We start from the raw sequence: 41,279 nt of genomic DNA on the forward strand, positions 1-41,279 counted from the left end.
TTCCGTATTCGGTAGTCGGAAAGATACCGGCTGCGGCGTCGCACCCAGTTTCCAGGCAGCCCAGCAGGCCTCGATGAACTCAACGCCATTCGGTAGGCCGATGGTGACCAGGTCCCCCAGTTGGACGCTCAGCCCCTCCAAAGCCCGGGCGATGCGGTTGGTGCGAGCCTCCAGTTGGCTCCAGGTGAGAGTGGTCTCACCGCAACTAACCGCCGGCGCATTGGGCGTAGTCTGGGCTTGCCGGGAAAGCTTCTCGCCTAGTGCGATGATCTCTTGGCTCATTTTAGCCTACAAACGTTTGTTGCTGGGATCCACGCTGCGTTCACTAGAACCAAACAAAAGGTCGGCACCAGATTCGCAGAAGAGTTACGCTACGCGCGGGAACAAAATCCCCGAGTTTGTTCGCTTTAGCGCGAAAATAAATCGTCATTCTTGCCGACTGCCAGCTTGGCCAGCCTGAACGGCATTCGCGGTGTCCCGTGACTGTGGCTGGACGACTAGAACGAAGCTTAAGCGAGGCAATTCGCTCCGCGTAGCCGGGTCGCATACGCGTGGCAAATGTCGGCCGCAAATGCGGCCGCCCCTGCTAAGCGCCGCGCAAGCGGCTCGGCGCAGAATGCCCTACTATTCGCGCAGCATCTTCCCAAGCGCCAGCATCTGGGGAAGGGTTATCTTGTCGTTCATCGAAGACGCTACGGGGTGCGAGGCGAAACGAGCGACCACCATGTCAGCCTTTGGCGCGACATACAGGCGCTGGCCATGGATGCCGCGGCCTTCGAAGGCGTCCAGCTCGTTATGCGTCACCCACCACATGCTGCGGTATGAGTATTTTGGCATTCCCGGGGCGCCCTTTGAGAACCGCGACTGGTTCCCGCCCTTTTGCACGTCGTCTACGACGGACTCCGGAATGAGTTGCTTCCCCTTCCAGTCACCTTTGCACCGCATCAACTCACCGAATCGCGCCACGTCGCGCAGCGCTGCGCTCAGCCCACCTCCGGCCGACTGCATCCCTGCTGGATCGATCCTGATGTAAGCATCCTGCTCGCAGCCGAGCGGTACCCAGAGGCGTTCATGAAGCAGTTCGGCGAAGGAGCGGCCTGTCACGCGCGCCATCACCCAGGCCATCACTTCTGTGTTGACTGTTTTATAGGCGAACTTTTCGCCGTGCGCGCCTTCTTTACTTACCGTGCGCAGGTAGTCACACATGGTCTTCGGCCCGTCATAGCCGACCGGCCGCCAACCAAAGGAGCGCCCGTACGCGCTCACGCCGGAGTTCTCGTCGACGTAGTCTTCCGTGTATGCCAGACCGGTTTCCATATCCATCACTTGACGCAGGGTGGCGTCCTTCCAAGCGGAGCTACCCAGCTCCGGCAGGTAATGCGGGATCGTCTTTGTGTCATCGAGAACGCCTTCATGCACAAAGGCTGCGGTCAATGTGCCCGCAAACGACTTCGTGACCGAAAAGCACGAATGGGGCAGGTGCGGTTCGAGCGCGCCGAAGTAGCGCTCGTACACGATCCGCCCGCGATGCAGCACCACGAGCCCGTCGGCGTAACTGTCATAGAGCGCATCTTCGAATCTGCGGGCGCGGCCGTTCATGTCCACGAAGGTGAGCGCGTCGATGTCAGCGGCTCTGTCCCTACGCTCGAACGGCGCGGGCTGCCCGCGCTCCACATTGGCGGTCGCGGCAAGCTCGCGCATGTGAGACAGCGACCAGCGGATCTGCGGAAAATGGAGGAAGCGGCCGCTCTCGAAAGTTATCCGTTTATCGGGGGGCGGCGGCGCGCCATGCATCCAGCCGAATTCCCGAGGATCGGAATCACGGCCGTCGGGATAGCCCTTCCCCTCAAATTCAAGCATGCCCATCGGTTCACCTCAATTGTTGCAGTTGTTCTGTTATGGCCAAAACATTCAGCGCTAGGCCACCCCTTGGAGGCCTATGTTGGTCACACGCTATTTCGCTGGTATCCGCTAATCGCGGCTGATCTTATCAAGAAGCAGCATCCGCTGTGGCGTCTGCCAGGCGCTTTGTTTCCCTTTGGAGGGACGCGAGCTCTGCGGGTGCGATATGACAACGGATGATATGCCCAACCTCCGCTTCGACCAGCGGCGGCTCGCTGGTCTCACAGACAGTCCCGAGCTTACGGGGGCATCGAGTCTGGAAAACGCAACCGGGCGGCGGATTGGCTGCGGAAGGAATCTCGCCTGTCAGGCGGATGCGTTTGCGGATACCTTCAAGGTTGGGAGCGGCGGATAGAAGTGCCTCGGTGTAAGGATGGCTTGGTCCTGCGAATACACGCTCCGAAGGTCCTACCTCCATGAGGCGCCCAAGATAGAGCACCGCAATTCGATCGGAAAGATAGCGCACCACGCCAAGATCGTGAGAAATGAAAATGTAACTCACAGTTTGGGCCGCCTGGAGCTCAGCCAGTAGGTTCAAGATCGCTGCCTGAACCGACACGTCAAGTGATGAAGTAGGTTCGTCACAGACTACCACTCGAGGGGCGCCCGCGAAGCTTCGTGCAATGGCCACTCGCTGCTTCAGGCCACCTGATAGCTGGCGCGGCCTGAGAGACAAATGTTGGGGAGCCAGGCGGACAGCTGCAACGAGCGCTCGAAGACGATTAGACAGATCGGCGCCGCGAAATCCACCAAGCTTCCGCAACGCCCGACCAATAATGTGCTCGACGGAATGAGAACGGTTGAGCGCCGAGTCCGGATTCTGGAAGATGATCTGGACTGCCTTGACCTGCTCATCTCGCCGTCGCTCAAGGGTTGAAGCAAGGGGCTTGCCATCAAGCTCAAGAGTCCCGCCGGGATCAGGCGACACTAAGCCCAGAAGCATGCGAGCCAGCGTAGTCTTGCCAGAGCCCGACTCGCCCACTAGCCCGAGCGTCTCTCCTGGCTGCAGGTTAAGAGAGACATCCACCACGGCGCGGATCGCATGCTCGCCTTGGCCAAAAGTCTTCGAAACATTGCTTACCCGAAGCACCGGCTCCGCACCCGCCCTCGCTTTCGCTAGTACCGCATCCGGAGCAGTGCTGCGGGGAAGATCCGCTGCCCGATCTGGGTAATGGCAACGCACGAGCCGGCCACTTCCATTATCTTGCAGATCCGGAATTTTGGTCCGGCAATGGTTATCGGCGAGAGCACACCGCTCGGCGAAGGGGCAACCACTGATCGACGCACCGGGCGTGGGCAGGAAGCCTGGAATAGTATCCAGCCTCCGATGGTCCTTACGTTGCCCGGCCCGGGGCAAACACCGCAGCAGGGCTACAGTGTAGGGATGACGCGGCGCACTCAGCACCTCACGAGTAGGCCCTTCTTCGACCAAAATTCCCGCGTAAAGAACGCCCACGCGGTCGCACATCTTCGCCACTACCGCAAGATTATGGCTGATGAACAGGATCGACGTGCCGAGTTCGCGCCGAAGATCGCTTACGAGTTCGAGAACCTCGGCCTCTACCGTGGCATCAAGACCGGTAGTGGGCTCATCAAGAATAAGCATCGTCGGATGGCTCGCCAGCGCCATGGCTATCCCGACCCGTTGCTGCATTCCGCCGGAAAGCTGGTGTGGGTAGCGTTGCATCACTGAGGTCGGATCGGCGATACGGACTTTGGCGAGCATTTCGAGCGCACGAGCCTCCCGCTCTTGCGGGGGCAAGCCCGCGAGCTCGAAAACCTCGACCAACTGCCGCCCCACCTTCATTGTTGGATTCAGCGCCTTGCCGGGATCTTGGTAAACCATAGAGACTGTTCTCGCTCGTAGTCTCCGTAGAGCCCTCGTATCGAGCTCCATTGCGTCCGCTCCGTCGAGGAAGATCTTGCCCCCGGTTACCTTGCCATTGCGGGATAGATAGCGCACGGTTGCCAGCGCCACCGTCGACTTCCCGCAACCGGACTCGCCGACGAGGCCGTACGCCTCACCACGAGCAATCTTAAGAGTGATGTCGCGCAGTACTGCGCGATCTCGGCCGCCGGATCGATAGGCGACGGAAAGCTGATCCAAACAGAGGGCGTGATTAGTCATGAATTGCCCCATGCAGCCCGTCTGCTACCAAATTCACCGCGATGACAAGGCTCGCGATGGCCATTGCGTCAAATAGGACCGCCCACCAGTAGCCAGCACCGATCATCGCGTAATTTGTCGAGATCGACAGTCCCCAATCCGGCGAGGGAGGCTGCAGCCCGAAGCCAATGAAGCTCAGGGTAGCCACTGCAAAGATCGCATAACCAAGACGTACTGTGGCTTCGACGAGGATAGGCGGAAGAATGTTAGGTAGGATTTCAATAAAGACTATGTGCACTCCTGATTCGCGGCGCAGCGTCGCTGCAGCGACATAGTCCAATTCGCGTTCCGAAAGTACGGCGGCTCGGACGGTGCGGGCAATACGCGGGGCGAACGAAAGGGCGATAACCATGATCACGGTAGTTTCAGATTTACCCAAGGCTACGATCGCCAACAAAACCACAATGATCGATGGGAGCGCCAGCACCGCCTCCAGCAGGCGGGAGATGATGTCATCAATCACTCCCCGCACATAGCCCGTAAGTAAACCAATAGCAGTTCCCAAGATCGTGGCGAGGAATGTCGCCAGAGGGGCGATGGTGAGAATGTCGCGCGAGCCGATTATGACACGGGAAAAAACGTCACGCCCAAGCTGATCAGTGCCGAACCAATTGTCGGCGGACGGAGGCGCTAGAGCGTTCAGCACGTCCCCGGCGAGAGGGTCGTAGGGCACGAAATGAGGTCCCAATAGTGCGCATGTGATCCAGAAGGTCAGAACGGCAGAGCCGAACAAGAACTCGCCGGAACTTAATAGCGCGGCACCGACCCCTCGCCGGAGACTTAACGAAGTACTGACATCGGCCATTTCAGCCCCCTATTCGGATGCGGGGATTAAGCAGGGAATACAACAAATCTGCGAGAACGGTTGACAGGACCAAGACTGCACCGGCCACCAGCACACCCGCCTCAAGCATCGGGAAATCCTTGCTCTGGGCGGCAGAGAAGATAAGTAAGCCGATGCCCTGATAACGGAACAAGATCTCCACCACCAAAAGGCCGCCCACCAGATAACCGGCTTCAGTGGCGATGACTGTGATCGTCGGTAACAGCGCGTTCCGCAACACATGGCGCCAGATCACCTGTGGCCACGTTAGGCCCTTTAGTACGGCGGTTCGGGTATAATCAGAATCCAGCGCTTCAATCATTCCAGCGCGAGCCATGCGGGCGATATAGCCAAAGAGCACGAAAACTAGCGGCATTGCGGGAAGTATCAGGTAATGTATCTGCGTCAGGATTCCGGCGTCAGGAGGCCAGGTCGCTGAGATCGGCAGCCAACCTAGCCACACGGCGAAGATCAATATCAGCACGATGCCAGTGACGAACTCCGGTAGAACGGTCGCGGACATGCCCCCTAAGCCGATAATGCGGTCGATTGGCCGGTTTACATTCAGCGCAGCTACTACTCCGCCAAGAATCCCCAGTGGGACAACGAGCAGATAAACCACGGCCGCAAGTTTGAGCGAATGCCCAAACGCGGTGAGTACGATAGGGGCGACCGGGGCGGAATAGGCGTAGGATCGCCCCATGTCCCCCTGCAGAACGTTCCAAATCCAAGCGCCGTACTGAACAAGCAGCGGCCTATCCACACCGAGCTGGTGGTTCAGCGCGTCGACGGCTTGCTGATCCGCCAATGGCCCAAGGATCGCCCGCCCTACGTCACCGGGCAACACTTGGCCGCCGAAGAACACCAGGAGGCTCAGCACGAAAAGCGTTACAAACGCATAACTGAACCGTTGAGCAAGGAAGCGCTTCATAGATCTCTTTCACACACCGCCGTGACGACTCGGTAGGCGAGGCTGCTAACGCCCCGCCTACCCGCTCGCTACTAAGCCATCCCGGCGTTCTGCAGGAACAGATGCCCAACAGCCGTTGGCTGAACGCCGACAAGACCTTTCTTCGTCGCGGTCAGCTGGTCGTAGAAGTAGCTCCAAAGGTACGGAGTCTCTTCAAGGACAAGCCGTTGGATTTTGCCTGAGACCGCTCGCTGCGCCTCTAAATCAAGGGAGGCGACGTAGCTCTTTGCTAAGGCATCATACTCTTTGTTGTTGAACCGCGCCGTATTCCAGACGCCATCGCTCTTCAGTAGAGCCGAGAGATGAAAATTCGGAACGCCACGGTGGACATAGTCGTCGATGCCCAGCACTGCATCGAAAAAAGGAGACTGACCGGGGACAAACTGGCCGTAAAAGGACATGTAGTCCATGATATCCAGTTTAAGGTCGATGCCGATCTGTTTGACCCAGCCTTGGATGAGCTGGGCATACTCAGGAATTTCAAGATAACGCGAAGTCGAGAGCGTCACCTGAAAGCCCTTCTCCATTCCCGCCGCCTTCATCAATTCTTTGGCTTGCGCAATGTCTTGCCTACGCTGCGGGACAGTCGGGTCGGCGGAGGGGTAGATTGAAGCAAAGGGAGTGTCATTGCCAACTGCGGCATAGCCCTTCATCAACCCTTTGACCAGTTTCTCCCGATCTAGACAAAGCGCGACAGCCCGGCGAACGCGAGGGTCTTTAAATGGACCCTCATCGCACTTCATGGCAACCAACTGGTTTGCGGAAGACTTGATGTTGATTATTTCAACAGCCGGATTGCTGAGCAAGGCTATTCCTGCAAGCGCGGGAATCTTGTTGATCATATCAACCTGTCCAGCCTGGAGCGCGAGGATTTGCGGCTGGATGTCCTCGAAGAACAGAAATTCTGTTTTTGCGGGAAGCGCCTTCGGCCCCCAGTAGTCGTCATTTCGAACAAAGCTCACACCAACATTACGAGTGAACCTGTCGATCTTGAAGGGGCCAGTGCCGTCCCAAGTGTCCTCGAAGTTTCCGGAATAGCTGGCCGGCAGGATGATGGCATTGTAATTGTCGGACGAAACCAAATAGGGAAAGTTGCCATTGGGACCGTCGAGATGGAATTCGACCGTGTAGTCATCCACCTTTCGGATAGCTCCTTGCGACAAAACACCCCTGAATACCGTGAGCGCGTTCGAAGTATTTTCGGGATTGATTAGTCGATCCATGGTCGCGACGACGTCGTCCGCCTTCATCTCGCCGCCGGAATGGAACTTGACGCCCTTGCGCAGAGAAAAGGTCCAGGCGCTGCCGTCCTGATTGGGCTTCCAGCTTGTCGCGAGGGAGGGCTTCAGAATCAGATCAGGCCCGGGAACGCAGAGAAATTCACCGACCTGTTGGGTCAAGAGAAAACATCCGGGGGTGCCCCCTCTGACCGGGTCAATCGCTTGCTTCGGTGATGCACAAGCGATGCGGATCGTAGCCCCGGGCTGAGCGGCGGCCCGGGCGACCGATGGAGCAGCACTGTAGCCCGCCACCATTGTAACCTGCGCGAGAAACGGCAGGGACAATCCAAGCACGCTGCCATGCCGTAAAAAGTCTCGGCGGCTTACGCGGCCGTCGATATGCCCATCAACAAGGTGGTTCTCGAGCGAGGTGAGATTGGAACGGAGATCATCGAGCAAGCGAGGCTGACGTGACATTCAAGTTCCCCTTTCATGCAGGTAATAATCTCGCGCCAGAGCCAAAGACGGCACCTGCATATGCCGCGGCAGTTGAGTGCGAGCGAGCCGCAATTGAGACATTAAGCGTCCGGTTAGTGTCCGGAGTATTTCTAGTACATTCGACCGTCACAATTCGCCATTTTGTTACGAGTCAATGGCGGCAATGAACCATATTATTTCTGTTCCATGACGCAAGACAAATCTTTTGGCTGCAGTTCTTTTCCCAAGCTGCGAATACGCCGAGCTGGGGCTTCGCTCCGACCGCACAGCGCTATGCTGGTGCGAGCGAAAGGTCTCGGCGGCCGCCCGCCGTCCCCATTGATGCCCCCTCTCACGCTCAGAGCGGATGCGAACTGCGCTGTTGTTCACGCCAAAGCTATCCGGCCAGCTAGCGCTTTCGAACGCCGCGCCCTTTGCGCTCTGCTCTTCATGCGCTGGCTCCTTACAAAGGGCTCGCAAGGCTAAGAGGTCCGACGCCCATTTCCACTTAGACACTCACCGAGCCGCTTCTTGAGCCGATCGAAGCGATCGGCCCCAGTTCTTTTTCAATGAGCGGCACGACTTCAGTCTTGAAACGCACGATTGATTTATATGCTCTATCGAGAGGCATGCATCCGAACGAGAAATTGCAGGTGTAATTAGTCGGATTGAGCCGTGTTATGTCCGCTACCATCTTTTCGGCGACGGTGTGTGGATCTCCGACGACAGTCTTCTCTGCATATTCATCTAGGGTGTATTCACCCGAGTATGGCTCATCTCGGATGTAGCCCCTTCTGTCTAACGGAATCTCCGCCTTTCGAAGATGGTGAGCCATGCGCCCGACGTAACGCGCGCGATCCGCCACTTCGAGCGACTCGCGACGGCTATCAGTAATTCCAACGTACTGCATGATCGCAAGCGGCTTGGTCGAGGGTCTCTCTCCTATTGAGCTCCAGGCATCGTTGAGGCCATCCACCATCTTGTAAAGAATCGGCGAACCCAGCGTGCTGGCAGCCAAGAACGGCACCGCTCTCCATTTCTTGAAACGGTTTAGCAATTTAGGGTGGGACGAAGTTACGAAAATTGGGGGGAGCGGCTTCTGAGTAGTGCTGATGGCGAATTGCGTTTTTGGTAGCGAAATGTACTTGCCATCATATTCGACCTCACCATTGACAAGCGCGTTTTCAATCACGTCCCAGTATTCGAGGAATACATCGACGCGATCGTCTAGCTCAATTTTGTAACGATCGAACTCGTACCGCTGATAGCCAGTGCCAAGCCCGAGCGCGAGACGGCCTTCGGTTTGAATATCCGCAACAGCTATTTCCTGCGCAAGACGAAGTGGATTGTAAAGCGGAAGCACGATAACGGCCGGGCCAAGCTTTATCGACCTAGTCCAGCCAGCCGCATAGGCGCACATCATCAGTGGAGATGGAGAGCTGGAGTAATTTGCGAAGTGATGTTCAGCGAACCATGCAATATCAAAGCCCAGTTCTTCCGCGGCTTCTACCATCTTGCGGGTGTCGCGCATGACGCCGCTTGCACCATCCGGGTGATCGCGAAGCGTCATAAGGTTGAACAGACCGAGTTGCATGCACTTACCCTTCTTTTGTGATGATCTGACGCTGCCGCTACTCTGTTAGCTGGTCCCTTGAAGCATGAGAGGGGCCGCAAGCGCGTAAGTGCCGTTCTGATAGATAAGAGGCGCAATGATGCGATCGAATTGGACGTCGAATACTCGTCCTATGATTATGTCGTGGGTAGCGTATGAAATAGCCTGATCCATTTCGCAGAACAGTGTCGCCTGCGCGTTCGGGAGGTAAGGAATCCCATCCTGCTCAAGCCAACCACCGACATTGAAGCGCTCCTCCGGCGGCACCACCCCACTGAACGACTGGGACACGTCCATCTGCGATGCCGTCAGGACGTTGATGGAAAAGCGTCTCTCATCCTTAAGAGGACCGCTGATCGAGGCGCTCTTGTTGACGCACACGATGATCGAAACCGGCGCAAAACTCAGCGGAGTGACCGACGTCACCGTGATGCCATAGCGAGCCCGAGCCCGCTTGCAAGACAAGACGCAAACAGTTGATGCAAGCCTACGCATAGACTGCCGGAACCGATCAACTCTCTGATCCTGACCAAGCATCTGCTTTCCTTTCTCGTCAGAATTGCAGATCATCTACAATCCGTCAACACGAAACCTCCTATCGCGCGACCGTTGTCTCGCCGTCGGGAGTCCGGACTTCGGCACCGTCAAGCCGGAGTCCGGGAAAGATCTGTTAGCCGCAAGCGGCCAGTCCGGACGCGCTTTGTCGCGCCCTTCCTTCTCGCTCGTGCAGGTCGGGGGAGGCGATCTCGGGCGATATTGACGTTCGGCCGCAATTGGCGATTGGATCGTGCCCCTGGCGCGGTGTAGCTGGCTGCGAGTCACCGGGCTGGTCAGCTGGCGAAGGCCGAAAGGCTCACGGTCGGATCATCGCTCAGCGGCGCGATGGCTTCCAGCGTCATGTACCGGGCGCGCTGGACAGCCCACTACTCGACCACGACCCGCCATACTGGCTTGGTCGCGCGATCCAAAAGTCATGTCATAGATATACTCCGTGGTTGTGGTACGAGAACAGAACCGTGGTCGATCTGCGCTTAGCACTCGTATGAAAGTAGCTGCGAGAAGCCCACCCTCCTGTCTTGAAGGGCTGTTCATAAAGCTCGATCAGGTCACTTGGTCCTAAGGCTGACGTGGCTGCTGCCCGCCATACCGACCACGCAACTCCCAACCCTCGCATCGCTGCGTCTTCACCAGCAAAATGGTCGTGTAGCAAACGTCTGCCGAAACGCCAGGCGCGAGCATGTGAGATCCGGCTCAATGTTGCTTCTGAGCCGGCTATGAGCTCGCGATCAAACGGTGTGACGGCTTCCTCCTTGCAAATGGCGCGCGAAGGAAGCACCCTTGATCCCATACGATGGGTTGCGCAGTTCCTAGCCGACTTCACTTACGCTGATAGTGAAGCCGCGGGCCGCTTGCGTAATCCCATTCTTCTCACCTTCGATATAGACTCGCGCTCCCACCCAAGACTTGGAGAAAAGACTCGGCCGGCTCCGCTCGTATGGGACGCTTGGTTGGCCGGTCAAAGCGCAATCGTGAGATTTCTCGTCGGTAGGCTGCCTGCGCCGCGGTAGGCCGTGACTTCGATTTCAAAAAGGTATTCAGGCCCGCCTAGCGGCCCACAACTGACCGTACTTGCCGGATTGATATTGCGGAATTTCTCACCGATATAAGACATTACTTCCGCAACATCTTCTTGCCGGGGAACGATGATACGACGGCGAACAATGTCTGACAGTCCGCTGCCGACCGCCTCAAGCGCACCTTCAACATTCTTCATTGCCAGCTTAGCCTGTTCCAAGGCCGTGTCTGGCATCCTACGTGTCTTATAATCTCTTCCGGCCGTGAGCGACATGAATATCCAATTGTCAACCGCGACGATTCGAGAGTAAGCGAGTCGCTCTTCCAAGATGCTGCCAGATCTTAGCTTTACGATTTCCATGTCAGTTTCCATTCTGCAAGGGATGAAATTAGCTGTGCGCGCCGCCGTCAATGATCACTGTTTGGCCCGTGATCATGCTGCCGGAAAAACCTAGAAAGATCATCAATTCTGCGACATCTGTGGTTGTACAAACTTTTCTCAAGGGCGTTCTAGCGACCACGGCCTCATGACGCTCCTCCTCCCGCTTCATCGCCCAGGAACTATCGACCGTGCCGGGCGCGACAGCGTTGACACGAACGTCGGGAGCCAACGCGTTTGCCAAGTTCTTGGTTAGATTTATCACCCCGGCCTTAGATACGCTGTATGGGATCGTGCTGGCGATTCCTCCATAGCCAGCAACGGATGCCGTGTTCACGATCGCTCCCTTTGCTGATTTAAGCGCCGGTGCAGCCGCTTTGGCGCACCGAAACACGCCCATGAGATTCACGCCCAGCAAAGTCGCCCAGAGCTCCTCTGTAAGCTGATCGAGATCCGCAATCGGCACCGGTGTATTGCGACCGGGGGTCCCAGCATTGTTCAGCAGGAGGTCCAAGCGCCCAAGGCTGTCGATGGCCTTCGATACCATTCTTGGCGCATCATCGGCATCTCCCACATCGCCAGGCGCGCCAATCACTGCCAGCCCTGCCCGTTTAAGGTCCGCTAACGCGGCTTCGCCACGGTTGTCGGATGGCAAGTAATTAATTGCGACCTTAGCACCGGCTTCCGCCATAAGGCGCGCGGCTTCAAGGCCGATCCCGGAGCCCCCTCCGGTTACAAGCGCAGTCTTCCCCGTTAAGTTATACGATCTCATCCTTGCACCTTTCCGTGTTGGTATGTCTTCTCGTGGTTTGCTCTTGCGATGGACTTTCGAGCACCTCGTCTTTGATGAAAGCGCCTCTAATCTTTCGCGGGGCCGCTGATCAAGCTGGTCTTTGTTCACGCATACGAGAACGAAAGTTGCCGCCAACATCAGCGGAGTAACTGACGTCGCGAAGCAATAGCGAGCACGACCACGATTGCAGGACGCCGCAAACAGTGGCTGCAGCCATGCTGCATAGATTACTGATTATCTACAATCCGTCAACAGAATCCCGTTGTTCATGCGTTTGTGTAAGGATTGCCGACGCGCGACGTCCGCGAACTCTGCACCGGTACGAAAATTTGTATTCAGGAAGAGATCACTCAGTACGATGAACCGGCAGCGGAGCACGGCCGAGCTCGGGAGGCTTGATACTCACCATTCGGCCGACTTGCCTGCTCCTGCCACGCACGATCGCTTCGATGCCTCGCAGCAATCCAAAACTCTCGCGGCGTATCCACAATCCCGGATGAGTTCGCGAACTGCTTTCTCGTGCAGCCTTGCTAATTGCGCGTGAGCGGAATCGCCGAGCGCGCCAGGAACCGACTGCTGAACGTTGACGCGGTTCCGTAGGCACACCTCAGCTACAGCTCTGCGTCGTATTCAGGTTGAGCGAAAGGTGCAGGAGCTTAGGCGAATTCAGACCGGCTTTTGAGATCTTAAGTTTTGCCGGGGTGCGTCGCACCGCGCGCTTCTCGGAGATCACTCGAGCGTTTGATCCGGCGCCAGTGCCGTGTGTCGTTCGAGGCGTAGAGTGGATCCGCGGTGCGGACCATCGAACGGCAGCGCTTCTTTCGTGTTTCATCGCCCCCTGTATATAGTATACAATGAGATTCCCGTGTACGTATCCTCTATAGGGTCACGAGGAGAACTCGATGCGAGCTAGACATGGGAATAGTGCTGTACTGGGTCAAATGACCCGTATTGAAAGCACTCAATTTGCGGCAGAGCAGATCCGCAATGCTATAATCACCGGGCATTTCAAGCCCGGCCATCGGCTTGTTGAACAGCAACTGATCGAAATGCTGAATATCTCCCGCCATCCAGTCCGCGAGGCTCTACGGCTTTTGGCGCGAGAAGGATTTGTTGAAATAAAGCTGAATAGAGGTGCATCGGTGACCGCAGTCGACGCGGATAGTATCGCCGAAGTATATAATCTTCGAATGGCCATGGGCAGGTTAGCGCTTGATCATATTTTCGCTCATCCAAAGCAAATTTCCGATAAGGCATTGAAAAAGATAGAAAAGCTCGCACAAAATGCCCTGAAATCCTCCGAATTTGAGGATCAAGCAGAGTCAGTGAAGACTGATCTTGAATTTCAGCAAGCCATCGTAGACGCGACGGGCCTTCAAAGAACGATGCGCTATTTTTCGGAACTGACCGGTGACATCAGGCGATTCAACAATTTCTTTTCCGTCGTCTACACCGATCGCAAAGGGGACGCCCAAAGGTACATTATGCGGCTGTACAAAGCGATCCGGCACGGAAGACGCGACGAAGCGCAAAAGATATGGAGCGCGAAATTTCAGAAGGCTCTCGACAGATATCTGGCATTGGTTGCTGGCACTGAGGCCGATGGCGCCGCACGAGCTAAGGGTTTCGACAGCAGCCGCACCCCCTTGCGGCGCACCAAAGCTGTCGACGCCTAGCGGTTGGTCGAGGAACATCCTTTGGTAGCAGCTATTGTTGGGCCATTATCCAAGTGGTGTAGTTGACTACCCCAGTATTGGTGACTGCCAGGGCGAGTAGTCCCGAAATATGCTGGCTAATGCGACGACTGGCCCTACAGCAGGTCGTCAGAAGCATCGACGCTGCCGGCGTCGAATCCGCGTGGCCCGCCGGCCTCCGTCGTAGATGCGGTCTGACTATCGATAACTGCAGCTGTCGGTTTGGGCTTTCGTCCGAGGCTTCGGCGCGCCTTCCGAACCAAGGCCTCGACGATCTGCTGCCATCGACCCGTATCGCGCCAAGCGTAAAAATAGCCCTGCACCGTCGAGTATGGCGGGAACTCTTTCGGCAAGGCTCGCCATTGGCAGCCGCTCGACAGAATATAGAAGATCGCCTGCACGATCTCGCGCAGATTGACCTCCCGCGGCCGGCCCAATCGCCGTCGCGGCGGCATCATCCGGGCGATCAACGCCCATTCTGCATCGGTCAGATCACTTGTGTAACGCAGTCCGCTGCGCTGATACTGGATACGAGCGGCCTTGGTCCATGGCATGGCGTCCTCCCTCGAATCTTTGCAAATCCGAAGGAATCACAGGCCAGCCAAAGCCGCTCACCCTTTTTCGGTCAGGCTCTCAGGAGCCGGTGAACCTCAGCTCCAGCTTCGATCCGCTGGTAGAGCGCTGGTGATCGAGCCAAATTGAGCAACGGGGCGATCCCGGAACGGTTGGATCATGTATTGTAGGAGATTCGTCTCGCAAGCGTCCGTCGAAGCTCAGAACGTCTGAATACGAGTACAATCTCGCTCCCGTATTTGGCAACACGACGGATAGAACAAACCAGAGCGAGAGACGGTTAGGCCACAGAAACGACGTTTATCGGATAGCGAGCCAGTATATCGCGTAAAGTCTGCAGCACGTCGGAGAGTTCGAAAAGATCCCTTGGTGCGCCAAGGCAGATGCGTGTTGCGCCGGGATCAACTTCGCCGACCGCCGACGCGATGCGTGGTGTCACAAGTATGCCCCGACCTCGGGCGGTGGCGGCAAATTGATCCGCAGACCACCCTTCCGGCAATGGCAACCATCCGTAGAAGGCCGGGAAATGAAGCTTTGAGGCGTTCGGAAAAACGTCCAGGAACACCTGGTAGCGCTCGCGCGCTTGCAGACGCCGCTCATGCAGAATTTCTTCAAGCTTGCCGCTCTCGATCATCCGGATTACCACCTCGCTTAGCATGGGAGCCACAAACCAGGCGGACGCGTGCAGGAGTAGCTCGGTCTGAGCAATGTAGTGCGGCGGGACCGTTAATGTCCCGAGCCGAAAGGCGGGCGCAAGGCACTTGGAATAAGAAGTGACATAGAAGGTGCGGTTAGGTGCCAGGGAGGCGATCGGCACCGGACGCTCCGTGAAGAAGAAGCCGTAAACGTCATCTTCTATGACGGCGAGATCGAGCTCTTCGGCTAGTTCAGCGATTCGGCGCCGGCGGGCGAGACCCATGGTGCGAGCCGTGGGGCTCTGTAAGGTTGCCATACAATAGAGCACCCGCGCGTCAGACGCGCGACACGCCTGCTTCATTGCTTCCGGGACTATTCCCTCTTCGTCCATCGTGACGGGCACCAGATTGAGGTGGCTAGCAGCGGCGATCGCTTTGAAGCCGGAATATGTGAGGGTATCGACCAAGATACTGTCACCTGGCTTTGCGACGAGGCGAAGGGCGATGTCGATGGCGTGCTGAGCGCCGTTGCATAGATACAACTGGGCAGGTTTGATTGTGAAGCTGTTATCAGACAGCGAAGCTGCGATGATCTCGCGGTGCTCCCAGATGCCGCCATGGGGATGGTAGCGCAGCAACGGTGCAAGATCAGGTTCGCGCACCACCTCATTGAACATCGTGGACAAGATCTGCCGCTCGCCACCCTCCACCGGGACGTTCAGCGCCAGGTTAACGGGTTGATGTTTTGCCGTCGGCTCAGCTCGGGAAGCGGAGCGGCGCCGGACAAAGGTACCCTGCCCGACATGGCCGCTGACGATCCCGCGTTGTTCCGCCTCCTGATAGGCTTTGCTCACGGTACCGACCGAGAGACTAAGCTCTCGTGCCAGGTCTCGGTGCGGTGGCAGACGATCGCCATCCGACAGCCGGCCATCGGCAATGTCCTGCTCCAGAGCGTTGACCAGGGCTAGGTACCGCGGTCCCTCGGAAGCGAGCTGCCGAGGTCGCCAGCCTGAAACCGGCCCGTCCAAGCTCATCTCCCGCGCTCCTTTTCGTTTCGGTCTCATCGTTTGCTAGACATGAAGATGGCCGACATACTTCCTTACCGTATAGGACTCTAAGCCTTCGATGCCGCCCTCGCGGCCCCAGCCACTGTCGCCGATCCCGCCGAACGGCGTTTCGGGTATTGTCACCACCATCTGGTTGATGCCGATGACTCCGACCTCCATCTGCTCCGCTATGCGGTTCGCAGTCGCGGCAGAGCGGGTGAAGGCGTACCCGGCGAGACCGTACGGCAATGCATTCGCCCGTGCGATGGCCTGTTCTAGGTCATCAACAGGTTGTACCAGCGCAAGCGGGCCGAACGGCTCCTCTCTCATGGCTCTCGCCTGTTCGGGCATATCCGCCAGGATGGTGGGCCTGTACATCAGACCGGCCCCCTTCAGTCTTTCACCTCCCACCACAAGACGCGCCGAATGGGATAAGGCGTCGGAGATCAGGTCGTCCATGGCAGCGATACGGCGCGCGTTGGCGACCGGCCCCACGGTGGTGGCCGCTTGCAGGCCGTCTCCGACCACTTGCTTATCCACGAAGGCACGAGCGTGTTCGAGGTACTCTTCATAAACTGGCTGTTCGACGAAAAACCGTGTCGGCGAAGTGCAAACCTGGCCAGTGTTGCGCAGTTTGATGGTCATGGAGAGCTCCGCCGCGCGCTGCACGTCGGCGTCTTTCGCGACGATCACCGGTGCATGGCCGCCCAGCTCCATCGTGGCGAGCGTCAGGGTCTCTCCTGCAAGCCGAGCGAGCTGACGTCCCACGGGTGTTGATCCAGTGAACGAGATTTTGCGGATGATGGGGGAACGCAGGAGATATTCGGACACTTCTGCCGGTATGCCGAAAACCACGTTCAGTACGCCTTTGGGTAACCCTGCGTCGGTGAGCGCCCTCGCCATCTCTAGCGTGGTCCCCGGCGTTTCCTCAGCTGGCTTGATAATGCAAGTGCATCCGGCGGCAAGAGCGGGAGCGATTTTGCGCGCGGGCGTTACTGCCGGGAAATTCCAGGGCGTGAAGCAAGCGACGGGGCCGACCGGCTCCTGCGTGACCGTCTGGCGCATATCGGGCAGGCGCGCCGGGATCACTCGCCCATAGCTGCGCCGCCCCTCTTCCGCGAACCAGTCAAAAAACTCTGCCGCGGCGGTGATCTCTCCCTTCGCTTCCGCGAGGGTCTTACCTTCCTCCAAGGTCAGCACAGTGGCGATATGGTCTAAACGCTCTCGCATCAGGCCGGCCGCGCGGCGCAAGATCTGCCCCCGCTCATACGGCGAGGTGCGCCTCCAGCCTTCGAAGGCCCGGTTTGCCGCCGTGAGTGCGCGGTCTAGTTCTTCCGTCCCCGCGTGCGGCAGCTTGCCAAGAGGCTGCTCCGTCGCCGGGTTGAGAACGGTCTCGCTTCCAGCATTGGTTTCCTCGATCCACTCACCATCTATGAGGAGTGCCAGTTTGGTATACATCTTCTATTCCTTAAACGGATATGTTGCGCTCAGACGCGAGTGAACGAGAGCCCGATGCGACCGAGCCCCTTTGTCGAGGCGGCTTAGATGTGAACCGTCTCTGCCCGCCCAATTAGTGGGTTCTGCGATCGATACTAATTTCGCTAACGGCAGGATTGGAACGATCCCCTCAGGCCTTAGCCCAGCGAGTAAGACCGGCCTCAGAGATGATCTTCGCGATGGCCGCTTTTTGTTCGTCTGCCAAAGGCAGCAGCGGCAGACGCGGGTCACCTGCGCTCCGACCTAGCTGGCTCATGGTTTCTTTGATGGCCGCGTAATAGGATCCGGACTGGAAGCAACGATAGAAGGCGAAGACGTCGCGGCCGAGATCGTCCAATCCCTTGTCACCGCCCAGGGCTTTGTCCCAGTAGTCGCGGATCAAAGGCCCGGCGATTTGATGCGCCATGGCGACAACTCCGTGGGCACCAACGGCGCGGGCCGGCACGATCATTGTCTCGTAACCGACGAAGACACGAAGTCTGTTCCCGACACGCTGCACAAGCTCAGTCACTTGAGTAATGACGCCGGAGCTATCCTTGATCGCGACCACCGTTGGCAGCGCAGAGAGCTGCTCCACAAGGGCTGGCGTGATGTCGATGCCAGCGCGCCGTGGGCTGTTGTAGAGCATCAGCGGCAGTGACGTGTTGCGGGAGATGTGTTCAAAGAAGGTCACGATCTCACGCGGACTCGGCATAGCGTAGATGGGTGGCAGGATCATGCCGCCCGCGCACCCCGCTGCCACGGCCGATTGGCACGCTTCCAGCACGTCCTCGACACGCAAATCGGCGACGCCTGCCAGCACGGGAACACGGCCGCCCACATGGTCAACGGTCAACTTGTAGAGATGCGCGCGTTCGGCCTTGGTGAGCGCATAAAATTCTCCGGTGCTGCCAGCGGCCACGACCCCCTGCGCGCCATTGGCGATCGCATCGTCAATGAGCGCCTTATATCTGGTCTCATCAATGGAGCCGTTGGCGCCAAAGGGAGTGACGAGCACGGGGAAGATACCGCCCCAGTTCACGTTGGTCATGATTTACAGTCCTATGCTGGAGATGTGGATGAAGGTGCGGCCGCCTGCGAAGTGAGGGGGCCGAGAAGGCGAGCCTGTTCAGTGAACCGGCCGACGAAGGCAGCGAGCCTCGGGTTTTGGCTCGAAAGCAGGAGTTCACGGGGAGCTCCGCTGGCTGCAACGACTCCTTGGTCCATGAAGACCACCCGATCAGCCAGCTCATAGGCGAAGCCGATTTCATGGGTGACGATCACCATGGTCATTCCTTCGGCGGCGAGCTGGCGGATGGCGGCGAGCACCTCGCCCACTAGTTCTGGGTCCAGCGCCGAGGTCGGCTCGTCGAAAAGCATGATGGTGGGCTGCATAGCTAGCGCCCTGGCGATGGCAACGCGCTGCTGCTGACCGCCCGACAATTGTGAAGGGTATTTATGCCCGGCCTCGGGAAGACCCATACGGGTGAGGAGCTCGCGACCCCGGGCCTCGGCTTCGCCGCGCGCCACTTTCTTCACCACTACTGGGGCTTCGATGATGTTCTCTAGCGCCGTACGGTGGGGGAACAGGTTGAAGCTCTGGAACACCATTCCGGTTTTGACGCGCACCGCGCTGACCTGCCGGCCAGAGAGCTTCAGCCGCTCGGCCCCGCAGCGACGGAAGAGAGGCGCCCCCTCGATGACGATCTCGCCCTGGTCAGGCTCCATCAACAGGTTCATGCATCGTAGCAGCGAGGTTTTGCCCGAGCCGCTCGCGCCAATCAGGCAGACCACCTCTCCGCGATGGACATCGAGATCGACGCCGCGAAGTACATGATTTTTTCCATACGATTTCTCTATGCCCCGTACGCTCAGTACGAGCTCAGAGGATGTTACGGCCATCACGCGGCCTCCTTGCGTTCGAATCGCCGGGAAAGAGCGCTGAGAGGGAACAACAAGAGGATGAAGACGAGGCCGATCGCGGTGTAGACCTCCATCGGCCGGTAGGTGAAACTGGCTATATAGCCGGCTTGATAAAGAAGGTCGGGGATGGTCAGCACGGAGAGAAGAGTCGTGTTTTTGAGCTGCATGATTGTCTGGCCCATCAGCGGCGGCACCATGCGGCGGAGCGCCTGCGGCAGGATGATCCGCTTCATGCGCTGCACGTACCCCATTCCCAAAGCGATTGCGGCATCGGTCTGGCCACGGTCGATCGACTGGACGCCGGCACGCAGGATCTCCGCATAGAAGCCGCTGGCGTAGAACCCGAGACCCAGGATGCCCGCCGTTTCCTTGCCGATCTGGATCTGAAGAAAGATCGGCAGCGCGTAATAGGTCCACATCAGCAGCACGAGCAGGGGAATGTTGCGGAAGAACTCGACCCAGACTCGGCCGGTCCATCGCACCAATGGCCAGGGGGTGAGCTGAAGGAGCGCCACAAACAGGCCGACCACCAATCCGATGGCGCATGTGTAGATTGTGTACTTCAGAGTGACGAGCAGGCCGTAGGCAAGAATGTCCCAATTCGCAAAGACGATGGACGGATCAAATTTCATGGCACTCCCCCGTCAGGTGGGAAGAAAGCCGGCTGGCAGCGGATCGTCCGCTTCCAGCACGAGCGTAGAGAATGCAGCGATATGAGCCATGCCCCGCACCTCGGGAATGACCGCGGGCTGGCCATCATGCCCTCTGCCCAACTCCGCGATCTTGGCCTCAAAGGGCACGCCAAGAATGTTCTCCGCTCGGTAGTGCGCGCCCACGACCAGCTGCCTGCGGGCGTGAAGCTGGGCCAATCGGGCGGATGTCCCGGTGCCGCAAGGCGAACGGTCGAACTTATTGCCGGCCAAAATCACCAAATGGCGGGCGCCAGCCGTAATCGACTGGTAAAACAGAACGCTGTCGACCTGCGGCACTCCGCTTCTCGCATTCAGCGCTTCCTTGATCGCGACCCCCGCGCGGCACCATCGGCTGGCATGGTCGATGCTGAATGGAAGATCGACTTCGTCCGCGTCGACCAGTGCGTAGGTGATCCCGCTATAAGCAATGTCGCAGGTCACTGTGCCGAGACCTTCGACCTCCGAAACAACATCGGAGGCGAGCACAAAAGAGGGTACGTTGCGCAACAGGACAGAGGTCAGCCGCCCGGCTTCGAACGTGCCGGTCACATGGACGATACCCGCCGGGGTCTCGATGGACATGCCGTTTCGCTCAAAGCCGTACGGGAGCGCCCCCATCGCAGCTAGACTGGCGATGTAGCCAATCGTGGCATGACCGCACATGTCGGCATAGGCGTAGGAGAAGATGAAGAAAAGACCCTGGTCTGCCTCACGGGAGGGCACGGGCACAGCCGCAGCCGTGGCGGCATGCCCGCGCGGTTCATGGAGCAGTAACGTTCTCAAGCCGTCATGGTTGTTGCGGAAATCGTCCCGCTGCTCGCGCACGCTGTCCCCGCGTAACGGAGGGATGCCCGCCATGACCGTTCGGGTGGGATGCCCTGCGGTGTGGCTGTCGATGACTGTGAAGAGACGGCTCGTACGCATGGCGTCAGCAATACTTGCCGGACTGGGGAACCACTTTCATGTCGATGCCGCGCTCGAGCATGTAACGAGTGATGCGCGAGCAAGCGAGGCCGAGCGAATTCTGCTGCGACATCCAATTGGCCAGGAAGTTGGAGAAGCCCTCGTTTCCGGCTTCGCGGCGGATGCCGATCGTCGCAGGGTTGCGCAGGATCGGTGTGGGTACCACGGCCTTGCCGACGCCCTTGGAGTCGAGAAGGGCCGCATCCTGGTCGGCAATGATCATCGCGTCGATTTTGCCTGACTGTAGCTCTAGCACCGCTTGGTCGCGCGTGGGCACCACGACGATGGTGGAGTTCGGGATCACGGATTCGGCGATGACTTGCATTGTGCCGCCCTTCTGCACGGCGACGCGCACTTCCTTCTTGTCCATCTCGCGCCAGGTCTTGGGCGTAAAGCCAGGACGCGCGACGAGCGCCCAGATGCCCTCAACAATGGAGCCCGGGACATAGTCGATGACGAGGCCACGGCGAGGGTTGGGATTAAGCGCCACCGCAAGGTCGATTTTGCCGGCCTGAAAGTCGGCTGCGAGGTTGCCCCAGGTGGTCTCATAGTATTCGACCTGAACGCCGAGCAGACTCGCGATATCCTTACCCCAGTCGACGAAAAATCCTGACCATTCGCCCGTGCGGGGATCCTTGATGTAGCCCGGCTCTTCCGCGACCATCACTGGAAATTTGAGCTTGCCACTGGCCTTGATCCGGTCGAGCACCAAGGAGGGATTTTCAGCCCGAGCCGGCATGCAGGCCGGACCGAACAGCGCCGCCGCACCAAAGGTGACAGCAACAATCGCACGCAGGTAACGATTCATGGGAATGCTCCTCCCTCGTTGTCCTAGTCTCAGCAGACTCTGTATTATGACAATTCGATAATGTACTATATCAAAACCGGGTGACAACGCAATACAAAAAGATATCGTGCTCATGCAAAACCTGCTCCGGGCGAGGCATCCCTGTCGAACGGAAGCAGCGATCGAGCGCCGGCGGCGACCAAGCCTCAAGCATGGTAGCGGGCAGGACACCCATTTTTCTCTGTCCTAGCGTTGCCAAGCAGATCAAGCTCCCCTGTGCACAACATGCATGAATAAGAAGCACGAAGCTCACGGCAGGATACAATTAGAAGTCGGGTTCACCGGCATGGATCTGCCCCCTTCGGGAGAAACCTTGGTCACGGGCAGCTCGCCATGGTTTTCAACCGTGCCAGTCACTCTGGGCGGATAGCTGCGTCCCACATCAAAGCCTCCGCCGAACGGCAGAGACGCTCAGCATCAAGCAGTCAACGCTAAGTGGCTACCCCCTTATCGAAGGCGGTAAGGGACGCTTGAAATGCGGGGCGCGCGGCCCGCCACGAGGTCAGAGATGATAGCCGCAGTCATGGGGGCACCGCTGATGCCCATGTGACCATGACCAGTGGCGAACAAGATGGACGCGTGCTTGGGATGGGCGCCGATGATCGGGAGGCTGTCTGGCGTCGATGGTCTTACACCCATCCAGTCAGTCACCTGGCTGAGGGAAATGTCAGGGAGCATCGTGCGGGCGTAGGCTTGCAGCTTCTTGTTCTGCTTCACGTTGCGCGGCGCGTCGGGCGCATCGAATTCGGCGATGCCCACGATGCGCAGCCCTTCCTGGAGCGGCGTGGCAACGAAGGCTGAGGCCGCGTCGGTGACCGGGCGGCTAATGGCACCGGAACCAGCGGGCATGGTGATGTGATAGCCGCGCTCACTGGCCAGCGACAGGGAAATTCCTAGGGAGCGTGCCAGATCGCGGCTAGCGATACCCGCCGCGACAACCACCTTGTCATAGCGGTGGGGACCGGCGCTCGTTTGCAGCGTTACACATTCCGTGCCCGGCTCTATCGTCTCAACGCGCGCGGCCCGAATTGAAGCGCCTAGCGCAATGGCTCTATTCATCAAGCCCTCTACCAGCCCCGGAGGCGACGTGACGTGACCACTGCCGGGAAAGTATATCCCGCGCTTGTAATCGTGGGACAAAGCAGGCTCCAACTCGTATACTTGCTCGGCGCTTAGCTTCTCAAAGGCCACGCCATGCCGCGTCCGCAGGCCGTCCACCTGCTCTTCCAGCGGGCTCGGCGATCGGTTGCGCCAAACATGGAGAGCGCCGTTCGGCCGGAACAATCGTTTCCAGTCGGTGTCGCCGAGCATATCGCGATACAGAGCCGCGCATGGTTGGTTAAGGGCGTGCAACGCCGTATAGGCCGCCTCCCAGGTCTGCGGACGCCCCGTACGCAGGAAGCGTACTAGCCATGGCATGGTGCGGGGCAATTCACGCGGGGCGAGGCGCACCGGGCCATCAGCATCAGCGAACCAGCGCAACGCGCGCCACATGACACCGGGATGAGCCATAGGAAGAGCCGATCCAGCATTGTATTGGGCGCCGTTGCCCCAAGAGCAACCGTGGCCGACGCGGCCCTCCTCGAAGACCGTGACGGTGTGCCCCTCCCGCGCTAGCATAAGCGCGCAACTCACCCCGACTACACCGCCTCCAATGATAGCGACGGCACGTTGTTCAGCCATGTGTCTCCTCCAATAAATGCGCAACCAAGGTCCACTGCCGCGGGCCGCCACTGTTTATAGGTATCTTAATACTGTTCCTCGTGTTCTGCATCACTTGTCATGCAATTAATATAGGACAATACAGCCAAATTGCTCTATTACAAGTACCAGGCACCCCACTAGCTTGGAATTGACCGGAGCCCTGGATATGCAATACGACCGAATAGACGCCCACATCCTCGAGATCGTACAAAAGAACAACCGTGTGACCTGCGAGGTGATGGCTGAAGCGGTTGGTCTTTCGACAACCGCATGTCAGCGTCGACTGAAGCGGCTTCGTTCGGAGGGAATCATCGAGGCCGATGTGTCAATCGTTTCGGCGAAGGCAGTGGGATGGCCCTTACAAATGCTGGTACTGGTGACACTGGAACGCAAGCGTTCTGATGTCGTAGATCGGTTAAAGAAGGCCATCAAAGCGTCAGTAGAAGTCATCAATGGCTTTTACATTACCGGCGACGCAGACTTCGCACTCTATATTGCCGCCCATACGATGGAAGAGTACGAGGAGTTTACGCAACGGTTCTTCTACGAAAACCGGGATGTCAAAAGCTTCAAGACATTGGTTGTAATGGATCGGGTGAAGGCAGGCTTCGCGATTCCAGTGGCAATTCCCGACAACCGGTATAGCAATCCCCGTTCAGCCAGCGAACAGCGCCGGACGCACAGCCGACGACGGCCGCGCACAGTCGAATCAGCTTCAACAACAACCGTGCCCTCGCATCGTCGATCGGCAGAATTGTAGCTGCATCTCCGAGTGCGCGCGTAGCTGCTGCGATCAATTCATGCTCCGCCTGTTGCGTGCATGGCTGTGCTCGTGTGCGCGGACGCGTCACAGCGCCAAGACGCGTGCCGCGCGAAGACGGCGGAGCGGATGTTCCTCCAAACATTTTATACCCCGCCACTTAGCGAGAGCTACGATGCTTATTTCGGATGTTCCCGAAATGGTTTAGTGAGCCGTGGCGAAGCCTACATAGGTTTCATTGGCTCCGGCTGTAGCGATTCTGATGCTGTTAGCAAACTCCGCACTTGCCGCATTTTTCAATCAACCACGCGCACATTACGCGCAAAATACGCAATGCTTTACTCTACGATCGGCTCAGTAGGCGGCTTCGATCTGGCGTTAAGAGGCCGACTTACACTCACGTCCACGAACCGTTGCCGTGAAAGTCGCCAACTCGGAATCGCTAAATGAATCCACTAGAGGCCGCTCATCGAACTATTGAGGCGCAGCAGGTCGCAGGTACACCGCCGCTCTACCGCTCTCAGCCGAAGATCGTCAGCTCGCGCCAGGATAGGACTCTTCTATCACCGTCTGATCGCCGCTGTCTGCGGGAAACTGCATCCCCAGTTTCTTAGATGGTTGAGAGAGGCCGACTTTGCGGAATCATGTTTTTTGCGCCCCGTAAGAATATCGAACAGGTAAGCTCCAAACTCACATGAGTGATAAACCAAAACTCCCGACGGGTAACGCCGACGGGATCACCGCCCCATTCCAACATGCCGCTTTCCGTCGGATATGGCTTGCAAGCCTGCTCTCCAATCTCGGCGCCCTGATCAGGGGGGTGGGTGCCGCTTGGGCGATGACTCAGATGACATCGACGGCCGAGATGGTCGCCCTGGTGCAGACGGCGCTGATGCTGCCGGTCATGCTGATCTCGATGCCGGCCGGAGCGATCGCGGACATGTATGACCGTCGAATGGTAATGCTATTCTCACTCGGCGTCTCGTTTACAGGCGTGACGGCCCTGACTACGCTTGCTTGGCTCGATCTAACCACGCCAAACCTGCTGCTGGCGCTCTGCTTTGTAGTCGGCAGCGGTGTTGCCTTGACAGACCCGGCTTGGCAGTCCTCCGTAAGCGAACAGGTGCCTTCGGAAGCGTTGCCCGCGGCAGTAGCGCTTAACGGCATCAGCTACAACATCGCGCGTAGCGTCGGGCCCGTAATAGGTGGAATCGTCGTTGCAGCCGCTGGCGCGGTGGCTGCGTTCGCGCTTAGCGCGCTCCTATATCTGCCGCTGGTAATCGCTCTGCTTCTCTGGAAGCGCGTCAGTGAACCCTCGCGGTTGCCGCCCGAAAGCCTGCACCGTGCTATGGTGTCAGGCATACGCTACATCATTCATTCGCCTGCGATCAAGATCGTCCTGATCCGCTCTATGTTTATGGGTGTTTTCGGCGGTGCGATCCTTGCTTTGATGCCGCTGGTGGCGCGCGATCTTCTGCACGGTGGTGCGGAAATCTATGGCATCATGTTGGCCTCCTTTGGTCTAGGGGCTGTGATCGGCGCACTCAAAATCACGGAGATACGTAAGCGGTTGAGCGGGGAGGCTGCGATCCGTGCGTGCGCTGTGTCCATGGGCGGGGCAGTTGCTGCAGTCGCGCTGAGTCGTGAACCGGTTCTGACTGCGGTTGCGCTGGTTGTAGCAGGGGCGGCATGGATCGTGGCGTGGGTGCTGTTTAGCATCGGCGTGCAATTATCAGCGCCGCGCTGGGTGGCAGGACGATCACTCGCAGCTTATCAAGCTGCCAGTTCTGGGGGGATTGCCATCGGTAGTTGGGGTTGGGGACATCTGACGGATTCTGCAGGAGTCGGCGTAGCGCTTCTGTTCGCAGCTGTCGCGCTGCTCGTTTCTCCGCTGCTCGGGTTCCGGCTGCCGATGCCGCGCGTCAACGCGCAGGACGAAGAACCTACTATGCTTGAAGATCCAAGCGTGAGGCTGGCCCTGACGGAGCGCAGCGGGCCGCTTGTCGTGGAGATCGAATATCGAATCGCGCGACAGAACGCGCGCTCGTTCCACACTTTGATGCAGGACATCCAACTATTCCGTCAGCGCAACGGAGCCTATGGCTGGTCGCTTGCCCGAGATATTTCGGATCTCGAATTGTGGACCGAGCGTTATCACTGCCCTACGTGGCTTGATTACTTGCGCCAGCGCAACCGCGCAACCCAATCGGAACGAGCGCTAGATGGGCAGGCAAGTGCCTTCCACATCGGTCATGAACCTGTTCGCGTCCGACGTATGCTGGAGCGTCCGTTCGGATCAGTACGCTGGAAAGAAGCAGCGCCCGATGACGTCGCAGACGAGCAATTGCGCGGCACGGATTCGTAATGGTGACAAATTCCGGGACGTCGGCTTGACCTTGAGGCGTTGAACTTTGGCAGGGACGGGCGTGCATCGCTCATGGCAGTAGGTTTATCTTCCGGAGGCATACCGACGCGCTCAAGCAGAGTTGCGGAACGAACGAAGGTCGCTCCCACAATAAGCAACAACGTCTCAGCAGCTGTGCGAAGCTCTCGACGAGCGTCGGCGCAAGAATGTTGGCGTAAAAGCGAGTTATGCAGCATTTTTGGTAACGAGGCGATCGGGCGGTGTGGCTTGCCGGCATGAGGATGACGTTGATGCCGTCGTTGAATCTGATACTTGCGTCGTTCATGGCGTATCGCTTCCCTCGAGAGCTTCTGAAACGGTCGGCACTCGCCTCGATAGGCCGGCTATCGCAGGCCGTCATCACTCACGTTCCCGCATGGCTCTCAAAGCGGCGAGCGATAGCTGCGAGATGCGCCGCCGAGCCTTTAACTGCCAGTGAAGCGAAGCCCGAACGATCGGTTGGGCGGCCGCTATTAGCTGCGCACACACATTCGCAGCGATCGGCAAGCGTAGGACGCTGCCTTTCTGATGCTCCTTTGCAGCACGATCACAACAGCCGGGAGAATGGACCACCCTGCGCCCGCCCTGTCCTTTCCGACTGACCACTCCCGGATCGCAGGCAGGCGGTCCTTCAGTGTGCCGCCTAGGTCCGAGCTTCGCGATGCTGGTCTCTCGGCTAGATGCTTCCCTAGGAAGACTCCGGCTCTAAGCTGACCTGGCACAAGGGGGGCCACTCCCGGAGGAGCGGCCCACCAGGGTCAGGCAGGATGTCCCCAAAGGGACCTCTAGGATCAGGCCGCAACTGCTCTGTCCGTGAGAGCGGCCACAGATAACTGCCAGCCATCGAGGTCGCATCTTCTATCCGGTCTCGCCGTTCACGACAGACGGAGATGGACCTTTCGGGACGAAGTTGATGCCATTCTCAGCAAGCTGACGCGGTTTATCCAATCTAACGCACGACGAAGAGAGGTACAGGTGCTTGTGTAACAGCTGGCTTGAATGTCACCTTTACGCTCGTGCCGATCGACAATGCGCCTGGATCAGCATCTATCACATTGGTCAGCATGATCGGCCCCTCGGTAAGCGCCACATAAGCGACCACATATGGCTCTTTCCCCATGCGGTTTATAGCGAAGGAGTAAATCTCACCCTCGCCCGGTGAATCCTGCCAATCAATAGTCGTTGACAGACAATGCGGGCAGATGCCGCGGGGATACCAGTGAGTTCTGCTGCATTGCCGGCATCGTGGCAGCACGAAACGACCAGCAGCCGCCGCCTCCCAAAACGGCTTAGTCTCTGGACTCTGTGCAATAAATTCTGTGCCAATCATCGGACTACTCCCGCTCCAGGATAAGGGTCGCGCTGCTGTGCCGAGTACCCATCAGCCATCCTGTTCCATGCGCCAACGCCAAGGCGCAATCCTTGACCTGCACGGCCGGATGGGCCTCGCCACGCAGCTGGCGAACCGCCTCAATGACCTTTGTGATTCCGCCCCTCATTGCGGGATGATTGTTGCACAGACCACCACCGTCAGTATTGAAAGGCAAGCGACCGCAGCCGGAGATCAGGTTTCCTTCTGTTACAAAACGGCCACCCTGTCCCTTTTCACAGAACCCGAGATCCTCCAATGCGATAAGCACTGTGATCGTGAAGCTATCGTAAATGGAGGCGTATCGAATATCGCTCGGCCTGACCCCAGCCTCTGCAAACGCAGCGGCGCCTGACTGCCTGGCCGCCGAGGCGGTTAGCTCGACCGCGCCAGCTGACTGTCCCTGAATGGCCTCACCTGCCCCGATCATCTTCACCCGGGGCCGCCGGAGGCTCTTGGCAATCTCTGGTCGGGTTACTACAACGGCTCCGCCGCCATCAGAAATCACGCAACAATCAAGGCGATGTAACGGCTCGGAAACCATTGGAGACGCCAACACATCCTCGGTGGTCACCACTTTCGGCAGCATGGCATGCGGATTGTGCTGCGCATGGTGAGAGGCAGCCACTTTGATCCACGCCAGCTGCTCGCTAGTGGTCCCGTACTCATGCATATGACGCCTCGCGCAAAGCGCGTAGATATCGACTAGCCTTTGCCGCAGCGGCCATTCCCACAACAAGTCAGGCTGAGTGAAGTCTGGTTGGGACTCTACGAATGCGGTGCGAGGGCGGCCGGCTAAAGTAATCAACGCGACGCTACATTTACCCGCCGCGATGGCCTGCGCGGCATGGGCGATGTGCTGCAAAGGCGCGGAACCCCCGATATCAGTAAAGTCACAATGCCGTACCTTCAGGTTTAGGAAGTCGATCACCGGAAGGGGGCGAAAGCCTGGTTCATCGCCAGCGGAGAAATAGCCGTCGACATCGTCTTTACTCAACCCAGCGTCGGCTAGGGCGCCAGCTGCGCATTCGGCGTGAAGCTGCATCACCGACTTGTCTGGCGCCCTTCGCGTGGGATGCTCGTATGCACCGACTATGTAGGCCGTTTCGACGCGAGCCATGATTATCCTTTCGTCCTCGTGATTAGAGAAGTTGCGATCACTCCAATGACCCACCCCTCTGGTTACATACTCTGCTCGTCGTCCTCGTTGATCAGCCCGCCAAAAGAGGCAAGCCGTCGCAAATGATGATCGGCATCTCCAAACAAGGTGTCTATCATGGTCACACGCTTGAAGTAGTGACCGATGCTGTATTCCATTGTCATACCAACGCCACCATGCAGCTGGATCGATTGCTGGCCGATTGCTTTGGCCGAATGTCCTATCTGGACCTTCGCCGCTGAGATTGCTCGAGAGCGCTTCGCCGGATTACCGTCAGCTACCATCATCGCAGCGTAGATCGCCATGGAGCGTGATTGCTCCAGTTCGACGAACATGTCGACAGCACGATGCTGCAGCACTTGGAATGAACCAATCGCCGCGCCGAACTGCTGGCGCGTCCTTAGATAATCGAGCGTGATCGTTTGCATTCTCGCAAAACATCCGACCGCTTCCGCGCAAAGCGCTGCTACGGCTTCATCAGCCACGCGGGAAATAATTGGGAATCCGCCGAACGGATCTCCAATGACGCCGAACGGCTCAACGCGCACCCTCTCGAGCGTGACTTCGGCCGCGCGCAAGCCATCCTGTGTCCAATAGCTGCGTCGCGTTACACCTGGCGCGTCACCCGCAACTAAAAAGAGACCAATCCCATCCATCTCGCGCGCTGTTCCAGCTGTTCGCGCGGAAACGAGCAGTTTGTCGGCCGCCCCCCCGTGGAGGACGAGAGTCTTGGCGCCACTCAGCGACCACGCGTCACCGTCCCGTTTTGCTTCCGTCCGAACATCGAAGAGATCGTATCTCGACTCTGGTTCGGCGTAAGCAAAGGCAAACTTCGTCCGCCCCTCTACAATCGCGGGGATCAACTCTGCCTTTTGCGCTTCACTTGCACCATGGCGCAGTGCGCCCGCAGCGAGCACTACTGTCGCAAAATAGGGTTCAAGTATGAGTGCTTTTCCGAAGGCCTCCATCACTATCATCATCTCAACCGCGCCGCCGCCGAAGCCCCCGTATGCCTCGCGAAACGGTAATCCCAAAAGCCCGAGCTCGGCATAGCGAGCCCACATCGCGTCGCTAAAGCCAGCTTCCTCGCCCTGGTACTTGCGGCGATGATCGAAGGCGTAATCTTCGAGCATGAGCCGCTCGATACTGTCATTGAGGAGCCGCTGCTCCTCCGAAAACTCGAAGTCCACCAGTTAAGCCTCCTGAACTAGAGCAATGCCCGTTAGATCTGTCCCGAAACGGTGTGTCCGCCTCACGCAGTCGGCCTGCAACAGGCATTAGAGGCGAAGGACCGCCTTGGCGATTATGTTTTTTTGGATTTCATTGGAGCCCCCATAGATTGAGACCTTGCGGGCATTAAAATAGGCTGGAGCGATAGGGGCGGCCCAATCAGGGCCGATCGGGGGCCCATTGAGGTTCTCACCATCATCTTGCGACACATAGGGCAGCGCGTAGGGTCCTACGACCTCAAGCAGAAGCTCAGCTGTCGCTTGCTGTATTTCCGAACCCTTGATCTTGAGAATGGCGCTAGCAGGATCTTGCGTGGACTCCTGTCGCTTTGATGCGTTAGCGACGACGCGAAGCTGCGTGACCTCCAGCGCTTTTAACCCAACTTCAAGTGCGGCAACCTTCTCTCGGAAGGAGGCCTGGTCGATCAGCATCTTTTCACCAACGCGGCATAAGGAGGCGAGGCACTTAATGCGCCGGATACGCTCTTTTGAAGAGCCAACGCTAGCGATGCCGAAACGCTCATTCCCAAGGAGGAACTTGGCGTAGGCCCATCCCTTGTTCTCCTCGCCAACAAGATTAGTGACGGGCACTCGCACGGTGTCGAAGAAGACCTCGTTCACTTCGTAGCTACCGTCGATAAGCTGAATCGGACGCACCGTAATGCCGGGCGACTTCATGTCGATCAGTAGGAAGGAGATGCCCAGTTGCTTCTTGACATGAGGGTCCGTCCTGACCAAGCAGAAGATCCAGTCGGCATATTGCGCAAGAGTCGTCCAGGTCTTCTGGCCGTTGACGATGTAGTGATCGCCATTCCGCACAGCTCGCGTCCTGAGGGAAGCGAGGTCTGAGCCGGCGCCGGGCTCCGAGAATCCCTGGCACCACCAATGATCGGCGTTCGCAATGCGCGGTAAATGATACCGTTTCTGCGCCTCGTTCCCGAACGTATAGATCACTGGTGCTACCAAGCCAGGCCCGAAACTTGGCAACCCGCGCACCGGGTACATCTGCAATTCTTCACCAAATATGTAGCTCTGCGCAGGACTCCATCCCGTTCCACCGTATTCCTTGGGCCATTCCGGAACAGCCCAGCCCTTCTTATTCAATGTTCGCGTCCAGCTGACGATCTCGTCTTTCGTGAGATCTCGGCCTTCGATGAGCTTGCGACGCGTCTCCGGCGGCACGTGATCGCGCAGGAATTGGCGAACTTCATCGCGAAACGCTCGCTCTTGTTTTGTGAAAGCAATATCCATCAAGCTGCCTGTGAGAAACGTGCGTTCAGATTGTCGTTCCAGAGCATTCAACGAAGCGGCCGAAAGATGGATACGATGGTAAGCATCGTCTGGTCAGGTGTGAGAGTAGACGGAGGTAGCGCACTATGTTCGTTGCCCGCAACGTTGGGCTACCCGGTGCGCGATGACGTCCTCCATCCGACACGCTACGCATGCGCCCAGCTCAGGCCCCGAATACCGACACAAAAGTGGCTGCCGCCGACGTACTCTACTCACTGTGACAGAGGGAGACTTAAGGCGCGATCTACGCACAATGGCCGCAAAAGGTGGCTAGTTTCGAAAAAATAATGCGAAGGGCGTTCCCGGCCTCTTAAAGCGAGGGCCTCGATATTCGGCCGTCTATTGTTTACTTCGCTGAGCGAGGCGCTCGCGTTCAGAGGAGCCAATCGAGTCTTGTAGTACTATACAGATCGCAGTCGGGATTGCATGCTTGCTCACTCCGCCGAACGACTGATCCGCGAGTATCCGCCGCATCAAGCTCGGCCAGTATGGAGATCTCCAAATCGCGATCGTATTCGTGCGACGATCGCTCAGAAACAGGGTGAAAGTGACCAGATACAGCGGCGCCGCCCGGAGGAGCCCTTCAGGTTTTACGAATGCCGCGCAGCCGCTCGGACCGACGTCGCAACAGTTCGACGGTGATGAGCATAACGGTTGAGAATAGCAGCAGCACGGCGGTAGCGGCGATAATCGTTGGACTGATCTCCTCACGAATGCCGGAAAACATAACCATGGGTAAGGTGCGCTGCTCAGGGCTGGCAATGAAAAGGGAAATCACGACTTCATCGAAGGAAGTTATGAAGGCGAAGAGCGCACCCGAGGCAACGCCTGGCAGGATGACAGGTAGAATGATCTTGAAGAGCACAGTGATCGGCGTCGCACCGAGGCCGCTAGCGGCGCGGGTTAAGGAGTAATCGAAGCCGGTTAGCGTGGCAGTTACAGCGACAACCACAAAGGGCGTGGCTAGCGTGGTATGCGCCAAGACTAGTCCGGCATAGCTGTTGAGCAGCCCGACATTGGCATAAAAGAAGTAAATCGCCACTGCGGTAATCACCGCGGGAACAACCATCGGGGTAATCAACAAACTAAGCACCGCAGTACGATACGGAAACTTCGGTCGACTAAGCCCAAGTGCCGCCGGCGTCCCTAACGCGGTGGAAAGTGCTGTCACAGATGTCGCCACGAGAACCGAAGTGCTCAGCGCACTCTGCCATCGCTGCGTTAGGAAAAATTCCTCGTACCAACGCAGTGAAAACCCCTCGAGCGGATAAGTAAAGAAGGGTACAGAATTGAAGGAGAGTGGAATGATTACCAGGATCGGAGCGATCAAAAAAAGAATAACAGCCCCGCAGATCAGCCGGTGTGTATAGTACCAGATCTTCTGAAGCGGCGAGACAGCGACCGTTCTCATGCTAGTTTGACCCGCTCGACGCCAACCAACTTGTTCAAACCAAAGTAGAGCAGCAGCGTTGAGGTAAGCAGGATCGCGCCAAATGCGGAGGCCATTCCCCAGTTGAGGTCTTCATTTGTATAATGCGCAACGAAGTAAGCGACCATCTGATCGCTTGGTCCCCCGACTAGCGCTGGAGTGATATAATAGCCTAAACACAAAATGAAGGTAAGCATGCACCCAGCGGCGATTCCTTGTGCCGTTTGAGGAAAATAGATCGTCCAGAACGCGTAGAACGGGCCGGCGCCGAGAGAGCGGGCAGCCCGAACATAATTGGGCGAAATTGTCTTCATCACACTGTAGATAGGTAACAGTGTGAACGGCAGTTGGATATGGGTCATTGCCACTATCGTTCCAAATCGATTGAATATGAGCGCGGCCGGCTGAGATATGACGTGCAATGTCATGAGCACTTCGTTGACTACACCGTGCTGCTGCAAGAGTACGACCCAAGCAGTCGTGCGCGCCAGCACCGACGTCCAGAACGGCAGCACCACAAGGATCATTAGCAGGTTGCTGGACCGAGCCGGCAAAATGGCTAACAGATAAGCGAGTGGAAAGCCGAGCAGGAGGGTTGCGACTGTGACGCCAACGCTAACGCTAAGCGTGCGCAGAAACACGTCACGAAAGATGGCGCTTTCCTGGGGTGCGGATACAATCTGACTGTCGGGACCATATTGGAGATCGACTGAGCGCAGTAGATAAAAGGCGGTGTAGGCAGAGGTTCCACGCTTTAGAAGGCTCCAAACGTCATGACGTGCCCAGAGCGGATTTATATCTGTAAGTGCCCCCTTGAAAGGACCCGCTTGTAGCGTGCTGGCCTTGCGGGCGCTAGAAATTACCTGACTGAGAGCCCCAGGCAGTTCATAGTTCATCCGCTTGCCGATTGCAGCAGCCGTTTTCCGCGACCAGGACTCTTTTAGGTCGAATGCTAACGCAGCATAGACGCCCTCGTCTGGCAAGTCTTTGCCGTCCCACCCGTCAAGCGCTGACATGGTACGCGGCATCAGAGTGAGCAGCGTGTCGTCATGGAATGAGGTTAACAGCATTCGGCCCAGCGGCAGGACAAAAGCAACCAGGATGAACAGCAGCAATGGCAGCACGAGAATGAAAGCCTTGAACTTCTGGCGGCGCTCAACCCGCTTCAACTTGAACCGCAGAAGCATGCCTTCCGGTCCACCTTTGACTTCGACGGCCGTGGTCGGCATGGATCGTGCTCCCTGAATGTATCGGCTGGGCGGCGCGGGGATTCAATGTCCCTGCCGTGTCTTTATTGTGCGAGCCAAGCGGTAAGACGCTGTCGCAGTTCGTCACCCTTTTCATTCCAGAAGTTTGTATCTCGTTGGATAGTTATGCCACTACGCTCCGGTGCATTTGTCACGTACGGGCGTACAGCCGGATCAATAAGCTTCAGCGCGTCCTTGTTGGCTGGTCCAGCTGAGGTGCCGTTCGCCACCTCGGCTTGAACGTGGGCCGAACCGGCAAAGGCGAGGAACTTGTAACCAGCATCAATGTTCGGAGAGCCCTTAGGAATCACCCAAGCGTTTCCGGCCTGAAGTGCAGCGTCCCAGATGTATTCGAAATGTTTGCCGGAGTTCTTGTTAGCATCATAGGCTCGGGTGGTCCAAACGTGAGTCATGACGACCTCCCCGTCGGCGAGAAGTTGCGCCGGCTGGGCGCCTGACGTCCACCACACTACGTCCTTCTTGATAGTATCAAGTCTTTTAAAAGCGCGGGCCACCCCTTCGGGCGTGTTGAGCACCTTGTAGACGTCGTTGATGGACACGCCGTCGGCGATCAGCGCCCATTCGAGAATGACCACAGGACTTTTGTTCAGTCCTCTCTTTCCAGGGAACTTTTTCAAATCGAAAAAATCCTCGATGGTCTTCGGGCTGCTCGGCAGTCGTTTCGCGTCGTACATGATGACGTCACCCGTGACGGTCGACGGCACCCCGCAATCCGTGTAGCTGGCATCCCCGAATTTGGCTCGGTCAAGACCGAATGTTTCGAGTTTTTTCCAGTCGAGTGTCTCGATGAGACCTTCGTCGCACATTTGCCGGGTTTGGGCCTCGCCGGCGTAGACGATGTCCCAGCTCACCGTCTTTGTCTCGACCATGGCGCGGATCTTTGCAGTGCCGTAATCATACTCAGCGTCAGTGACCTTGGTCCCGGTCGACTTCGAGAAAGGCTCGAAAACGACTTCGCGGAGGATCTTCTGGAAGGACCCACCTCCCCCAGTGATTGTGAGCTGATCGCCAGCAATGGCGGCGTTCATTTGCGCCAACAGGCCAGCCGTGAGGCCCATTGCGGCCAGACCATTCATCAGTGACTTCTTCATCGTCTGCTCTGTCCCCTCTATGCCATCCAAAGAATTGGAAAGCGCCGCGAAAGATCCTGCCCAACCTGGACCGGCCAGGCGGTTTTGTCCTCAGGCCGGGCTGAGCGCCCGACAATCCTCTGCCGCCCAACCGATAGTGATCACCGTACCAGGCACGACCCGTGCGGAACCTTCCGAGTTCGGTAGCTTGACCACAAAATCATCATGACCACAGGCCGAGAGGCAGGTGCGCACATGATCGCCCAAATAAATGACTTCTAGGACCTTCGCACTAAAGACGTTTGGCAGCGAACCTAGCGCCGGATTGAGCTTCACCCGCTCCGGCCTCAACGAGAGCACCGACGGGTCGCCAATTTCGACGTTGACTGCCAACGCCTGCACGGTGCCCGCGCCGGGGAGCTCCACGCTGCACGTACCACCATTCATCGCGACGACCTTGCCTCGCAGCCGGTTATTCTCACCGATGAACTGGGCGACGAAAACATTCTGCGGCCGTTCGTAAAGCTCGGCGGGCGCGGCAAGTTGCTGAATGGTTCCGTCGTTGAACACCGCTATGCGGTCGGACATGGTCAACGCCTCGCTCTGGTCATGGGTTACATAGACCACCGTGACGCCGAGCGTCTCGTGAATATGCTTGATCTCGAGCTGCATGTGCTCGCGCAGTTGCTTGTCCAACGCGCCCAGCGGCTCATCCATCAGCACGAGCTTGGGATCGAAGACGAGCGCGCGTGCGAGAGCGACGCGCTGCTGCTGTCCGCCGGAAAGCTGGCTAGGCCTGCGGCTGCCGTAGGCGCCGAGCCGGACCATTTCGAGCGCTCGCTTGATCCGAGTCTCTCTCTCGAGCTTCCCAAGCTTGCGTACTTTGAGTGGGAACGCGAGGTTTTCCTCTACAGTCATATGCGGAAACAGCGCATAATTTTGGAACACCATGCCGATATCGCGCTTATGTGGTGGCATTTTCTCGATGGAGTGCCCCGCCAGGAGGATTGAGCCATAGGTGGGTGCTTCGAATCCGGCAAGCATCATGAGGGTCGTCGTCTTACCCGAGCCGGAAGGCCCCAGCATCGTCAGGAATTCCCCGCGTGCGATGTCCAAGTTGAGATCTTTAACGACCAGCGTCTCGCCGTCATAGGTCTTTTGAACGCCGCGAAACTCCACGAAGGCATTGTTCGCGCCTGTCATTGCACCTCTTCCCTCCAGCGCGCCTACGACGCTCGCCGACCTTCGGACATCAATGCCCATCAACGGATTGCGGCGTCTTGAGTGCGTGATCTAAGCTGCGACGAAAGGGTTGCATGATGCTGTCCATGATCTTCTCCCAACAGGCTAGCTCCTTCCAGTAAGTTGTCCGCTCTATGACGCGCGGTTCAGAGCATTTCTTGTCGTTGCGCAGTACTAGCGGGCTACTCAATCCCAATTTTATCGAACTCGTACATCCAGAGGACTATTTCATGCGTTAGGCCGATTACTTGAACTCGCCGAATCTCTTTCCTTCCGCGACCAGTTTCTCCAGCAGGGAGGCAGGTTTAAATTCGTCGCCTACAGCGGCCTGGAGCTCCCTCATCTTGGCGAGGACCTTGTCTAGGCCGATCTGGTCGGCGTAGTACATCGGCCCGCCGCGATAGATTGGCCATCCGAAGCCACAGAGCCAGACCACGTCGATGTCGCCCGGTCGCGCAGCGATGCCTTCCTCGAGGATCCGCGCACCTTCGTTGATAACCGGGTACATCACGCGTTCGATGATCTCCTCGTCGCTAACGACGCGACGCTTACGCCCAAGCCGGGTCAAAGTCTGGTCAATCAGCAATTCGACCTCGGGATCTGGAATCGGGGTCCGCGAGCCCGCGTCATACCTGTACCATCCCTTACCGGCCTTCTGGCCGAAACGGCCGGCTTCGCAGAGCGCGTCCGCGATCTCCGACTTTACGCCGCGATCTTTACGCGAAAGCCAGCCGATATCGTTGCCGGCCAAATCGCTCATCACAAACGGCCCCATGGGCATGCCAAAGTTCTTTAGGGCTGCATCGACTTGTTGCGGTAGAGCGCCCTCAAACAACAGCTTGTCTGCCTGCTTGCCGCTCTGATCGTACATGCGATTGCCGACGAACCCATGGCATACGCCCACGACCACCGGCACCTTTGCAATCTTGCGGGCGATGTTGACCGCCGTCACAAGGGCATCCGGCGCGGTCTTGTCGGCGCGCACGATCTCGCACAATTTCATGACGTTGGCGGGCGAGAAGAAATGCATGCCGAGCACGTCCTGCGGGCGCTTGGTCGACTTCGCGATCTCGTCGATGTTCAGGTACGAGGTGTTGGAGGCGAGCACAGCGCCCGGCTTGACGTACTGGTCGAGCTTGCCGAACACTTCCTTCTTCACCGCCATGGTCTCGAACACGGCCTCGATCACCAGGTCAGCATCACCGACGTTCTCGATGCCGACGACGCCGTTGATCAGCGCCATGCGCTTGGCGGGCGCATCCGCCGGGATGCCACCACGCGCAGCGGTCGCTTCCCAGTTCTTCTGCATGATGCCCATGCCGCGCTTGAGCTGCTCCTCGCCGGTCTCGATCAGGGTGACGGGAACGCCGGCATTGGCAAAGGACATCGCGATGCCGCCGCCCATCGTGCCGGCGCCGAGGATGGCGACGCGGTTCACGGGCCGCGGCTTGGTCCCCTCAGGAACGCCGGCGATCTTGCTCGCCTCGCGCTCGGCGAAGAAGGCATAACGCTGCGCCTTGGACTGATCGCTGGCGACGAGCTTCAGGAAACCTTCGCGCTCCTTCTTGAGGCCTTCGTCGAACGGCAGGTCGATGGCGTAGCCGACGGCGTCAGCCGCCGCGAACGGAGCTTCCAGGCCGCGCGACTTCTTGGTCATGGCGGCGACCGCGTTGGTGAAGATCGAGCGATCGACCTTGGCCGCCGCGATCTTGGAGTCGTCGTCACGCAGACGGCGCAGCGGACGCTTTTCAGCCAGCAGCTTTCGTACGAAGGCTTCACCTCCGGCGGCCGGGCCCTCGACGATCTCCTCGATCAGGCCGTTCTTCAGAGCTTCCGCCGCACCGATCGGATCACCGCCGACGATCATCTTGACCGCAAGCTCCGGTCCGACCGCGCGCGGCAGGCGTTGGGTGCCACCGGCGCCCGGCAGCAGGCCGAGCTTCACCTCGGGCAGGCCGAGCTTGGCTTCCTTCACCGCGACACGGAAATGACAGGCGAGCGCGACTTCGAGGCCGCCGCCGAGCGCGGTGCCGTGAATCGCGGCCACGACCGGCTTCGGTGAATTCTCGATCTCGGAAAGCACGTCGTTAAGGGCGGGCGGCTTCGGCGGCTTGCCGAATTCGGTGATGTCAGCGCCCGCAATGAAGGTGCGGCCGGCGCAGGTCAGCACGATGCCCTTGAGGGCGGGATCGGCGATTGCGGCCTTGATGCACTCCAGAATTCCGCCGCGAACCGCGGCGCTCAGCGCGTTGACCGGAGGGCTGTTGACCGTGATCACACCGATCGCGTCGTGACGTTCTAGTTTCACGGTTTCCACTCTTTGTCCCTTCGGTTTGTGTTTCATGCGCTTCTTGGCTGACGACACCTCAGCGCAAAGCGGATCGCCATCTGATGATCGACATCCGTAGAAGCGAGCCGATCAAGGCGATCCACTCGAACGTCCTGTAATGCGCCGTAGCGTCGCGGCTGCTACAGCTGCTGTTTCGGAGGATGTGCCGCTGCCTGAATAGGTTTCGCCAAGGGTGGACTGTATCCGGGCGATGCGATCGTCACGCAACTGTGTGCGCCGCACCTTGCCTGCTTCGTCGCGAAGAGGCTCGTCTACGAACTCGATGGTGCGCGGACGCTTATAGGGTACTAGCCGCTCGGCTAGATGTGCTAGCAGCGCGTCCTCAGTCAGACCCGGGCGAGCCTGGACAATGGCGTGAATGGACGAACCCATATCCTCATGCGGCAGGCCAACCACGGTGCTCGACATTACTGCGGGGTGTTCGTCTATCGCCGCTTCCACCTCAGCAGGATAGACGTTAGACCCTCCGACGAGGATCATGTCAGTCCGCCGGTCAGAGAGGTAGAGATAGCCGTCAGCGTCAAAGTAACCGATGTCACCGAGGCTCTCCCAGCCGCCGGGCAGGGTGCGCGCAGTCGCTCCCCGGTAATTGTAGGTAGGCGGTGATCCCGCCGAACGCCGCATGTAAATCTCCCCCACCTCGCCGGGTGGCAGCACGTTTCCGTCGGCGCCAACGGTTTTCATTTCACCCGAGCTCACGCGTCCAACGGAGCCGCGATGATCCAGCCATTCGGTTCCAGTGATAGTCGTGCCGGCTTGGTTCTCAGAGCCGGCATAGAGCTCCATGATCACCTCAGGCCCGAGCCAGTTGATGAAGGCCTCCTTGAGCCATGGCGGGCAAGGCGCGCCTAGGTGCCAGAGCGTCTTCAGCGATGAAATGTCATAGCGGCCTCGCACTTCTTCCGGCAGTCGCCAGATGCGGCTCATCATGGTGGGCACCAGATACACCCAAGTGGCCTTGTGCCGATCGATCTCAGCCAGCAGGCCCTCGGCATCGAAGCGCGGCATCAGCACCACGTGAACCCCACGAGTTAGTGCGTCTTGGGCGCATGAGAATGGGCCGGTATGATAGAGCGGTGCAGGAATCAAGGCCGTATCGCCCAAACCAAACCGCCAAAAATTTGGGCCATTCCCAGGTTCAGCCAGAGTCAGGGCGGACGAGCCGGACAGGATCAGCTTGGGACGTCCCGTCGAACCGCCCGAGGTCATTGCCCTCAAGACAGGAGCCACTCGCGGTTCCAGGGGCCGAGTATCGCGGGATAGTGCGAGCAGCTCCTCGATCGTGAAGCGCCGCCGGTTGGTCTCCATGCCCGGCAATGCGATCACAACTGACGGCTCGGCGAGGTCGACGATCGCGCGCAGCTCGGCATTGGGTAGCCGGAACGACACCGGCTGCGGGGTTGCACCTACCTTCCAGGCCCCCCAGCAAGCCTCGATGAAATCAATGCTGTTGGGCAGGCCTATGGTGACGAGGTCGCCCAGTTTCACGCCCAGTCCCTCTAGAGCGTAGGCGATCCGGTTAGTTTGCGCATCCAGTTGGCCAAAGGTAAGAGTGGTCTCACCACAACTAACTGCTCGGGCATGCGGCGCTGTCTGGGCGCATAGGGAAAGTTTCTCGCCGAGCGCGATAATCTCTTCGGTCATTTCAGCCACAAACGTTGTCGATCTTTGGCTGCATGCACGAGAACGGAAAGCAAACGGCCAACATCAGATATTGCAAGAGGTTTACCTTGCCACTCAGAACAAAACCCCCGACTTTGGTCGCCTTGGCGCAAAAATTAATCACTGAGTGCAATCGCGCCGCCGTAAGACAGTCCGCACAAACAGCGGTTTCAAACGGCTTATCGAAAAGCAGCGCAGAATCTCGTGATTGTCCTGGTAATGATCTGAACGGTTCAGAGGCACTAGCTAGCTGTTGAGCCTCAAGACGTTGTTCCTGGTCAAGCCGAGTCGGGCCTTCATGCCCGTGCGGCTGATCTCAATTGTAGCGATGGAGCGAGTCGGGCAGTTCGGCCGTTCGCTGGCATAAGTTCCTGGGAGGCTTCCGGATAACCCCCTGGCGAAGCGCGGTTTAGATGAAGCGCTCGGCCTTGCCGTTGGTCTCGGGCGTATGTCAATCGGCCCTTTAATTGCGGTTTATTGTCAAGCTACCATTCTTCCTCTCTCCAGTGACACGCCGGTAGCGATTGCTCCGTCGGAGCTGGTCAGGTTGCGGAGACGGAGCGATCGCGGATGGGT

General features: G+C 58.2%; 30 protein-coding genes and 2 pseudogenes (1 of these 32 only partly in view). 3 read left to right on the top strand and 29 right to left on the bottom strand.

Annotated elements, in window-relative coordinates:
* The 10 genes from IVB27_RS34445 to IVB27_RS34490 all read right to left on the bottom strand — a co-directional run.
* Window positions 1-282, bottom strand: the start of a protein-coding gene (locus IVB27_RS34445; RefSeq protein ID WP_018458303.1) for an AMP-binding protein. 1,206 nt of this gene lie to the left of the window's left edge; the window shows 282 of its 1,488 coding nt (coding positions 1-282); the start codon lies at window positions 280-282; its stop codon lies beyond the left edge, outside the window.
* 342 nt (window positions 283-624) lie between these two features.
* Complete coding sequence (locus IVB27_RS34450; protein ID WP_247447197.1) at window positions 625-1,866, bottom strand: serine hydrolase domain-containing protein; 1,242 nt, start codon at window positions 1,864-1,866, stop codon at window positions 625-627.
* 124 nt (window positions 1,867-1,990) lie between these two features.
* Complete coding sequence (locus tag IVB27_RS34455) at window positions 1,991-4,030, bottom strand: ABC transporter ATP-binding protein (RefSeq protein WP_039800371.1); 2,040 nt, start codon at window positions 4,028-4,030, stop codon at window positions 1,991-1,993.
* The gene (locus IVB27_RS34460) at window positions 4,023-4,874 is read right to left on the bottom strand and encodes an ABC transporter permease (protein ID WP_018458300.1); all 852 of its coding nucleotides are present in this window, start codon (window positions 4,872-4,874) and stop codon (window positions 4,023-4,025) included. The genes IVB27_RS34455 and IVB27_RS34460 overlap by 8 nt, the downstream gene beginning before the upstream one ends.
* A 1-nt stretch (window position 4,875) precedes the next feature.
* Window positions 4,876-5,823 carry an ABC transporter permease gene (locus tag IVB27_RS34465; RefSeq protein ID WP_018458299.1) on the bottom strand — a complete coding sequence of 316 codons (948 nt, stop codon included), beginning with the start codon at window positions 5,821-5,823 and terminating at the stop codon, window positions 4,876-4,878.
* A 71-nt stretch (window positions 5,824-5,894) separates the two neighbouring features.
* Window positions 5,895-7,559 carry an ABC transporter substrate-binding protein gene (locus IVB27_RS34470; protein ID WP_018458298.1) on the bottom strand — a complete coding sequence of 555 codons (1,665 nt, stop codon included), beginning with the start codon at window positions 7,557-7,559 and terminating at the stop codon, window positions 5,895-5,897.
* 508 nt (window positions 7,560-8,067) lie between these two features.
* A complete protein-coding gene (locus IVB27_RS34475) occupies window positions 8,068-9,153 on the bottom strand; it encodes an LLM class flavin-dependent oxidoreductase (RefSeq protein WP_018458297.1) in 1,086 nt (361 codons plus the stop codon).
* 45 nt (window positions 9,154-9,198) lie between these two features.
* On the bottom strand, window positions 9,199-9,741 hold the full coding sequence (locus IVB27_RS34480; RefSeq protein ID WP_247447198.1) for a flavin reductase family protein: 543 nt from the start codon (window positions 9,739-9,741) through the stop codon (window positions 9,199-9,201).
* Window positions 9,742-10,687: 946 nt separating this feature from the next.
* Window positions 10,688-11,107, bottom strand: coding sequence for a RidA family protein (locus tag IVB27_RS34485; RefSeq protein WP_039800367.1), 420 nt, complete (start codon window positions 11,105-11,107; stop codon window positions 10,688-10,690).
* Between the two features lie 28 nt (window positions 11,108-11,135).
* Window positions 11,136-11,897, bottom strand: a complete 762-nt coding sequence (locus tag IVB27_RS34490) for an SDR family NAD(P)-dependent oxidoreductase (protein WP_026233551.1) — start codon at window positions 11,895-11,897, stop codon at window positions 11,136-11,138.
* A 962-nt stretch (window positions 11,898-12,859) separates the two neighbouring features.
* On the opposite strand from IVB27_RS34490, the gene IVB27_RS34495 reads away from it, so the two are divergent.
* The gene (locus IVB27_RS34495) at window positions 12,860-13,594 is read left to right on the top strand and encodes a GntR family transcriptional regulator (RefSeq protein WP_018458293.1); all 735 of its coding nucleotides are present in this window, start codon (window positions 12,860-12,862) and stop codon (window positions 13,592-13,594) included.
* A 164-nt stretch (window positions 13,595-13,758) separates the two neighbouring features.
* On the opposite strand, the pseudogene IVB27_RS34500 reads toward IVB27_RS34495, so the two are convergent.
* The 9 genes and pseudogenes from IVB27_RS34500 to IVB27_RS34540 form a co-directional block, all read right to left on the bottom strand.
* Window positions 13,759-14,166 (bottom strand): annotated as a pseudogene (locus tag IVB27_RS34500) (IS5 family transposase); the annotation flags it as partial.
* A 299-nt stretch (window positions 14,167-14,465) separates the two neighbouring features.
* The gene (locus IVB27_RS34505; RefSeq protein WP_026233550.1) at window positions 14,466-15,854 is read right to left on the bottom strand and encodes an aminotransferase-like domain-containing protein; all 1,389 of its coding nucleotides are present in this window, start codon (window positions 15,852-15,854) and stop codon (window positions 14,466-14,468) included.
* Between the two features lie 36 nt (window positions 15,855-15,890).
* A complete protein-coding gene (locus IVB27_RS34510; protein WP_247447199.1) occupies window positions 15,891-17,324 on the bottom strand; it encodes an NAD-dependent succinate-semialdehyde dehydrogenase in 1,434 nt (477 codons plus the stop codon).
* Between the two features lie 169 nt (window positions 17,325-17,493).
* On the bottom strand, window positions 17,494-18,393 hold the full coding sequence (locus tag IVB27_RS34515) for a dihydrodipicolinate synthase family protein (protein WP_247392873.1): 900 nt from the start codon (window positions 18,391-18,393) through the stop codon (window positions 17,494-17,496).
* Between the two features lie 11 nt (window positions 18,394-18,404).
* A complete protein-coding gene (locus tag IVB27_RS34520; protein ID WP_247447200.1) occupies window positions 18,405-19,244 on the bottom strand; it encodes an amino acid ABC transporter ATP-binding protein in 840 nt (279 codons plus the stop codon).
* Window positions 19,244-19,897 carry an amino acid ABC transporter permease gene (locus IVB27_RS34525; RefSeq protein ID WP_247447201.1) on the bottom strand — a complete coding sequence of 218 codons (654 nt, stop codon included), beginning with the start codon at window positions 19,895-19,897 and terminating at the stop codon, window positions 19,244-19,246. The genes IVB27_RS34520 and IVB27_RS34525 overlap by 1 nt, the downstream gene beginning before the upstream one ends.
* 12 nt (window positions 19,898-19,909) lie before the next feature.
* Window positions 19,910-20,881, bottom strand: coding sequence for a proline racemase family protein (locus IVB27_RS34530; protein WP_256468488.1), 972 nt, complete (start codon window positions 20,879-20,881; stop codon window positions 19,910-19,912).
* Between the two features lie 4 nt (window positions 20,882-20,885).
* Window positions 20,886-21,842: a transporter substrate-binding domain-containing protein gene (locus IVB27_RS34535; RefSeq protein ID WP_247447203.1), complete on the bottom strand. Its 957-nt coding sequence runs from the start codon at window positions 21,840-21,842 to the stop codon at window positions 20,886-20,888.
* 372 nt (window positions 21,843-22,214) lie between these two features.
* Entirely contained in the window at window positions 22,215-23,450 is a 1,236-nt protein-coding gene (locus tag IVB27_RS34540; protein WP_247447204.1) for an NAD(P)/FAD-dependent oxidoreductase, read from the bottom strand.
* Window positions 23,451-23,637: 187 nt separating this feature from the next.
* On the opposite strand from IVB27_RS34540, the pseudogene IVB27_RS34545 reads away from it, so the two are divergent.
* Window positions 23,638-24,102, top strand: a pseudogene (locus IVB27_RS34545) (Lrp/AsnC family transcriptional regulator); the annotation flags it as partial.
* An 823-nt stretch (window positions 24,103-24,925) separates the two neighbouring features.
* The gene (locus IVB27_RS34550; RefSeq protein ID WP_018458282.1) at window positions 24,926-26,596 is read left to right on the top strand and encodes an MFS transporter; all 1,671 of its coding nucleotides are present in this window, start codon (window positions 24,926-24,928) and stop codon (window positions 26,594-26,596) included.
* Between the two features lie 988 nt (window positions 26,597-27,584).
* Here the strand turns inward: IVB27_RS34550 and IVB27_RS34555 are convergent.
* The 10 genes from IVB27_RS34555 to IVB27_RS34600 all read right to left on the bottom strand — a co-directional run bounded on the left by IVB27_RS34555 (window position 27,585) and on the right by IVB27_RS34600 (window position 40,685).
* Window positions 27,585-27,965, bottom strand: a complete 381-nt coding sequence (locus tag IVB27_RS34555; protein WP_083926517.1) for a Zn-ribbon domain-containing OB-fold protein — start codon at window positions 27,963-27,965, stop codon at window positions 27,585-27,587.
* Between the two features lie 4 nt (window positions 27,966-27,969).
* Complete coding sequence (locus tag IVB27_RS34560) at window positions 27,970-29,124, bottom strand: thiolase family protein (protein WP_018458281.1); 1,155 nt, start codon at window positions 29,122-29,124, stop codon at window positions 27,970-27,972.
* 62 nt (window positions 29,125-29,186) lie between these two features.
* Window positions 29,187-30,353, bottom strand: coding sequence for an acyl-CoA dehydrogenase family protein (locus IVB27_RS34565; protein ID WP_247447206.1), 1,167 nt, complete (start codon window positions 30,351-30,353; stop codon window positions 29,187-29,189).
* Window positions 30,354-30,440: 87 nt separating this feature from the next.
* A complete protein-coding gene (pimC, locus tag IVB27_RS34570; RefSeq protein ID WP_247447207.1) occupies window positions 30,441-31,643 on the bottom strand; it encodes a pimeloyl-CoA dehydrogenase large subunit in 1,203 nt (400 codons plus the stop codon).
* A 622-nt stretch (window positions 31,644-32,265) separates the two neighbouring features.
* Window positions 32,266-33,093 (bottom strand): ABC transporter permease, encoded by an 828-nt coding sequence (locus IVB27_RS34575; protein ID WP_018458278.1) that lies wholly within the window; start codon window positions 33,091-33,093, stop codon window positions 32,266-32,268.
* Window positions 33,090-34,340, bottom strand: coding sequence for an ABC transporter permease (locus IVB27_RS34580; protein WP_018458277.1), 1,251 nt, complete (start codon window positions 34,338-34,340; stop codon window positions 33,090-33,092). Before IVB27_RS34580 ends, IVB27_RS34575 begins: the two co-directional genes overlap by 4 nt.
* Window positions 34,341-34,402: 62 nt before the next feature.
* Entirely contained in the window at window positions 34,403-35,470 is a 1,068-nt protein-coding gene (locus IVB27_RS34585; RefSeq protein WP_247392861.1) for an ABC transporter substrate-binding protein, read from the bottom strand.
* Window positions 35,471-35,560: 90 nt separating this feature from the next.
* Window positions 35,561-36,652, bottom strand: coding sequence for an ABC transporter ATP-binding protein (locus IVB27_RS34590; RefSeq protein ID WP_247447208.1), 1,092 nt, complete (start codon window positions 36,650-36,652; stop codon window positions 35,561-35,563).
* A 283-nt stretch (window positions 36,653-36,935) separates the two neighbouring features.
* Window positions 36,936-39,035: a 3-hydroxyacyl-CoA dehydrogenase NAD-binding domain-containing protein gene (locus tag IVB27_RS34595; protein ID WP_247447209.1), complete on the bottom strand. Its 2,100-nt coding sequence runs from the start codon at window positions 39,033-39,035 to the stop codon at window positions 36,936-36,938.
* Window positions 39,036-39,110: 75 nt separating this feature from the next.
* Window positions 39,111-40,685: an AMP-binding protein gene (locus IVB27_RS34600; protein WP_247447210.1), complete on the bottom strand. Its 1,575-nt coding sequence runs from the start codon at window positions 40,683-40,685 to the stop codon at window positions 39,111-39,113.
* Window positions 40,686-41,279: the final 594 nt, after the last annotated feature.

This window comes from Bradyrhizobium sp. 197, from assembly GCF_023073375.1.
Classification (GTDB): domain Bacteria; phylum Pseudomonadota; class Alphaproteobacteria; order Rhizobiales; family Xanthobacteraceae; genus Bradyrhizobium.

Excerpts from the sequence above, each read along its gene's own strand:
- IVB27_RS34455 (WP_039800371.1), bottom strand. The coding sequence starts at position 4,030 with ATGACTAATCACGCCCTCTGTTTGGATCAGCTTTCCGTCGCCTATCGA.
- IVB27_RS34490 (WP_026233551.1), bottom strand. The coding sequence starts at position 11,897 with ATGAGATCGTATAACTTAACGGGGAAGACTGCGCTTGTAACCGGAGGG.
- IVB27_RS34475 (WP_018458297.1), bottom strand. The coding sequence starts at position 9,153 with ATGCAACTCGGTCTGTTCAACCTTATGACGCTTCGCGATCACCCGGAT.
- IVB27_RS34520 (WP_247447200.1), bottom strand. The coding sequence starts at position 19,244 with ATGGCCGTAACATCCTCTGAGCTCGTACTGAGCGTACGGGGCATAGAG.
- IVB27_RS34535 (WP_247447203.1), bottom strand. The coding sequence starts at position 21,842 with ATGAGCACGATATCTTTTTGTATTGCGTTGTCACCCGGTTTTGATATA.
- IVB27_RS34470 (WP_018458298.1), bottom strand. The coding sequence starts at position 7,559 with ATGTCACGTCAGCCTCGCTTGCTCGATGATCTCCGTTCCAATCTCACC.
- IVB27_RS34600 (WP_247447210.1), bottom strand. The coding sequence starts at position 40,685 with ATGACCGAAGAGATTATCGCGCTCGGCGAGAAACTTTCCCTATGCGCC.
- IVB27_RS34560 (WP_018458281.1), bottom strand. The coding sequence starts at position 29,124 with ATGGCTCGCGTCGAAACGGCCTACATAGTCGGTGCATACGAGCATCCC.
- IVB27_RS34575 (WP_018458278.1), bottom strand. The coding sequence starts at position 33,093 with ATGAGAACGGTCGCTGTCTCGCCGCTTCAGAAGATCTGGTACTATACA.
- IVB27_RS34590 (WP_247447208.1), bottom strand. The coding sequence starts at position 36,652 with ATGACAGGCGCGAACAATGCCTTCGTGGAGTTTCGCGGCGTTCAAAAG.
- IVB27_RS34550 (WP_018458282.1), top strand. The coding sequence starts at position 24,926 with ATGAGTGATAAACCAAAACTCCCGACGGGTAACGCCGACGGGATCACC.
- IVB27_RS34555 (WP_083926517.1), bottom strand. The coding sequence starts at position 27,965 with ATGATTGGCACAGAATTTATTGCACAGAGTCCAGAGACTAAGCCGTTT.
- IVB27_RS34460 (WP_018458300.1), bottom strand. The coding sequence starts at position 4,874 with ATGGCCGATGTCAGTACTTCGTTAAGTCTCCGGCGAGGGGTCGGTGCC.
- IVB27_RS34580 (WP_018458277.1), bottom strand. The coding sequence starts at position 34,340 with ATGCCGACCACGGCCGTCGAAGTCAAAGGTGGACCGGAAGGCATGCTT.
- IVB27_RS34465 (WP_018458299.1), bottom strand. The coding sequence starts at position 5,823 with ATGAAGCGCTTCCTTGCTCAACGGTTCAGTTATGCGTTTGTAACGCTT.
- IVB27_RS34540 (WP_247447204.1), bottom strand. The coding sequence starts at position 23,450 with ATGGCTGAACAACGTGCCGTCGCTATCATTGGAGGCGGTGTAGTCGGG.
- IVB27_RS34515 (WP_247392873.1), bottom strand. The coding sequence starts at position 18,393 with ATGACCAACGTGAACTGGGGCGGTATCTTCCCCGTGCTCGTCACTCCC.
- IVB27_RS34480 (WP_247447198.1), bottom strand. The coding sequence starts at position 9,741 with ATGATCTGCAATTCTGACGAGAAAGGAAAGCAGATGCTTGGTCAGGAT.
- IVB27_RS34530 (WP_256468488.1), bottom strand. The coding sequence starts at position 20,881 with ATGCGTACGAGCCGTCTCTTCACAGTCATCGACAGCCACACCGCAGGG.
- IVB27_RS34495 (WP_018458293.1), top strand. The coding sequence starts at position 12,860 with ATGACCCGTATTGAAAGCACTCAATTTGCGGCAGAGCAGATCCGCAAT.
- IVB27_RS34450 (WP_247447197.1), bottom strand. The coding sequence starts at position 1,866 with ATGGGCATGCTTGAATTTGAGGGGAAGGGCTATCCCGACGGCCGTGAT.
- IVB27_RS34505 (WP_026233550.1), bottom strand. The coding sequence starts at position 15,854 with ATGAGCTTGGACGGGCCGGTTTCAGGCTGGCGACCTCGGCAGCTCGCT.
- IVB27_RS34585 (WP_247392861.1), bottom strand. The coding sequence starts at position 35,470 with ATGAAGAAGTCACTGATGAATGGTCTGGCCGCAATGGGCCTCACGGCT.
- IVB27_RS34525 (WP_247447201.1), bottom strand. The coding sequence starts at position 19,897 with ATGAAATTTGATCCGTCCATCGTCTTTGCGAATTGGGACATTCTTGCC.
- IVB27_RS34595 (WP_247447209.1), bottom strand. The coding sequence starts at position 39,035 with ATGAAACACAAACCGAAGGGACAAAGAGTGGAAACCGTGAAACTAGAA.
- IVB27_RS34510 (WP_247447199.1), bottom strand. The coding sequence starts at position 17,324 with ATGTATACCAAACTGGCACTCCTCATAGATGGTGAGTGGATCGAGGAA.
- pimC (WP_247447207.1), bottom strand. The coding sequence starts at position 31,643 with ATGGATATTGCTTTCACAAAACAAGAGCGAGCGTTTCGCGATGAAGTT.
- IVB27_RS34485 (WP_039800367.1), bottom strand. The coding sequence starts at position 11,107 with ATGGAAATCGTAAAGCTAAGATCTGGCAGCATCTTGGAAGAGCGACTC.